Here is a 56,241-nt window from a genome sequence, read left to right on the forward strand (position 1 = left end):
GTATGCCGCGGCAACACCGTCAACGGATGCAACACCATATCCTCCACCGCATACGGCAACTCCACACCCCCACCCGACGCACCAGCAAGGTTCAACACACCGCTCTCAGCAATCCCAGCCAGCCGCTCCTCCACCTCATCAGGCAGAATCAGCTCGGGGTGGTAACCCTCCAAGCCCAGCAAGGTAGCAGTGAAGGTGCCGTGCCCCTTGCCCGTGGCAGCCAAGGAGCCATAAAGATCAACACGGAGCCCGGCCACGGCAGGAAGCACACCGGACTCACGCAGCTCACGGGCAAACACCGCCCCGGCCCGCATCGGCCCCACAGTATGCGAACTCGACGGACCAATACCCACAGAGAACAGATCGAAAACGCCAACAGCCATAGCTGGGATCCCTTTCAGGGAAGAGTGAAACAAAGACAAAGAATGTGGGGGCCGGGCCAATCCCGAGCCAAGGCGGCCCGGCCCCCGGAGGTCCCAGTGCGGACCTCCAACCCGGTCTTTATGTGGGCGCCCGTTCCCAAGCGACCGCCCACCCGGGAGATCAATGTGCCTACGCCGTGGAGCGCCTCGGCCGGAACAGGGGTTCGCTGCGAAACATGCCGTTCGCACGGCGCACTCCGCAGCGAGCCCCCGAATCGGTCAGCGCAACCTAGCGACTAGCCCAGGTTTGCCGTGCCCGGGTACAACGGGTGCGCGGCAGCGAGTGCTTCAACGCGGTGACGCAGCCCGGAAAGGTCCGCTTCGGCGTCGGCAATCAAAGCCTCGGCGATGATGTCCGCAACCTCACGGAAGGCCGCTTCACCGAAGCCTCGCGTAGCCAGCGCGGGCGTGCCGATCCGCAGGCCGGAAGTGACCATGGGCGGGCGCGGGTCGAAGGGTACGGCGTTGCGGTTGACGGTGATGTCGATCGCGGCGAGGCGGTCCTCGGCCTGCTGGCCATCGAGTTCGCAGTTGCGCAGATCCACCAGGACCAGGTGCACGTCCGTTCCACCGGAAACCACCGAGATGCCCTTCGCAGCGACGTCGGGCTGGATCAGGCGTTCGGCCAGGATGCGGGAACCGGCCAGGACGCGTTCCTGGCGCTCACGGAACTCCTCAGAGGCAGCGATCTTGAACGCGACAGCCTTGCCCGCGATCACGTGCTCCAGAGGTCCGCCCTGCTGGCCCGGGAACACGGCCGAGTTGATCTTCTTGGCGATGTCGGCGTCGTTGGAGAGGATGATGCCGCCACGCGGACCGGCCAACGTCTTGTGCGTCGTGGACGTGGTGACGTGCGCGTGCGGGACCGGCGAAGGGTGCAGGCCGGCGGCGACAAGCCCGGCGAAGTGGGCCATGTCCACCATGAGGTAGGCGCCCACGGAGTCAGCGATCCGGCGGAACTCAGCGAAGTCCAGCTGTCGCGCATACGCGGACCAGCCGGCCACGATCAGTGCCGGTTTGTGCTCCTGGGCCAGGCGCTCCACCTCCACCATGTCCACGGTATGGGTGTCCTCGCGAACCCCGTACGGGACCACGTTGTAGAGCTTGCCGGAGAAGTTGATCCGCATCCCGTGCGTCAGGTGGCCGCCGTGGGCGAGGTTCAGGCCCATGATGGTGTCGCCCGGCTTGATCAGCGCGTGCATCACCGAGGCGTTCGCCTGCGCACCGGAGTGCGGCTGGACGTTCGCGTACTCGGCGCCAAATAATGCCTTGATGCGGTCAATGGCCAGCTGCTCAATGACGTCGACGTGCTCGCAGCCGCCGTAGTAGCGCTTGCCCGGGTAGCCCTCGGCGTACTTGTTGGTCAGCACCGAACCCTGCGCCTGCATGACAGCCACGGCAGTGTGGTTCTCCGATGCGATCATTTCCAGGCCGTCGCGCTGGCGGCCCAGTTCGTCGTCGATCTTTGCGGCGATCTCGGGGTCCAGCTCGGAGAGCTGGGCGTCCAACGACGCCGACACAACCTGCTGGTACTCGGTTACCGACACGGGGTTCACAGTTCGCCTCCGTTGGCTGCTGCGTACTCTTCGGCCGACATGAGCGGACCTTCTTCAGTGGCGGCGACCTTGAACAGCCAGCCCTGGCCGTAGGGATCGTTGTTGATCAGGGCGGGATCTCCGACAACGGCGTCGTTGATCTCTGTCACCTCACCCGTCACAGGCGAGTACAGATCGGACACGGACTTGGTGGACTCCACCTCGCCACAGGTCTCGCCCGCAGTGACTGTGGAACCAACCTCGGGCAGGTCCACGTACACGATGTCACCCAAAGCGTCAGCGGCGACGGCGGAGATCCCAATCCCCACCGGCCCGTCCCCGTCAGCGGCAACCCACTCGTGCTCGGCCGAGTACTTCAATTCAGCTACTACCTTGCTCATTCCAATTCCTTCTCTTTCTTCGAGTTTTTGTACAGCTGATGCCCTCAAAAGGGCCTCATAAGGGCGTTATGTGTACGAAAACTCTTATTTTTGGCGCTTGTAGAACGGCAGCGGCACCACTTCGAAAGGCTCTGCCTTGCCGCGGAGGTCGACGTCCACGAAGGACCCGGGTTCGGCATGCTCGACGTCGACATACGCCAACGCCACCGGGTAACCCAGCGTCGGGCTTGGTTGGCCCGAGGTCACCTCACCGATGAGGGAACCGTTCTTGAGGACTGAGTAGTGGGCGCGGGCGGCTCGGCGACCGGTGCCCTTGAGGCCTACGAGCTTCTGGCCGATGGTGGTTCCGACGCCTGCTGCCTTGATGGCAGTGAGTGCGTCCCGGCCAACGAAGTCGCTTTCCTTGGCCAGGGAAACTACCGGCCCCAGACCTGCGGCGTAGGCGTTGACGTGGCGGGAGAGCTCGTTGCCGTAGAGCGGCATGCCGGCTTCGAGGCGGAGGGAATCGCGGGCTGCGAGCCCAGCGGGGATGAGTCCGTGGCCTTCGCCGGCTTCCAGGAGCGCTTCCCAGAGCCCGGCAGCGTCGACGTTCGGGATGTAGATCTCGAACCCGTCTTCTCCGGTGTACCCGGTGCGGGCCAAGAGCAGGTCCTCGCCGTTGATGGATACCTCAACTGCTGCGTAGTACTTCAGCTCCGTCACCAAGGAGTGCTGCTCGCCAGGCACCAGTTTCAGCAGAATCGCCTCGGCGTTCGGTCCCTGCACGGCGATCAGCGAGGTGTCCGCCGAAGCGTCCTGAACCACGACGTCGAAACCGGCTGCCCGCTCCCCCAGCGCCGCGGCGACCACCTTGGCGTTGCCCGCATTGGGGACCACCAGGAAGTTATCGTCAGCGCGACGGTACGTAATGAGGTCGTCGATGATGCCGCCGTCGACGTTGCAGATCAGCGAATATTTGGCCTTGCCCACCGCAATCGCGGACAGTTTGCCCACCAGGGCGTAGTCCAGGAACGCTGCGGCCTCGGGACCGGTGACCCAGACTTCGCCCATGTGGGAGAGGTCGAACAGGCCGGCTGCGTTGCGGACCGCGTGGTGCTCGGCGAGTTCGGACTCGTACTTGAGGGGCATCTGCCAGCCGCCGAAGTCCGTGAAGGAAGCGCCGGCCTTTTTGTGTTGCTCGTACAGAGCGGTGTAGTTCTCAGACATGTCAGGAGTCCTTAGTTTTCGAAGTCCGTGAGGGGCGGGCAGGAGCACACGAGGTTGCGGTCCCCCGCGGCACCGTCAATGCGGCCAACCGGTGGGAAGTACTTGTCCTGCTTGAGGTGGTGGACCGGGAACGCGGCCTGCTCACGCGGGTAGTCGCGGTCCCAGGCGGAATTTACGACGGCGGCAGCCGTGTGCGGCGCGTTGCGCAGCGGCGACTTTTCAACAGTGAAATCGCCGGTGGCCACCTGCTCGATTTCGGCACGGATGGTGATCATGGCTTCAATGAAGCGGTCGATCTCTGCCAGGTCCTCGGATTCGGTGGGTTCCACCATCAAGGTGCCTGCCACCGGGAAAGCCAGGGTGGGCGCGTGGAAGCCGAAGTCGATGAGGCGCTTGGCCACATCCTCGGCCGTGACACCCGTACGGGCTGTCAGCTCGCGGAGGTCCAGGATGCACTCGTGGGCAACGAGTCCGCCTTCGCCCGTGTACAGGATGGGGAAGTGCTCATCCAACCGGGAAGCCACGTAGTTGGCCGCCAGCAGCGCGGACTTGGTGGCTTCGGTCAGGCCCTGGCCGCCCATGAGCTTCACGTACGCCCAGGAGATCGGCAGGACCCCGGCGGAACCGAAGCGCGAGGCCGAGATCGCGACGCCGCCTTCGGAAGAATCACTGTTCGCGTCACCGGGCATGAACGGTGCCAGGTGTGCCTTGGCTGCGACCGGGCCAACGCCCGGACCACCACCGCCGTGCGGGATGCAGAAGGTCTTGTGCAGGTTCAGGTGCGAGACATCGCCACCGAACTTGCCCGGCTGGGCCAAGCCAACCAGCGCGTTGAGGTTGGCGCCGTCAACGTACACCTGGCCACCGGCCTCGTGGACCGCATCGCAGACTTCGCGGACGTCGGCGTCGTACACACCGTGCGTGGACGGGTACGTGATCATGATGCAGGAGAGCGCGTCCTTGTTGGCCTCGATCTTGGCCTTCAGGTCGTCGTGGTCGATCGTGCCATCGGATGCCGTCGCCACGACGACAACCTTCATGCCGGCCAGCACCGCGGAGGCAGCGTTCGTGCCGTGGGCCGAGGCCGGGATGAGGCACACGTTGCGCTGCTCATCGCCGTTGGACAGGTGGTAGCCGCGGATCGCCAGGAGACCGGCAAGCTCACCCTGGGAACCGGCGTTCGGCTGGATGGACACCTGGTCGTAGCCGGTGATCTCAGTGAGGTCGGCTTCCAGGTCTTCGATCAGTTCGCGCCAACCCGCCGTCTGGTGGTCCGGAGCGAACGGGTGGATCGAGGCGAACTCCGGCCAGGAAATGGCTTCCATCTCCGCGGTGGCGTTCAGCTTCATAGTGCAGGAACCCAAGGGGATCATGGTGCGGTCCAGAGCGAGGTCCCGGTCGGACAGCTTGCGGATATAGCGCAACAGCTGCGTCTCGGAACGGTGCGTGTTGAACACCGGGTGCTGCAGGAAATCAGAGGTGCGGACTACGTCTGCGGGCAGCTCGAACCCGGAGGCGTCCCCCACCGGGCCGGCACCAAAGGCGACGGCCACCGAGGACAGGACCTCCGGCGTCGTGGTTTCATCAACCGAAACCCCCACGGTGTCGGCGTCGATGATCCGCAGGTTGATGCCGCGGGCTTCGGCGGCGGCGATGACCTTCTCTGCCTTGCCGGGGACTCGGACGGTGAGGGTGTCGAAGAAGGAATCTGAGACGAGCTCGCGACCAGCCTTCTGCAGCGCAGTGGCAAGGGTGCGGGCGTGGCCGTGGACGGTTTCGGCGATCGCCTTCAGGCCTTCAGGGCCGTGGTACACCGCGTACATCGAAGCCACGATGGCGAGCAAGGCCTGTGCCGTGCAGATGTTGGATGTGGCCTTTTCGCGGCGGATGTGCTGCTCGCGGGTCTGCAGCGCGAGGCGGTAGGCGGGGACGCCGGCGTTGTCCTTGGAGACTCCGACGATGCGGCCCGGGAGCGTCCGCTCCATGCCTTCACGGACGGCCATATAGGCCGCGTGCGGACCACCGAAGAACAGCGGGACACCGAAGCGCTGCGCAGTTCCGACGGCGATGTCTGCACCTTGTTCGCCCGGGGGCGTGATGAGGGTGAGCGCCAGCAAATCGGCGGCCACGGTGACCAGTGCGCCGCGTTCCTTCGCGTCGGAAATGACGCCGGAGTGGTCGAAAACCCGGCCCGAAGCACCGGGCTGCTGGAGGACGACGCCGTTGATGTCGCCGTCGGGCAGACCGGCGGAGAGGTCCGCGACCTCCACCTCGAATCCCAGCGCCTCAGCGCGGCCCTTCACGATGGCGATGGTCTGCGGAAGGAGGTCGGTGTCCAGGACAGTCTTGCCATCCTTGGCCGTCTTGTTCTTGTTGGCCCGGCGCATCAACAGCACGGCCTCGGCCACGGCGGTGGCTTCATCCAGCAGGGAAGCGTTCGCCACGGGAAGGCCGGTGAGATCCTGCACCATGGTCTGGAAGTTGAGGAGCGCTTCGAGGCGGCCCTGCGAAATTTCCGGCTGGTACGGCGTGTAGGCGGTGTACCAGGCCGGAGCTTCGAGGATATTGCGGCGGATGACCGGGGGCGTGACGGTGTCGTAGTAGCCCTGGCCGATCATCTGAACCGCGGTCTTGTTTTTGGAAGCAAGCTTGCGCAACTCGGCGAGGACCTGCACCTCGGTGAGGGCGTCCTGCAGCTTCAGGGCGGTGTCCTGGCGGATGGAATCGGGGACGGCGACGTCTACCAGGCCGTCGACAGAGTCGTAGCCGATGGCCTTGAGCATGGTGTCAACGTCGGCCTGGCGGCGGGCGCCGATGTGCCGGTCCGCGAAGGCGGTGGGGGTTGATTGAACAGTCAAGAGGAACTCCATGATTCAGGCGCCCAATGAGCGCCACGATGATGTGGGGTTCCTCCCCGCTCTGTATTGGACCTGAGAGATTCCGCAGGGATGGTTGCCTGCTTGCACCGTCGGTGAGCCCGGTTGCCCGGGCTGCTTTCCAGAGTTGCCTAACCGCGGCGGTACATGGGCCTGAGAGATTCCTGGGGAGGATTTGCTCCTACGGCGCCTGACTGGATGTACCGGCAGGACTCTCCCGCCGCAGATCAAAAGCGTTGCATCACGTCAGTGACACGCTTCACACCATAGCGTGGGGTTTCGCAAAAGTGCAAGCAAGCGGCCCCTACCCGCGCATGGCCTCGTGGATCTGCAGCGCGAACCAGATTTGCGCCACCGTGGAGGTTTCGCCCATGTCCAGGCCTGTCAGCTCACCGATTTTTCGGATCCGGTAGATGATGGTTTGCCGGTGCGCGAACAGCGCTGAAGCCGTCTTCTGCCACGATCGCTGCGAGTCCAAATATGTCCTCAGCGTGACAATGAGATCGCCATCCTGCCTCTGTTCATAATCGAAAATCGGCCCCAGCAACCGCCGGACCAGAGCCGTTCCTTCCTCGAAACCCGTCAAGCCCAACCATGAGGGCCCCTCCGCATACCGGGCGACGTCCAGCTTGTTCGCGCGGGCCGAACCGAGGGCCCAGAGGGATTCCTGCAGGGCACGCTGGATGTTGGCCACCGCAGCGGGGGCACTGATGCCCAGGGTGGCACTCCCGCCGCAGTGGGCCAGGACGTCGTCGTCAACGTCGGCCGGGACCACCACGTGCAGCCGGGTATTCCGCATCAAGGTGACAGAGGCAACCCCGTGCCGCCACAGCTCGATATGCACCCCGGCCAGCCTGTCGCCGTCGTCCGCTTGAATCGAGGCGACCAGAAACCCAGCTGCCGGGACCCCGAAGGCCGCCAACCTGCTTTCCATCTCAGCCGCTCCCAGACGGCCGTCGAAGGCCTGAAGCAAGAACTCGCCCGCGGCCCGGTGCCGGCCTTCCAGCGACAGGACGATGCGCGAGAGCTGCAGTCCCAGCACGGTTGCGGCGTGCAGAAGTACGACGGCGTCCGGGTGCGGTTCGCTGTTGGGCAGCACCACCAAGAGCGCATTGGCATGGGTGGGAATATCCATGGTCAGCACATGCCTGCCCCGGATTCGGTGCCACTGGAAGTTCTTCCCGGCAGGGGTCACCTGCCCCGACGACGGCGCCCAGGCATCAGCGAGGAACTCCGGGAGTGCCTTCCCATCGGGGTGCCAGGGATGGAGGCAGCGGCGATCCACGACGAACAGGTCCGCGTCCAACTCGGTCGCCAGCCGCTGAACGAGGCTCTGCCAATGGTCCTCGGAGGCACCTGCGGTGCGGAGCAGATCATAGACGCGCGCCGTCTGCCGGAGCCGACGCGACTCTTCGAGCAGCGAGGACTCCGCAACCGACCTGGCGATGGCGATGAACGGCAAGGGATACGGAATATTGACCAGGGGCAAGGGGAGCCGATCGCACGCCGCCAGGAATTCCGCGGTCAGGGTCGGCGCGTGCATCTTCTCTCCGATGGCCAGGGCGCTGGCACCGCTGTCCATCAGGGCCTCCGCGAGCGCCACTTGCCCGTCTGCGTCGGCGGGAATCGAGAGACCATTGGTCATCATGAGTTCGCCGCCCGTGACCCACTCCCAGAGCCGGGGCAGGTCCGAGGTGTGAGCCCAGGTGATGCGGTTATCCATTCCTGCCGAGCCGGCCAGGATTGTCAGGCCCAGCTGCGGTTCGGCGACGAGTTCAGCGACGGTGATTGCCATTGCTACGGCTACCCTTCTCATGCATTTGGCAGTTTTTAGACACTTGTCTAAGCACCCCCGCCATTTGTAGTCAATGTACTTCTATCCTCCGTGACCTGCATCACCAAGACTTCAATTACATACTTCCCCTGCTCAACGATGAGCACTCACGAGAGAGGGTTTGCAATGAGCGCAACCAGCAACCTCATTGATGACGCCCCACTAACCACGTTCCACAAGAAGCTGACATTCTTCGCTTCCGGCGGGCCCTTCATAGACGGCTACGCCTTGTCGATCATTGGTATCGCACTGATCACCATGATTCCCGGCCTGGACATGACGCCTGCAGAGATCGGCTTGGTAGGTGCGGCAAGCCTTGTCGGCATTTTCTTCGGGGGCGGCGTCTTCGGTTGGCTCACCGACAAGATCGGCCGACACAAGATGTACATTGCCGACCTGATCGCCTTGGCACTGTTCTCCGTGCTGAACGGCTTCGCCACCGAGATTTGGCAAGTAGTCCTCTGTCGGTTCTTCCTGGGGATGGCCATTGGCGCCGACTACCCCATCGCCACGTCCCTCTTGGCAGAGTTCCTGCCCAAAAAGCACCGCGGGCGCCTTCTCGGAGCAACGTTTGTTGTCTGGGCGATCGGCGCGGCCGTCGCGTACGCCGTCGGATATCTGCTCCGCGACACGGGACCCGATGCCTGGCGCTGGATGGTCGCCAGCCCCGCGATCTTCGCCGTTATTACGTTGCTCTTCCGGTTGGGCACTCCCGAGTCCCCACGTTGGCTGCTCTCGCGCGGACGGCGCGAGGAGGCCGATGCTGTCATCAAGAAGGTCTACGGACAGCAGTATGGGCTGGCTGATATCGCTTCCGACAGCGAGGGACCGGCGAAGCAGGGCAGGTTCCTGGATATCTTCCGGGGCCAATACTGGAAACGCACGCTGTTCGTCTCCATCTTCTGGACTGCGCAGGTCATCCCCCTGTTCGCCGTGTACACCTTTGCTCCGGACCTCCTGCACTCCATGGGTTTGACCGGCGATGCCAACCTCTACGGAGGATCGTTCCTGATTTCCATGTTGTTCGTGGTGGGTGGCATTCCCGGGCTCTGGCTCGTTGAAAAGATCGGGCGACGCAAGTTGCTTCTTTCGAGCTTCGGGGTCATCGTGGTGGCCCTCGCCATCCCGGCTTTCATTCCAAATGTCCAAGCCGCGCCTCTCTTCATCGCCCTGGCTATCTTCGCTCTGGCCTCTGGCGCCTCCAGTTTCCTCGAAGTTGTCTACCCCAACGAGCTCTTCCCCACAGAGGTTCGCGCAACGGCAGTGGGCTTCGGCACCGCGGTCAGCCGAATTGGATCGGCCGCCAGCACGTACTTGATGCCCGTCGCAATCGTGAGCTTCGGCGCTGCAGGTTCGCTGCTCATCGGCGCCGGAATCTCGTTGGTGGGTTTGGTGGCTACTTTCCTGCTCGCACCCGAAACGGCCAACAAGTCCCTCTCAGAACTCACCAACCAAAAGAAGCCGGCAACCCCGGAGCCCAACAAAGTAACCGAAGGATCCCTGTCATGACCACTCACCAGCCCATTGGCCCCGTCGATGCCACCAAGGTTCCCCGCTACGCCGGATTGGGTACGTTTGCGAGGCTGCCGCAGATTGATCGCGTCCCCGACTACGACATTGCCATTGTCGGCGTACCGTTCGACGGCGGAACCTCCTACCGCCCAGGGGCCCGGTTTGGTCCGGCCGCAGTTCGCGAAGCCTCCCGCCTCCTGCGCCCTGGTTACCACCCGGAGTTGGATGTAGAGCCAGTCAACGAAGTCCAGGTCGTGGATGCCGGCGACATCGCCTGCACTCCCTATGACATCACCCGGGCAATCCGCGAGATCGAAGAACAAGCCCGTCCCCTGATCAGCGCGGACAAGAAGCTGATCTCCATCGGCGGCGACCACACCATCGCGCTCCCCATGTTGCAGGCGCTCAACAAAGTGCACGGTCCAGTAGCACTGCTCCACTTTGATGCCCACCTGGACACCTGGGACACGTACTTCGACCAGCCAGTCACGCACGGAACCATCTTCCGGAGGGCCTTCGAGGAGGGCCTGCTGATCGAAGACAAATCCATGCACGTCGGGATCCGCGGGCCGGTTTACGATCGGAATGACTTCCTCCGGGACCACGAGTTCGGTTTCCAGATCATTCGTTGCTCCGACCTGGACGTCATCGGCGTCCCGGCGGCCATCGACCAAGTCAAGCAGCGGCTGGGTGACACTCCCGTGTACGTTTCCATCGACATCGACGTCCTGGATCCGTCCTACGCACCGGGCACCGGTACCCCGGAAATGGGTGGCCTGCACTCCCGCGAACTTCTTGCACTTCTCCGCGGCCTGAACGGTATCAACATCGTAGGTGCCGACGTGGTTGAAGTGGCCCCCGCCTACGACCATGCCGACATCACCAGTGTGGCCGCGGCGACAGTGGTGTTCGACCTGTTGGCCCTGATGGTAAATCGAGGTAAGGGAGCCACCGTGTCCGGCCACGAACTCGAAGCGGCTAGAGCCTGACCTGGACGTGTTTGTTTGAAGCCCGCCGTGGGGGTCAAGTTTCCTCCCTGGTCACTTGACCCCCACTGGAAACACCGGAATGGTAGTTTGATTCCTGCTGAGGCAGACAACGCACCCAACCGGAGGACCATCCATGTTTAAGGGTTTCAAGGACTTTATACTTCGCGGAAACGTGATCGAACTGGCCATCGCGGTCGTTATCGGCAGTGCCTTCACCGCACTCGTTACAGCCTTCACCAACAACATCATTAACCCTGTGATCGCCGCCGCCGGCGGCATGAACGCTGACGGGCTCGGCTTCAAGATCTGGGAGAACAACCCCGCCACACTCGTCAACATCGGCGCCGTATTGACTGCTTTGGTGACCTTCGTGATCACCGCAGCGGTGGTCTACTTCATCTTCGTGGCGCCCATGAACAAGATCAACTCTTTGGTCAAGGACCGCCTCTCCACCGAGGAACCCGAGGAAGAGCCGCTGCCCGCAGACACCGCACTGCTGGCCGAGATCCGCGACCTCCTGAAGGACGCAGCCGCAGCCCGCAACGCGGAGCGCGGTTCGGATCTGGATTCCGACCTCGACCCGGATCTCGATTCCGACCGCATCCGCTAGGACCAGCGCACACCAGCGCCCCTTCCCAGCCGCGTCGTTTAACCCGGCGTTCTCCCCCGAGAACGCCGGGTTCTTGCGTTCACCGGGCCGTACCCAGAACGTGACGCGCGGGCAACGGGTTCGAAACAGGGGCAGGGCAGCATGAAACCATGAAGCCCAACCCGAGCACTCCCCTCACCGCGGACCTCCTCTGTGATGTCTGCGGCCAGTTGCCCGAACCGCCCAAAGCCCGGCTCACCCTCGCCAACATCGCGGTCATGCTTCCCATCGAACTTCTGGTGCATGCCGCAGTTGTGGAAACGCACCTCCCCTACGTTGCCAAGGTCCTGCTGCTTGCGGTGACCGCTACAGTCCTGGTCATCTGGGTGGCTGAGCCATCAGCCGCGAAGGTCCTCAGGCGCTGGCTGCATGCTTCGGCACTACGCCAGCGACGACAACTGCACCTGGCTCCATCGCTGTGGCGGGCGCGCACGCTGCTCCACGACCAGCCAGGCTCCTTGCAGAAAATCACCCACTCCCTTGCGAAGCTGGACACCAACATTCTTAGCCTGCACGTCCACCTGATGGCCGGAACTGGGATGGACAACGTGGTGATGGACGAGTTCGTCCTCTCCGCACCGGGAAACGTCACCGAGCAGGAACTGCTCAAAGCACTGGACGACGGCGGCGGGCGTGAGTCCCACGTGTGGCCCACCACCGCGCTGGCCATGGCTGACGGCCAAACCAAGGCGCTGAGCCTCGCCACCCGCGTGGCCGGGAATCCGCAGGAACTTCCGATGGCAGTCGCCGAGCTGCTTTCCGCGAAAGTAGTCCCCATCGATCCGGAACATCCAAAGGGCGAGGTGACTGCCGGCGTCGGGCCTTCAACGGACATCCTGAAGATTCCGACAGCCTGGCATGGACCGCTGGTGTTCTCGCGGCAGGGCGAGCCGTTCACTCCGGCGGAATCAGCCCGAGCGCACAGGCTGGCTGAACTTGCGGAAATTTTGGCACACCGTCCGGCTGAGCCACGGCGTTCCTCCCCGGTGGGCGCAGCGAAGCGGACGTAGCACTGTTCAGCCGAGCACGCGGCGCGTCAGGGATGCTGCTCAGTTGATGAGCTGGACCCGGAGGCCCGTTCCGCGTTCCTTCGTCACCATCCGTCGTTCAATTGCTCCCCTTTGCGTGAGCCACAGAATGCTGCCGTCAGGAGTAACGGCCTCCACCATGCCTTGGTCCACGATGTCGTCGCCACGCCAGACTTGAACAGTTTGGCCAACCAGCAACGTCCAATTGTTCACCCTCCTGCCCCGTGCTTGGACGAAGCGGAACCCAAACAACGGCTCTTTCCTACTGTCTTGCACCCGACGACTCCTAGCCTGCTGTACATGGTTCTGTACAAGTCCAGTGCCTTCAACCATCGGTCCATGACGCAGTTACGTGGCCAAGTTCAGGGAATGGGCCGCTACAGCGCCTTCACAGCCCCCAGCACCTTGGTCAAGGAATCCTTGGCATCACCGAAGAGCAGTGTGGTCTGCGGCTCGTAGAGCAGTTCATTTTCAATCCCGGCGAACCCGGGACGCATGGAGCGCTTGAGGAACACCACTTGCCGGGCATCGGCCACTTCCAGGATGGGCATTCCGTAGATGGGCGAACCCGAGGTGGTCTTCGCGGCCGGGTTGACTACATCGTTGGCGCCCACCACCAAAGCAACATCGGCCGTTCTGAAATCGGAGTTGATGTCGCTCATTTCCTTCAGCGACTCGTAGGGAACATTGGCCTCGGCCAGGAGGACGTTCATGTGCCCCGGCATGCGGCCGGCAACGGGGTGGATGGCGAAGTCGACATCGATCCCCCGTGCTTCCAAGGCCAGGGCCAACTCGGCCGCGGTGTGTTGGCCCTGCGCGACGGCAAGACCATATCCGGGAACGATGATCACACGTTGTGCATAGCCGAGCAGCACCGCGACGTCCTCGGCGCTGGAGGAACGGACAGGCCGCTCACTGACGGCGGTGGATCCGGCAGTGGAGCCTCCCTTGAAGGCTCCGAACATGATGCCGGCAACGCTGCGGCCCATCGCCGCGGCCATGGCACGGGTGAGGATGGTGCCGGAGGCCCCCACCAGTGTTCCCGCCACCACAAGGAGCACGTTCCCCAAAACCAGCCCGGACGCTGCCACAGCCAAACCGGTGAAGGCGTTCAGGAGGGATATGACAATCGGCACGTCTGCACCGCCCACCGGCAACACCAGGAGGATGCCTGCTGCAAGCCCCAGCACCAACAGGGTCAGCGCGAGGACCAAAGATCCGTTCAGCATCACCACAACACCGGCCCCCACTGCGGCCAGCAATACCAAGGCCATCAGGGCGGGCAGGCCGGGAAACGTCACCGGCCGGGTGGTCATGAGTCCTTGGAGCTTGGCAAAGGTGACTCCTGAGCCGGCAAACGACACCGCGCCCACCAGCAAGGTGAACACAATTGCCAGGCGGACCCAAGGGTCGTCCGAATGCGAGAGCTCCAGCAAGGCAACCAGCGCGGCGGCACCACCACCCACCCCGTTGAAGAGGGCCACGAGCTGCGGCATCTGCGTCATCTGGACCCTGCGCGCCACCGGAGCAGCCACTCCCGACCCCACCGCGATAGCCCCAAGGATCCAAGGAATGTTGTCCAGCTTCACGGAAACGAACACGGTGACCACGGCAAGCAACGCCCCAAGAGCACCGATGAGATTTCCGCGCCGGGCAGTCCGTGGGGAGTTCAGGCCTTTCAGGGCCAGGATGAAGCAGGCCGCCGCGGCGAGGTACAGCAGTGCCGTCCAGGTGGGGTTGAGCAGCGTCACGGGCGTCGCTCCTCGGCGGGTTCTACTGCATCAACCTTCGACGCCGGCCGTTGCCTTCCGCGGAACATCTCCAGCATGCGGTCGGTCACCACGAATCCGCCCACGAGGTTGGCCGTGGCCAGGACTACGGCCAGGAGGGCGACCGCCAGGACCCACGGATCTGCAGCCTGCCCGGCCACAATGATGGCCCCCACCAGGATGATGCCGTGGATCGCGTTGGCCCCGGACATGAGGGGTGTGTGCAGGGTGCTGGAGACCTTGGAAACGACCTCAAAGCCCACAAATACGGCCAGCACAGTGATCGTCAGCAGGCTCATGCCATCCATCAGCGCACTCCTTCGGTTCCGGGGTGAGTACTTCCAAAAGGCGCGGTCTCGCCGGCCAGCGCCGTGAGTGCCTCCGCCGTGGGGGCGTGCCGGACCTCACCGTCGTGGGTGAGGCAGGTGCCGGCCACCACGTCGTCGTCGAAGTCCGGCGCAACCACGCCCTCCCGGGTCATGAGGGCCAGCAGGTTGGCCACGTTCTTGGCGTAGAGGCGCGAGGCGTCCGCGGGCATGGCCGACGCCGCGTCCTTGATTCCCACGAGCGTTACGATGCCCTGGCCATCACCGGTGGGAATGGGAAGGTCCTGCCCTGGGATGCTCCCTTCGACGTTTCCACCGGATTCTGCCGCCAGATCAACCACTACCGACCCCGGACGCATGCCTTGGACCATGTCCCGTGTGACCAGAAGTGGGGCCCGCCTGCCGGGAACGGCGGCCGTGGTAATCAGCACATCCGCCTGGGCCACGTGTGGCGTCAAAAGTGCACGCTGCAGCGCACCCCTGTCCGCACTCAGTTCCCGGGCGTAGCCGCCCGAGGCTTCCGCAGTTTCGAGGTCCAGTTTGATGAACGTTCCGCCCATGGAAGCCACTTCGTCGGCCGAGGCAGGGCGGATGTCGTTGGCGGAAACCCGCGCACCGAGCCTCTTCGCGGTGCCGATCGCCTGCAAGCCCGCCACACCTGCCCCAAGAACCAGCACGCGGGCCGGTGGAATAGTCCCGGCGGCCGTCATGTAGAGCGGGAAGAACCGCGGTAGTCGCATGGCTGCCTCGAGCACGCAGCGATAGCCAGCCACCAAAGCCTGCGAGGTCAGGGCATCCATGGATTGGGCGCGGGAGATGCGGGGAACCAGTTCCATCGCAAACGAGGTAATTCCCCCGGCGGCGAGCGCCGGGACCGTAGGCAACTCGGACGACGGCGACCCCAAGCCGACGGTGATGGCTCCCCTGCGGAGGGCCCCCGCCGTCGACGGTTCCATGGGCCGGACGTGGCAGTAGACGTCCAGGGCCCCGAGATCCAGCGACTGCACCACGGAGGCACCTGCCTGCCGGTAGTCATCGTCGCTATGGCCGGAAGCCAGCCCCGCGCCGGATTCGATCTCTACCGCAAGGCCCAAACCCGCCAATTGCTTGACCGTTTCCGGCGTGGCGGCCACACGTCGCTCCCCATCGAGCGCCTCGCGCGCTATGCCTGCTTTCACCCGCCACCCCTCTTCCGGAACGCTCCAGAAACCAGTTGGCATGAGTCTATGACTGCAAGGGGCCGGGCGGGAGTAGGGGGCTGCGCTATGTGCACAAGTCCACTAGGGTCGGTGGAAGCTGGGGGCAACCAGCCACCACACCGTCGACGAGCCGGTTCCGGCCGTGCCGTCGGGAAGGAACGCCGCTATGGATTCATTCAAGATCGGCTATTTCGTCGGAAGCCTCTCAAGTACCTCCATCAACCGGGTCCTGTCCAAAGCGCTTATCAGCGTGGCGCCCCCGGAGCTGGAATTCCATGAGATCACCATCAAGGACCTCCCCCTCTACAGCTCGGATTACGACGCCGATTTCCCTCCGGCGGGCCGCGAACTGAAGGATGCCATTGCGGCGTCGGACGGCATCCTGTTCGTCTCCCCCGAGTACAACCGCTCCATCCCGGGCGCGCTGAAGAACGCGATCGACTGGGGTTCACGCCCGTGGGGCACCAACTCGTTCGCACGGAAACCCACCGGAATCATCGGCGCTTCGCCCGGTGGCATCGGCACCGCGGTGATGCAGTCCTCCATGCGCAGCGTGCTGAGTTTCCTGGATGCGCCGCAATTGAACGCGCCTGAGGCCTACATCCGTTTCGTTGCGGACGCTTACGACGACGACGGTTCAGTTAAGGACGAAGGCACCGCAAAACTGTTGCGGCACTACATGGAGGAGTACAGCGCCTTTGTCCAGCGCGTCCTCGCGGCCAACGCACCAGGCCACATCGGTGACCAGGAACCGGATTCCTCTAAGCTCACGCGGTAGGAGTTCCGGGGGTGTTGCCCGTCGCACTACGGGTGCCACCCCCACACCCCTCCAATAGTCAGTATGCTTACTACCACAACGTTCTCGACCCCGTTCCCAGGAGAAAACGATGCTTCGTAGATTAGCTCTGACCACCTTGGCGCTGACCCTGCTCGCGAGCTCAGCACTGTCCACCGCAGTATCTGCCACCGCGTCCGTCGGCATGCAGGGCAGCGTTGCGGCCACCACAGCCACCCCAACACCGGAACCCAGCAATCCGTCCGGGCCCTCCACGGCAACACCCACCGCGGAGCCGACATCCGACGCCCCCAACCCCGCGGGCACCGGACCGGCCAACCCGGGGACGGGCGAGACGGGCCAGCAGGAGCAGACGCGAACCGACGTGGTCCCCTGGGTACTGGCAGCAGTTGCCGCAGCCATCATCATCGCGTTGATCATTTGGACCATGCGGAACCGCCGCGGCCGGGACAAGGGAATCGGCGACCAGCAGCGCTAGCCGCTTCCGGCGGGTTGGCCGCTCAGCGCCCTGCCGCGAGCTTGCCGATGAGGCTGGTCTCCAGGTGTTCCAGCAGGTGCCGCGGATTGTCATAGACCTCCGCGGCACCCGCTTCGCGCAGCTCCGCTTCGCTGATTCCACCGCAGGTCAGGGCAATGACCGGGATCCCAATGGCCGCTCCGGCCTTGACGTCCCAGACCGCATCGCCCACAAATACGGCATTTTCCGGACTCACACCAAGCTTCTCGAGACAGGCCACAAGGATGTCCGGGGCGGGCTTGCTTTCCTTGGCATCGTTGGAGCTGGTCCACGCATCAATGGAGGAAGCGGCGTCGAGGATCCGCCTGCTCACCTCAAGGTCCCGCTCCTGGGCCGACGACGCCAAACCCACGGCCAACCCCGCGCTGGAGCATCCGGCCAGGAGCTCGCGCACTGAACCAAAGGGGCGCAGCGTCGGCCAGAACGTTGAGAACACCGCGCCGTGCGCCGACTTCAGCTCTTCCTGCATATCCTCGGAGCAGTCCGGGACCAAGGTCTGAATGAGGCGATCGCCCCCCATCCCCACGAGGCGGTGGATTGCGGACATTTCGATGTCCAACCCTTCGCGCCGGAAGGCCTGCCACCAGGCCAGTGCGTGGAAGTAGCTGGAGTCAATGAGGGTTCCGTCCACATCAAAGAGGACTCCGCGCTTCTCTTTGGACGACGTATCAGCTGCCACAATTAGCCACCTTCGATTGAATCTGCGCGCCCTGCGCTGCGAGCGCAGAATCGATGATTGGTTCTTCCAGCATCAGGACGGCATAGCGCTCCGCCGTTGCCGTGCGAAGCAGGCCAGTACCAGCTACTTCCCGGAGGGAAGCCACCCCTTCCACAGCATCATCCACCGACGAAAAGCGCTTGGAGAGGCCCATCAAGGCGTCCTCGCCGTCCACCACCAGAATTCGATATCCCCCATCGGGGGTTTCAACCAGCTCCAAATGCCCGGCCACCCCAACCTCCTCGCCTTCGATGACAAACCGCATAGTAAGACTACTTAGTATAAACCCTCCGAAATATTGCGTAACGCGGGAAATAGGCGCCTGCAACATCTTGTTGGCACCGACATGACAACAATCGGAATCATCGGTGCAGGACACATTGGCAGCCAGGTTGCACGCAAGGCAGTGGAACTTGGCTACGACGTCGTGATCAGTAACTCACGGGGTCCCGAGACGCTCGGCGAGCTGGTTGCGGAACTTGGGCAGCGCGCCCGGGCCGCAACGGCAGCCGAGGCAGCAGCGGCAGGCGATTTCGCCGTCGTGACTGTTCCCCTGAAGAACTACCAGGACATCCCCACTGAGCCGCTGGAGGGCAAGGTGGTCATCGACACCAACAACTATTACTGGGAGCGCGACGGCCGCATTCCGGAACTGGATAACGGCGAAGCCACCACCTCCGGACTGCTCCAAAAGCACCTGCCGACCTCCAAGGTAGCCAAGGGCTTCAACCACATCTTCGCCAAGGACATCACCACCGACGGCGCACCCGCGGGCACGCCCAACCGTCGCGCACTGGCCACCGCGAGCGACTTCCCGGAAGCCGCCGAACTCGTGACCCGGCTGTACGACGAGTTCGGCTTCGACACCGTCAACATCGGCCCACTCGAAGACAGCTGGCGTGTCGAGCGCGACCGCCCCGCCTACGTCATCCGGCAGAACGCCGAAGAACTGCGGGAAAACCTCACCAAAGCGACCCGCACGGTCTGACGCACGACGGCGGACATGCGCCTTTCGCGTGTCCGCCGCCTCCGCGCCCCGGACGTGATGCTCGTCATAGGCAAATAGCCCGCGAGGAACAGATTCTCTTACCCTTCAGGACTTCACTGGTAAGTTCCCCAAACTTCAGCGTTAGTCTCGCGGCATGGAAAAAACCGAATTCGACGTAGTCATTGTTGGCGGCGGACACAACGGCCTGACGGCGGCCGCCTATCTGGCCCGGGCAGGCAAGAGCGTGGCCGTATTGGAACGCGAGGCCCACTTTGGCGGGGCCGCTGTTTCCGCTGCAGCGTTCAAGGGCGTGGAGGCCCGCCTGTCGCGGTACTCGTACCTGGTCAGCCTCTTTCCGGAACGGATCATCCGCGAGCTGGGCCTGAACATCGATCTCGTCCACCGCCGCTACTCTTCCTACACACCCAACCCGCACGATACCGCGACCGGCCTGCTCATTGATGGCGGCGATCCGGAGGCCAGCAGGAAATCCTTCGCGAGTGTGGGACACGGAGCGGAGGCGGACTTTGACCAGCTGGACGGGTTTTACGCCGATACCGGAAAGCTCGCGCAGGCCCTTTTCCCCACCGTCTGCGAACCCCTGCCCACACGATCCCAGGCGCGGGAACTCGTAGGCGATGACAAGCTGTGGACCGAATTCATCGAGGAGCCCCTCGGGGAGGTCATCACCAGGCGGCTTTCCCACGATCTGGTCCGGGGCATGGTTGCCACCGATGCCCTGATCGGCACGTTCACATCCCTTGATGATCCGTCCCTGGATGCCAACCGTTGCTTCTTGTATCACGTGATCGGCAACGGAACCGGCGACTGGGACATCCCCGTTGGCGGGATGGGATCAGTATCGAAGGAGCTGGAGCGGGCTGCCCGGGATGCCGGCGCTGTCCTGCTGCCGGATGCGGAAGTTACGGCCATTTCCGACGACGGAAGGGTCCAGTTCCAGCGCGGCGGCACCACGTATGCCTTCACAGGCCAGCGGGTGCTGTCCAACGTGTCACCATGGGTGCTTGAGGGCCTGTTGGGGAATTCCCCCGTTTCCGGGACCCGACCGGAAGGCGCGCAGATCAAGGTCAACCTCTTACTCAGCAGGCTGCCGAAACTACGCGACCAGTCCGTTTCGCCCGAAGCGGCCTTCGGCGGCACCTTCCACATCAATGAGGACTACGGGCAGTTGGAGGGCGCATATCAAGCAGCCCTGGCTGGCGCGCTCCCGCAACCGCTCCCGTGCGAGATCTACTGCCATTCGCTCACGGACCCCAGCATCCTCTCCGACGGACTCGTGGCAGCAGGGGCTCAAACATTGACCGTGTTCGGCCTGCACGTTCCGGACCGGCTGGTCACTGAAGAGAACAACGAGAAACTGCGGGGAGAGCTCCAGGCGGCTGTCCTGGCATCGCTGAACTCGGTGCTGGCAGAGCCCATTGAGGATCTCCTTCTCCGGGACGCCGATGGGAACCCCTGCGTCGAAGCGAAAACCACCCTTGACCTGGAACACGCCTTGAACATGTCCGGAGGAAACATCTTCCACGGACCCCTCCAATGGCCGTTCCTGGAAGACGATGCTCCGCGGATTTCGCCGGCCGAACGTTGGGGAGTTGCCACCAGCCACGCGAACATCTACATGTGCGGGGCAGGCGCCCGTCGCGGTGGCGGCGTCAGCGGCCTTGGTGGTCACAACGCGGCCATGGCCGTTCTGGAGGATTTGCAGGGCTAATTCGCAGGGCTAATTTGCAGGGCTAAAACGTGTCACGAATCGGGTCCCACCCGCACTTTATGGGTGGCGGCCTCTCCGGACGCTCGGCGCATAGGGCATCCGGGGAGGCAGCTGCGCCCCTGAGCCCTACACCCGAGGAGTCCCGTGTCCACCAAAATCTCGAGCTGGCCCGCAGCAACGCCCATGTGGGTCGATTTGGGTGTCGATGATCTGCCCGCGGCAAAGTCCTTCTACGCGGACCTCTTCGGCTGGGAATTCGTTTCCGGCGGCGAAGGCTCCGGCGAGTACCTCCTGGCGCATGTTGGCGGACGCGCCGTCGCGGGCGTGGGCCCCAAGCAGGATCCAAGGACGCCAACGGTATGGACCACGTTCCTGGCGTCGGACGATGTTGATGCCACGTCCAAGAAAGTAGTCGCGGCTGGAGGGCAGCTGATTGCTCCCCCGTTTGATGTGATGGATTCCGGCCGCATGGCATTGGCCATGGACAACGTGGGCGCGGTCTTCGGCCTTTGGCAGGCCGGCACCCACATTGGGGCGGAACGCGTCAACGAGCATGGTGCCCTGTGCTGGAACGAACTCCACACCCGTGATTACGCGGCCGCCCGCTCCTTCTACTCCGAAGTCTTCGACGTCAGCTACCAGGACGCCAGCAGTGATGGCTTCATCTACTCCATCTTCAAGCGCCCGTTGGACGGACGCGACGTGGGTGGTGTCCACCACGACTCGGATATGCCGGACGGTGTGCCGAACCATTGGCTGGCCTGGTTTGCCAGCAACGACGTTGACGCAACTGCCGCAAGGGCCCAGGACTTGGAAGCGACGCTGCTGGCGCCCATCATGGACAGCTCGTTTGGTCGCATGGCGATCGTGCAGGGGCCGCAGGGGGAAACATTCGGCATCGTCGCAACACCAAGCACTGGCGACCAAGCGGTCAGCGACTAGTCAGGCTGCCGCCGGGTCCAGGGCCTCAGCGATGACTTCGTGAGCGTGTGCTGCCGCAAGGGGCGCCGCCAAGCGATGTACGGCCTGGAAGGTCCTGCGAACCGCCGGGCCGTGCCACTCGGGAGGAAGGTAGTCGGTAGGCAGGTTGGGGTCCCGGTACGGGAACCTGCGCCACATGGTGAGCATCGGAATGTAATAACGGAAAGCGTCGCGCCGCAGCTCTTCGGTGGACTCAGCCACGGCAGCTTGGGGGTCGTCCCCTACCCGCTCGGTCCATTGCTGCTCCGCACCGTCGTAGAGCTCCAGGAACTCGGTGAACTGCTCATCGAGTTCCTTGAGGTCCCACCATTCAGAGATCTTGGGTCGCATGGGACCGTCAAAGACGTAGTCGCTCCGGAACAGGTCCACGAACTCAATCAGCCCGCTGGCCGTAAGGCGCTCCCGGGCTTGCTCCAACTTGTGCGCAGGAGCGATCCAAACCCCATTGGCCACGGACCCGAACCCCAGCCCCAGCAGCGCGGACCTCAGTTGGTGCCTGCGGTTCCGCATGGATTCGGGCACCGAGAAAACGGCCAGCACCCAGGTATCCACCGGCGCAGGCTGCTCGGGAGCGAAGATCCGCCGATCTCCTTCGCGGAAGACGTCGCTGACTGACTCTGAAATCTTGTACTTGGCGATCCCGTCCTCACGGACACTTTTCAGCACGCCCTTGGCCTTGAGCCTGGACACCGAGGACCTCACTCCCGGAGCGTCATATCCGAGTGAACCCAGCATGGAGATCAGCGCAGAGACCGGCAAAGCATCGCCCGCGTTCCGGCCATAGAGCCCGAAGATCGTGACGAGCAGCTGCTGGTGGCGCACCGGGGGTGCCGGGACGGCGAACATCGAAAGGGTCCTCATTTCCGCGCCGCAGTTCAGGCGCCAGTTCAGTTCATCATAGGCGTGGGAGCAGCGCCGCCAGCTCAACCTCAGGCCTCGAACTGGCAAGGCTATAGTAAGGATGCTTACTATGGGGGAACACTTGAACTCCGCAACAGGACCAAGCAGCCACATCAGGTACTTTCCACATCAACGATAGGAAGCACATCATGGCAGGAAATCTTGTAGCCCGTTCCATCCACGACCTCACCGCTGCAGCGTGGTTTGGCGGCTCATTGATGGGGGCTATCGGGCTCAACGGAGCAGCCGCGGAAGCCAAGGACCCCACCGAACGCACCCGCTTGTCCAGCAAGGGCTGGGGCAAATGGGGTCCGATCCAGACCGCAGCCTTCGCAGGCCACCTCGCCTCCGACCTCGCCATCGCCTGGGAGAACAAGGGGCGTATCGCCAAGCAGGACAACGTAGCCGCCAACACCGTCTACAAGACTGTGGTGACCCTGGCAGGAGCTGCGGTGACCCTGTACGCAGGCATCGTGGGCAAGAAGGTTGACGAACTCTCCGGCGAAGGCGCCGAAGGAGCCACGGAACCGCGCGCAGGCGCCTCCGATGAGCTGAAGTCCGCACAGACCCAACTGAAGGCCCTTCAGTGGGCTATTCCCGCCTTCGCCGCCTGGGTCATCATTCTCGGTGCCAAGCACGGAGAGATGCAGCGCCCCAAGAACATCCTGAAGGGGCTGCGCTAACCACGTCGGGATGACAGTTAATGACAATCCCGGAGTTCTCCATTGTCATTAACTGCCACCTCGCGGGACTACTCGCGGACCGGCACTCCCTGGATCGCCCGGACGAAATGCTCCGGCCAGGGCTGCGCGGCAGTGGTTCCGTTGGGAACGTGCACCGTGGTGACCGTACCGAAAGCGGCGACCTCGCCGCCGTCGGACATTACCTCGAAGGCCATGGTCAGCGAGGTCCGGCCGAGCGCATGAATCTTCACCGTTGCGGTGATGCGCTGGCCGAACCACAGCTTGGCCTTGTAATTGATGACTTGCTGGACGCGGGGAGCGCTGGGGAAATAGTCCGGCAACTCCAGCTTCCGGAACAACTCGGCTTCCGCAGCTTCAACCCAGCGCAGGATGGCTGAGTTGTGCTGGTGTCCGGAGGCGTCGGTGTCCACCCATTCCACCGTGCGCTGGATGCTCGCCTCCGGAAACCTGTCCACGGTTCTCCTAGCGGGCGCCCACGGCGGCGTCGTCCGGGTCAACGTCGACGGCGGCGACTGGCACCTCGGGCTGGGGCTTGGGAATCATCGCCACCGCACCGGCTGCCAGTACCGCGATGCCTGCGAAGATGGCGAAATTCGCTTCGAAGGGCAACTTGGAGCCGGCAATCCAGCCACCGATCAAGGGCCCAGAGATGGCACCCAAGCGGGCGAAGCTCAAAGCCCAACCTGTCGCCGTACCGCGGACCTTGGCCGGGTAGTAGTCGGCGATGTAACCGGTCAGTACCAGCGAGGTGGAGATGGAGCCGACACCCGCGAAGGCCACGAACAGCAGGTTGACCACCATGGTGTTGGGGAACACCAACAGCATGATGCCCAGGCCGCCAAGGATGTAGAACACCACCAGGATGAGCTTCTTGCCGTACTTGTCAGCCGCGCGGCCCAGTAGCAGGCCACCGATGGCCGATGCCAGGCTGAAGACCAACAGGAACGTGAGGGACGAGCCGAGGTCGTAGCCGGCCTTCTTCATGATGCTCGGCAGCCAGGTGTTCAAGCCGTAGACCAGCACCAGGCCGCAGAACAGTGAGATCCAGAAGAACACTGTGGAACGCAGGTACTTCCGCGAGAACATGGTGGTGATGGTCTTCCACCAGGGATCCACGGGACCGCCCTGGGCCACGAGTGCCACGGGTACCACCGGACGGTAGTCGGCAATCTGCAGCTTCGCGGCCAGCGCCTTGGCCTCGGACCTCCGCCCCTTGGACTCCAGATACTCGAGGGATTCCGGGAGGAACTTCCAGATGATCGGAATCAGCACCACCGGCGCAGCACCGATCGCGATCACGGCCCGCCATCCACCGAGGGGCAGCACAAACAATGCAGCCAAGGCCGCGGCAACAATGCCCAGCGAATAGCCGGAGTACATGAGTCCGTAGTTGTAGGACCGCTTGTTCGGAGCCGAGTACTCGATGGTCAAGGCCGCTGCCACGGGGATGACACCGCCCATGCCCAGGCCTCCGATCAGCCGGAAGATGCCGAACAGCTCCGGGGTGGGTGCCCACGCTGCGCCTGCCTGGGTGAGCGTAAAGATCACCATGGAGGCCAGGAGCATCTTCTTGCGACCCACGAGGTCGCTGAGGGTGCCTATGAACAGGGCTCCGATAAGCATGCCGATCAAGGCATATGAGCCCAGGCCACCCAAAGCCAATGGGCTGAGGTTCCATTCCTTGTACTCGGCAAGAGCAGGGAGGATGGCCCCGAGTACGCCGACGTCATACCCTTCGGCGAGGATAGCGAGCCAGCAGCAGAACAACACCAATCCGGTGGTCTTCTTGGGCACGTTCCAGTCGTTGACCGGTGCGGTGGCCATGGCTACTTCACCAGAACCGATGCAGCGGCGGACGCGGGGGTCCAGCGAAGGTGGGTGTTGGCCTCTTCGATGTCCGCTTCCTTCAGCAAGGACAGGCGGGGCCGGACGGCGTCTGTGCGCGAGCTCGGCGGTTTGCGGCGTCCCGCGCGGAATTGTGGGATCCATTCAGCGCCCGGTCCCTGGTACTCCTGTTCAGCAGCAGCGTGAAGGGTCCATTGGGGATCGTAGAGGTGCGTACGGCCCAGCGCGATAAGGTCTGCACGGCCAGCGAGCAGGATCGAATTTACGTCGTCGTAGCTGGAGATGGCGCCGACGGCGATCACCGCTACGCCTGCCGGAGCGGCAACTTCCTGACGGATACGGTCGGCAAACGGAGTCTGGTAGCTGCGTCCGAACGCTGGCTTTTCTTCCTTGGCCACCTGGCCGGTGGAGATATCCAGGCCGGCTGCACCGTGCTCAACAAATGCCTTGGCAATCGTCACCGAATCGTCGGAGGTGTTTCCACCCTCGATCCAGTCGGTCGCGGAGATGCGCACCGTCACTGGCTTGCTGGCAGGCCATGCCGCGCGAACGGCGTCGAACACTTCCAACGGGAACCGCAGCCGGTTCTCCAAGCTGCCGCCGTATTCGTCGGTCCGCTTGTTGGACACCGGCGAGAGGAAGGAGGACAGCAGGTAGCCGTGGGCCGCATGGATCTCCAGGAGGTCGAACCCTGCCTGCTCGGCGCGGACGGTCGAGACAACGAACTCCGCCGTGATGGCGTCCATGCCGGCGCGATCCAGCTCCACGGGCGTCTGGTTCTCCGGGCTGTACGGCAAGGCGGAGGGCCCAACTGCGGTCCAATTTCCGGACTCGAGTGGCTGGTCGATGCCTTCCCACATGAGCTTGGTGGAACCCTTGCGGCCGGAGTGGCCCAACTGAGCACCGATCTTGGCGGTGGAACTGCTGTGGACGAAGTCCACGATTTCCTTCCAGCTGTCGCGCTGCTCGTCGTTGTAGAGGCCGCTGCAGCCGGGCGTGATACGGCCCGCTTCGGAAACGCAGACCATTTCAGTCATCACCAGGCCGGCACCGCCCAGGGCCTTGGAGCCCAGGTGGACCTTGTGGAAGTCGCCCGGCACGCCATCGACGGCGGAGTACATGTCCATCGGGGAGACCACGATCCGGTTCTTCAGCTCCAGCCCACCGACGCGGAATGGCTGGAACATGGCAGGCGCCGTTGCCGCGAGGCCTTGGGACGCCGCAAAGTTCCGGTCCACGGCGTCGGCGAATTCGGGATCGCGGAGGCGGAGGTTCTCCTGCGTGATGCGGCGGCTACGGGTGAGCAGGTTGAACGCGAACTGCGTAGGGTCCTGATCCTTGTACTGGCCAATGCGCTCGAACCATTCCAGCGAGGCCTGGGCGGCGCGCTGCGTGGAAGCCACCACCGGCCGGCGCTCGGCCTCGTATGCCGCCAGCGCGGATTCGATATCCGGGTGCTCGTGCAGGCAGGCGGCAAGGGCCAGGGAGTCCTCCATAGCCAGCTTGGTACCGGAACCGATGGAGAAGTGGGCCGTGTGGGCGGCGTCGCCCAGCAGCACCACGTTGTTATGGCGCCAGCTCTCGTTGCGAACCGTGGTGAAGTTGATCCACTTGGAGTTATTGGTCAGGACCTCGTACCCGTCCAGCTCCTCGGCGAAAATCTCGCGGATCTTGGCGATGGACTTTTCGTCGGAAACGCCCGGAGGGAAGACCTCGTTGGCGGTCTCGTCGAAGCCGGCCGCGTGCCACACATCCTGGTGCATTTCCACGATGAACGTGGATCCCTCATCCGAGTACGGGTAACCGTGGATCTGCATGACGCCCCACTCGGTTTCCTTCACGAAGAACTTGAAGGCCTCGAACACCTGGTCCGTGCCGAGCCACATGAATTTGTTGGAGCGCGGGTCAAGGCTTGGCTTGAAAGACTCGGCGTACGTGGCGCGAATCTGGGAGTTGATTCCGTCCGCGGCGAGCACCAGATCGTAGTTGGCTTCGAGTTCTTCGATGGCCGGGGCAAGGGTGCTGAACCGCACGTCAACGTTCAGCTCGATGCAGCGGCGTTGCAGCAGTTCCAGCAGTTCCTTGCGGCTCATGGCAGCGAAGCCCTGGCCGCCGACAGTGATCATCTGGTCCTGGAAGTGGATGTCGATATCGGACCAGCGGGCAAAACGGCGGCTCATGTACTCGGCCACCACGGGGTCTGCGTTCCCGATGCCGCCCAGCGTCTCATCGGAAAACACGACGCCGAAGCCAAAGGTGTCGCTGGCAGCGTTGCGTTCCCAGAGGGTGATGTCATGTGACGGGTCCAGCTGCTTCATCAGTGCTGCGAAGTACAGGCCACCCGGGCCGCCTCCAACGATTGCGATCTTCATGGTGATGCTCCTTTTCAGGCCTGGCTCTGGCCGGCAGGGGTAAGTTGTGGGGTCTGGCTCGCGCTGCCGGCGTCCTGTGCAAGGACTCCGTCGCGGAGCTTGAAGTGCTGGAGCTTGCCGCTGGGATTGCGGGGCAGCCCTGTGACGAAGCGGACATCGCGGGGGTATTTGTAGGGGGCGATGGTGTGCTTCACGAAGTCCTGGATTTCCTTGCGCTTGGCGGCGTCGCCGGTGACGCCCTCGCGCAGGACGATGAACGCGCACACGATGCTGCCGCGCTGCTCATCCGGGATTCCGATGACCGCGTTCTCCACCACGTCCGGGTGCTGGTCGATGGCCGCTTCAACCTCCGGCCCACCGATGTTGTAGCCGGAGGAGACGATCATGTTGTCCGAGCGGGCCTGGTAGGTGAAGTACCCGTCCGCGTCCATGGCGAACGTGTCACCGGTGACGTTCCACCCGTTGACCACGTAGTTCGCCTGCCGGGGATCGTCGAGGTAGCGGCACCCGGTGGGGCCGATGACTGCCAGGCGGCCGATGTTTCCCGGGCCGAGTTCGTTGCCGTCGGCATCCAGGATGGTGGCCCTGAAGCCGGGCACGGCTCGTCCGGTGGTTCCGGGGCGGATGTGCTCCCCGGCGGCGGAAATGAAGACGTGCAGCATCTCGGTGGCACCGATTCCGTTGACCAGCCGCAGGCCCGTGGCCTCCCGGACCGCTTCCCAGGTTTCCTTGGAGAGGTGCTCGCCCGCCGAAACGGCGATGCGCAGGCCGCGCAGGAGGTCCCCGCGGTTCTCCTTGAGGATGGCCCGGTACGCCGTGGGCGCGGTGAAGAGGATGCTGGCTCCCGCGGTCGAGGCGTTTTCCGCGAGTTCCACGGGCCCGGCCTTTTCGGTCAAGAGCGACGACGCACCGAACCGCAGCGGGAAGACCACCAGTCCCCCAAGCCCAAAAGTGAACGCAAGCGGCGGTGAACCGGCAAACACGTCATCGGCCGTGGGCTCCAGGACGTAACGGGCAAAGGTATCGGCGTTGGCCAGGATGTCGCGATGGAAATGCATGGTCACCTTGGGCACGCCGGTGGTGCCCGACGTCGGACCCAGCAGGGCAACGTCGTCCGCGGAGGTGTCCACGGCAGTGAACACCCCGCTCTTGCGCCCGCAGCGGAAGGTGAGGTCGCCGTCGTCGTCCGCTCCATACGAGAGGACCGTGACGGCATCCCCGGCGGCGACCGCGAGCTCGTCCACGAAGCGGTGGTCGGAAATCGCCACCACCGGTTTGGTGAGCTGGATCAGGGTGGAGACCTCGCTGGAACGCAGCATGGGCATGGTGGTCACCACCACCGCACCGGCTTTCAGCACACCAAGCCAGGCAGCGACGATCCACGGGTTGTTGGGACCGCGAAGCAGCACACGGTTGCCGGGTACAACACCGAGGTCTTCGGTGAGGACCTGGGCTACCTGGTTGGAGCGGGTTTGCAGCTCGCCGTAGGTCCAGACAACGCCGTCTGGAGTACGGAGGGCGGGGCGGTCAGCGCCGTACTGTTCGACAGCGTCGTCGATCAGCACCGCGGCAGCGTTGAGCCGCTCCGGGTAGTGGAGTTCGGGAAGGGTGAATTCAAGCGCCGGCCAGGTATCGGCGGGCGGCAGGTGGTCGCGGGTGAACGTGTCCACGTGGGCCGATGGCAACATGCTCATGGCCGTTCCTTTCAGTGGTGCGTCGTTGAAGCTGAAGAATGGTGTTTTAGGCGCCGGCCCGGATCATTCCCTCTTGGGCGACTGTGGCGAGGAGCCTTCCTTGCCGGTCGAAGAAGCGACCCATGGCCAAGCCCCTGTTGCTTTGGCTGGAGATGGCGTCCTGGGCGTAGAGCACCCAGTCATCCACGCGCCCGTCGCGGTGGAACCACATGGAGTGGTCCAGGCTGGCGGTGGCAAGTCCGGGGCTGGACCAGTTCAGTCCATTGACCCGGAGCAGCGGCTCCAGGATGGTGTAGTCGCAGACGTAGGCAAGGGCGGTTCGGTGAAGGTCTGCGTCGTCGGGCAGGGAGTCAAAGGCCTTGACCCATATGGCTTGCTGCGGCACCGCACCACCCTCCAGCTCGATGTATACCGGACCGGGAATATGCCGCATATCGAAGCTTCGACCCGTTGACCAGTAGTCTGCGGCCGCACCGTCGGTTCCGTCCAGCGCTTCCGCTGCAGTGCGCAGCGATTCGGGCTCGACGGCGGCAGGGGCCTCAGGCTGAAAGTCCGGGCCGTCTTCGGGAACCTGGAAGGACCCCATGGCGGCATACACGGGCTTGCCGTTCTGGAAGCCGCGGACGGTACGGGTGGAGTACCCGCGGCCGTCCCGCAAGCGCTCCACTTCGTAACGGACACTGGAACCGATATCCACCGGACGCATGAAGTAGCTGTGCATCGAGTGCAGCGTCCGGTCGGCGTCCACCGAGCGCATCATGGCAGCTGCGGCTTGGGCCACCATGTCGCCACCGTAGGCTTTTGGCCACGGCACGTATTGGGTGGTTGCTTCATAAGCTTCGTCGAACACCTCGGCCGTTGCGGGCGTGAGCTCGACGGCTTTGAGGAAGGTCTCCGATGTCAGGGTTCCAGTGATCATGGCTTAGGCCCGGCGGTAGTCGACGAGGGTTTCGTCGGCCACGTCCTCGAGGTTGACCACAAGGTTCTCCGGCGTGCGCGCGGTGAGCCACACGAGCTCTTCCGTGACGGACATGTTGGCTTCCACGTGGGGCATGAACGGCGGTACGAACACCCAGTCGCCGGCCTTCATATCGAGGAACTCCGAGTAGTTTTCGCCAAAGTAGATCCGGCCGTGGCCACGGAGCACGTAGCCGCCGGTCTCAGCCTCGCCGTGGTGGTGCGGGAGTGAGCGGTAGCCGGGGGTGTTGGACACCTGGCCGAACCAGATCTTGGTTGCCGGGGTGTGCTGGATGCTGACGCCGGAGACGCGGATGCAATCGCCGGATTGCGCGGTGTTGGTGTCCTCCGCGCCGGCGCGGGTGACCACGGGGACAACCTTGCCGTCGGCCTGGGCGTAGATGGAGTTGTCGCCTTCGAGGCGGTATTCGGTGGTGGTCTGGCTCATGGGTCTCTCCTAACAGTTGGGGTGGGACTAGGCGTTTGCGGGAATGGCTGCGGGGGCGTGGATCCGGAATTGGTTTTCCAGTTGGCCGATCCCGTCGATTTCGGTGGTGAGGACATCGCCGTCTTTGAGGAAGCGTGGCGGGGTCATTCCCATGCCCACTCCCCCGGGCGTTCCCGTGAGCACCAGGTCTCCGGGGCGAAGGACGGTGAACTGGGAGATGTAGGACAGGAGCTGCGCCGGGCCGAACACCAGGGTGCTGGTGTTTCCCTGCTGCACGAGTTGGCCGTTGACATAGCCGCGAACGTCGAAGTGTTGCCCGGCCTCGTCAGCTGTCAGCATCACCGGCCCCACCGGAGTGGTGGCGTCGAAGGCCTTGCCTTGGAACCACTGCAACGTCCGGCTTTGCCAGTCGCGCATGGAGACATCGTTGGCCACGGTGTACCCGGCGATTGCCGCACGGGCTTGGTCTTCGTCCGCACGGTACAGTTCGGAACCCACGACGACGGCCAGCTCGGCTTCCCAGTCGACCCGGCCGCTGCCGTGGACTTCTACAGCGTCTGCGGCTCCTACCAAGGTGTCCGCGTACTTGGCGAACAGGGTGGGATATTCCGGCAGTTCACGGCCCATCTCCTGGATGTGGTCGCCGTAGTTCAGGCCGCAGCAGATGACTTTGCCGGCGCGAGGCAGCAGCGGTGCGACGTCGGCATCCACGGCGGCAATGACTTGCTGGTGGGCTTCCTGGGCTGCTGCTGTCTTCTCGACGACCTGCCGCCACTCGGGCAGGGCCAGAAGGGCCCCGACGTCAGCTGCGGGCAAGGCGAGGTAAGAGTCGGCGCCCGTGGCGAGTGCCGCCGTCGTACCTCCGTTTGCCGTGCGCAAGGTGGCTAGTTTCATTGCGGTTCCCTTCGAGGTTTTATGATGTGTCGACTTTTTTACGATCGTCACATATGCTCAACGTAGCACGGCGGAAATGATCTGCACAGAGGCTTTTCAAAAGTTTTTGCAGTTGCCACAACGAGGAGGAACAGCATGAGCCACCAGACAATCAACCCGGAATCGCTGCCCAAACCTTCAGGATTCGCGCACGGCATCCTTGCCGGCAACACGGTCTTCCTGGGCGGGCAGACGGCCCTGGACAAGAACATGAACATCGTTCCCGGCGGCATCGTGGAGCAGTTCACGCAGGCGTTCACCAACGTCCTGACCACGCTGCGTGAAGCCGGCGGACAGCCGGAAGACCTCGTAAACGTCACCATCTACCTCACGGACGTGGATGACTACATGGCCAACGGCCGCGAGATCGGGCGCATCTGGCGCGAAATGGCGGGCTCGCAGTACCCGGCCATGGCGGGCATCGGTGTCACTCGCCTGTGGCAGAAAGAGGCCCTGATCGAAATCCAGGGCATCGCAGTCATTCCGGAGCGCTAAGCCCGGAACAAGCAGACGGGTTAGATGCCGCTCTCAGCGTCGAGGCGGCCGGCCCGAACTGCGCGTTCCAACTCCGCATGGTCCTTCTCGGTTTGGTCGGCGTAATGCCTCGCCCATCCCGTCATTGACTTCTCGAACACCTCCGAACGGCCAAGGTAGCCTGCGATGAACGCGCTGCCAGGGGTTTGGGAATGGGCGCGGGCGAGCACTCCGCCGCACAAACGGGCATAATCGGTCAGCGGTCCAGGGCCGAGTTCGTCCACCGCGAAGGAACCCTTCATGTCGCGGAATTGGCGGACGAAGTAGTCACGCAGCTGGCCATCAGTCTCCACGCTGTTGCCCACCCACCCCAGGAACGGGTCAGACTGCGCCTGCATGATCCGTTGCCCCGCCACGGCGCGATAGCCCTGGCCGAAGTTCGTCAGCAAACGAACCACATCTGAGGATGGCTTGGCGCCGCCATGGCTCTCCAGCACTGACCGTTGGACTTCCTTGGCCTGCAGGAACAAGGGTTCCCCGGACGGTCCCAGCATCAGGATCACCCAGCACCGCGTGCCCACGCTGCCCACGCCGACTACACGGATCGCTACATCCACCAGCCTGTACTGGCTCACCAGCACCGCAGTGTCGGCCCTCAGCGAGCTTCGATACAGGTCAAAGAGTGCGCTCACGCGATCCAGAGTGGCCGTTTCCGGGTGGTACACCAGCGGCCACTGGTCAACGATCCTCGGCTCTCCGTGGACAGTCTCAGCCGTCATTTTCGCCAGGACCTGCTCCGAGGTGCGCCGCTTGGCCTTCTTCATGTCCTTGTCCAGAAGGCGTTTCTCGGAAAACGGACCCGACGCCATCGTCGCCGTCAGAATCTCCGTGTCGACCTGGAAGTAGTACCTTTCCGCGGCTGTTCCCTCGAACAACCTCCGCATGGCCAGCCGGTACGACCGAGCCGCAGCTTCCACTGCGGTGCGGCACTGTTCCTCCGAGTGCCCGCTGTTGCGCCCGCTCAGCCAGATACTTGCCGTGAGCCTCTTAACGTCCCATTCCCACGGCGCCGGGAAGACCTCGTCAAAATCGTTGAGGTCGAAGACCAAGCGCCGCTCCGGAGAGGCATACAAGCCGAAGTTCGCCAGATGCGCGTCGCCGCATGCCACCACCTGATGCCCGGACGTCTGCCCGCGGGACACGTCCCCAGCCATGACGGCCGCGGCTCCCCGGTAGAAGGCAAACGGTGTCTGCAGCATCCGACCGACACGTACCGGAACAAGGTGCGCCACCCGGGAAGCGTGCTGTTCCTCAAGTATGGCCACCGGGTTCCGCTCCGGCGTCAGGAATATCCCCTGGGCGCTGCGGGGGAGCGATTGCCGGGCGGCTTTCCCCTTGGCCCGGTCCTGCTCCACGGGGCTCCAGCGAGCACTGACAAGTGGGCTCATGCCCCAAGTGTGGCATTCAGCCCGTCTTGGGTGAACCATGTCCTTATGGGAACCGTCACCGAATATTTGGAGAACGTCAGCGAGGCCAACCGCGGGATCCTTGAGCGGATTGTGGGAATCGCCCGCGAACTCGCCCCTCATGCCGAAGAAGGCGTCAGCTATGGCATGCCGGCATTGCTGGTTGACGGCAAGGGCTTCCTCAGCGTGCTGGAAACCAAGAAGCACCTGGCCTTGTACCCCTTCAGCGGACAGATCCTGCCAGAAATGTCGGAGGAATTAGGCGGCTATTCCTGGTCGCCGGGGACGTTGCGGTTCTCTGCCGACAATCCCGTGCCGGACTCGTTGGTACGCCGGATCCTGGAGACGCGGTTGGCAGCGATCCGGAAGTAGTTTTTGTACAGGTAAAGCCCTTATGAGGCCAGCTTGAGGGCATTAGCTGTACAAAAACTCAGTGCTTCGCGGAGACGTCCTGCGAAATGGCGTTGGCTGTGGCCACCACTTCCTGTCGCACTGACTCGAGGTACGCGTCCGGGTCCGGCTGCGCTGCGACCGCTTGGGCCTGCAGTGAGACGTTGATGGCCGCCACGTTGTCGCCGTTGTTGTGGTTCCACACCGGGGCTGCGATGGACATCAGCCCGATCTCCAGCTCCTGGTCCAGCAGGCACCAGCCTTGCGTACGGACGCGTTCGACGGCGGCCCTCAAGTCGGGGACGCTGGCGACGGTTCGCGGCGTGAGCGGCGTAAGTTCCGCCGTCGTGAGGTAGGCCTCAAGCTTGGCCTGCGGCAATCCGGCGAGCAGCACGCGACCCATGGACGTGGCGTACGCGGGGAAGCGCGTGCCGACGGTGATACCAACGTTCATGATGCGCTTGGTGGCGACGCGCGCTACGTAGAAGATGTCCTGTCCGTCGAGGACCGCGGCGGAAGTGGACTCCCCCAACTTGAGGCTGAGCTGTTCCAGGTGCGGCTGGGCCAACTGCGGCAGGGACAGCGCCGACAGGTACGAATAGCCGAGCTGCAGCACCTTGGCCGTGAGTGCGAACGTCTTGCCATCGGTGCGGACATAGCCGAGTTCAACGAGCGTGTGCAGGAATCGCCGGGCCGTGGCACGGGTCAGGTCCGTGCGGGCAGCCACTTCACTGAGGGTCATCAGCGGATTGTTCGCGTCGAACGCCCGGATCACGGCGAGACCCCGGGCCAGGGACTGGACATACTGGTCGCTGGCCTGCGGGGTAACTGCGGAATCGCTCATGGTTACCAATCCTAGGGTGCGTTGCGGGGCCCGCTTTGCGCCCTAATCGGGGCAAATGACACGTAAAGCGGGCCCCGCAACGGGGAGCCCAGATTTGCGGGGCCTGCTATGCCTTTTTCAAAGACAGCGGCACGAGCTCCTGGATCTCGTCGAAGGTACAGCCGAAGGTCTCGCGGACCGTGACGCCGTCCGGGCCGGTGAGGAACACTGCTTTGTCCGTGTAGACGCGGGTCACGCAGCCGACGCCGGTGAGCGGGTAGGTGCACTGCTCCACCAGCTTGGACACGCCCTCACGCGTCAGCAGGGTCATCATCACGAACACGTCCTTGGCGCCCGTGGCGAGGTCCATCGCCCCACCGACGGCGGGGATAGCGTCCGGGGCACCCGTGTGCCAGTTGGCGAGGTCGCCGGTGGCGGAGACTTGGAAGGCGCCGAGGACGCAGATGTCCAGGTGCCCGCCGCGCATGATCGCGAACGAGTCTGCGTGGTGGAAGTATGAGGCTCCAGGGAGTTCGGTGACGGGGATTTTGCCGGCATTGATCAAATCACCGTCGATCTCCTCGCCAACAGCTGCCGGGCCCATTCCGAGCATCCCGTTCTCCGTGTGGAGCGTGATGTTCTGTTCCTCGGTGAGGTAGTTGGACACGAGCGTCGGCTGGCCAATCCCCAGGTTCACGAAGGAACCGGGAGCGATGTCGCGGGCCACCCGCTGGGCGAGTTCGTCGCGGCCCAGCGGCTTCTCGGACGTCTGGATGCTTGTCTGGGTGCTCATGGTCAGGCCACCTGTTCCCTGCTGGTGCCGCCGACGCGGACCACGCTGTTGACGTAAATACCGGGTGTCACCACGTTCTCCGGATCCAGCGAACCGGTGGGCACAATCTCCGAGACCTGCACAATGGTGTGCTTGGCTGCGGCGGCCATGATGGGGCCGAAGTTCCGGGCGGTCTTGCGGTAGACGAGGTTGCCCTTGCCGTCGGCCTTCAGTGCCTTGATCAGGGCGACGTCGGCGTGGATCGGCGTCTCGAACACCTGCCACTTCCCATCCAGCAACCGGGTTTCCTTGCCTTCAGCCAAGGTGGTGCCGTAGCCGGTGGGGGTAAAGAACCCGCCGATCCCGGCGCCGGCTGCCCGGATGCGCTCAGCCAGGTTGCCCTGCGGCACCAGCTCCAGCTCGATCTCACCGGCATGGAACTTGGCGTCGAAGTGCCAGGAATCGGACTGCCGAGGGAAGGAACAGATCATCTTGCGGACCCGGCCTTCCTTGATCAGCAACGCGAGGCCCTGGTCGCCCTGGCCTGCGTTGTTGTTGACCACGGTCAGGTCCTTGGCGCCACAATCCATCAGGGCGTCGATGAGTTCGAACGGCTGCCCGGCGTTACCGAACCCGCCGATCATCACGGTGGATCCGTCCTTGATGCCGGCGACGGCCTCTCCCACAGTGTCTATGAAATTCAGCATGGCTAACCCTTCACTGGTTGTGCGGACGGAGCGGCAGAAACGTTTTCCAACACCACAGCAAGGCCTTGGCCCACGCCGATGCAGATCGCCGCGACACCCCAACGCTGGCCCGAGGCCTGCAGGGAACGGGCAAGCGTACCCAGAATGCGGGTCCCGGACGCCCCGAGCGGGTGACCCATCGCGATCGCCCCGCCATGCTGGTTCACGATTGAGGGGTCGATCCCCCACGCGTCAACACACGCCAGCGATTGAGCGGCGAACGCTTCATTAAGTTCGACGGCGCCCACCTGGTCCCAGCCGATGCCCGCCTTCGCGAGGGCCTTGTTCGCGGCCTCCACGGGGGCGAACCCGAAGAACTGTGGGTCATTGCCGTGCGCGCCACGGCCGGCGATGCGGGCCAACGGTTCCAGGCCGAGGATCGAGGAAGCTGCCTCTGAACCGATCCACGCTGCCGAAGCACCATCAGACAAAGGCGAGGCGTTCCCGGCGGTGACCGTACCGCCGTCGAGCCCGTCAGACTCAGGGCGGAACACGGTCTTCAAACCGGCAAGCTTCTCCGCCGAAGAACCGGCGCGGATTCCCTCGTCACGGACGAGGTCAGTGCCCGGAACCGCCGTGACCAAAGAATCGTAGAAGCCTTCGTTCCACGCGGCGTCGGCCAGGTTGTGCGAGTCCGCCGCAAAAGCATCCTGCCGTTCCCGGGTGATCCCGTACTTCTCGCGCAGCCGTTCGGTGGCTTCGCCCAGGGAGATGGTCCAGTCCTTGTTCATGGCCGGGTTCACCAAACGCCAACCAAGCGTGGTGGACGCGAGGGTCATGTCACCGGCCGGGTAGGGCTTGGACGTCTTGGGCAGCACCCACGGGGCGCGGGACATGGACTCGGCGCCGCCTACCAGCATGAGGTCGGCGTCGCCGGCATTGATCTGCCGCGAAGCAATAATGGCCGCATCCAGGGACGAGCCACACAAACGGTTGACCGTGGTGCCCGGAATGGAGACAGGCAGGCCGGCCAGCAAAGTAGCCATGCGGGCCACGTTGCGGTTTTCCTCGCCGGCGCCGTTGGCGTTGCCGAACACCACCTCGTCGATCCGCTCAACATCCAGCCCCGGGGACCTGCGAACGGACTCGCGGACCACGTGGGCGGCAAGGTCATCGGGACGGACTGCGGCAAGGCCGGAGCCGAACTTGCCAAAGGGCGTGCGCACGGCGTCGTACACAAAAGCCTGGTTCATGGTTTTCTCTTTCGTTCTACCCAACTGACTGGCAGTAGTGGTTGCTTTGAGCCCTCAGAACAACCACTACTGCCAGTTAGTTGGGCTCGTTGGCGTCGATCTCAGCGAATACTTTCTGGGCAGTCTTGAAGGCCGAGTTGGCCGACGGCACACTGCAATAGATGGCGGTCTGCAACAGGATTTCCTTGATTTCGTCCCTGCTCAGGCCGTTGTTGAGGGCTGCCCGGACGTGCATGGCCAGCTCCTCCCAGTGACCGTGCGCCACCAGCGCCGTGAGGGTGACGGCGGAGCGCATTTGCCGGCTCAGCCCGGGCCGCGTCCAGATGCCACCCCAGGCGATCCTGGTGATCATGTCCTGGTAGTCCTCGGTAAAGGAATCCTTGTTGGCGTTCGCCCGGTCCACGTGCGCGTCGCCGAGCACTTCGCGGCGGACCACCATGCCGGCGTCGTAAATGTCCTGCGCGGTGGCATCCGCCTGCACGGCACCATTCCGCCCGGCGTCATTCAGCTCAGTTGAAGAGGTCATCGTCCGTTCTCCTTCATGAAAGTGCGCATGAGTTCGGCCACCACGGCCGGCGCTTCTGCGGGCGCCAGGTGCGCGACGCCGTCGAGCGTTTCCACCACAGCGATACCGCCACCCGAGCGAATCCCGGCGGCTGTCTCTTCAGCGAGCGACGGCGGCGCTACTGAATCCTCGACGCCCGCGATTACCTGGGTGGGGACAGTAATGCCGCCGAGCTGCTCGCGGACGTCGAATGCGGCGAGGGCTTCGCAGCAGAACGAGTAGCCGAAGCGGTCGGCGTCGCGGAGGGCGTGCAGCAGGCGGCTGCTGATCTCCGGCCGGCGGTCCATGAAGCCCGGGCCGAACCAACGTTCCGCGGAACCCTGGATCATCACGGGTGTACCGAGTTTGCGCACGGTTTCGGCGCGCTCAAGCCAGCCTTCGGGGGTGCCCAGCTTGGCGCCGCTGCACTGGACGGACAGGCTGCGGAGGCGATCACCGTGCTTGATGCCGAGCTGCAGGCCAGTGGCCCCTCCCAGCGAGACGCCCGCATAGTGGAAGGTCGCACCCGGACTCACCGAATCAACCAAATCGACGACGGCGTCAGCCAGTTCCGCGATGTCGAAACCTTCGGTGGTGGTCGGCGAGATGCCGTGGCCGGGGAGGTCCCAGCCGACGATGTCGTAGTCGTCGCCCAAGAGGGCCGCGGTTTCCGTCCAGAGAATTGTGGACGTGCCCAGCGATGGCCCTACCACCAGGAGCGGTTTGGCTCCAAGTTCGCGCTGCGGGGACAGCAGCACGGCCTTGACAGTTGGCTTAGCCACGAGGGGCTCCCTTCAATGAGGTTCCTGTGTTGTCGGCTGCTTTGGCGAAGTCGGGGTAGGCAGCGAGGATCCGGCGGTTGATCTCCTGGGCTTCGCCTAGGTAGCTCGCGGGGTCCAGGAGCGCTTCGAGTTCCGCGTCGGACAGATTGTCCGCAGGCACCGTTTCACGCAGCAGCTTGGTGTAGATGCGGGACTGCTCCGCGGCGGGTGCCTTCAGGGTTTCGTCGACGACGGCCTGCAGCTTCTGCTTTCCGTCCTCGCCGAGCAGAGGTGCGACGGCGGCCGCTACGCCTTCGCTGAGCAGCAGCGGTCCCGAGAGTTCCAGGTTCCGCCGCATCGCCTCGGGGAAGACACGGAGGCCTTCTGTCAGCTCCCGGAGGTGGCCGGCTGCGCCCAAGGCCAGCGCTAGCAATTGCCGCAGGGCCGGCCATTCACTATGCCAGGCGCCGTCCGGGCGTTCGTCATTGAAGGTGGCCGCTGCCAGGTGAAGTTGCGATGCGAGGCCGGGCGCCTGCAACGCTGCACTGCGAATAAGCACGGACAGTACGGGGTTCTGCTTCTGCGGCATGGCCGAGGAAACTCCCCGCCCGGCGGCCAACGGTTCGCCGAGTTCGGCAACCTCCGGACGGCTCAGGAACAGCAGGTCGGCGGCGATCTTCCCGAAGGAATCGATGAGCGCGGCAAGTCCGTCGCCGAGCGCCGTGACGGACAGGCGGTTGGTGTGCCACGGCGCCGCTGCCGGGGCCAGGCCCAGCGTGGACGCCAGAGAATCGGCCAACGTGAACGGAGTTGAACCCGAGCCCGCCGTCAGCTTGGTCCCCGAGGCCAACGTCCCGCCGGCCCCGCCGAACTGGACCGGCAACGCAAGCGATGCCAAACGTGAAGCCGCGGCCGCGACGCCTTGGAACCACTGCGCTGCTTTGAGCCCGAACGCGTACGGAAGCGCATGCTGCGTCAGGCTCCTGCCCACGCACAGGGTGTCCGCATGCTGTTCCGCCAAGGTGGCGAGCGCCGTCGTCGTGCCTTTGACGTCAACCAGCAGCGCGGAAACGGCGCGACTGGCGAGCAGCATCAGGGCGGAGTCGAGGACGTCCTGGCTGGTGAGCGAGGTGTGGACCGCCTTGCCCGCGCCGATCCCGTCAGCGTCCAGGGACTTGACGCGGGTGCGCAGGTCGCTGAGCAACGGAATCACCGGATTGCCGCCGCCTTGGGCACGTTCAGCGATAGCGGCAGCGTCGTAGGAAGAGGGATCGGCGGCTTCGGCCACCACAGCGGCGGATCCGGCGGGGACGAGCCCAGCCTCCTCGAGGACGGCAGCCCAGGAGGCTTCGACGTCGAGGATTGCCGCGATCACGGCACGGTCGCCCGTCAGCGACGCCACAGCAGTCGACGCCGTAACGGGGCTAAGGAGGCCGAAGTCGCCGTTGGTCATGCGGGGGCGTCCTGGTTGTTGCCGACGCTGTTGTCCAGCGACCCGTCCTGCTGGAAGTCCAGGAACACGGTCTCGTCGCCGCCCTGCAGGCGGATGTCCCAGGTAAGCCCGCCATCGGGGTCGCGACGGGCGATGAGCGTCTTGCGGCGTTCCGGATCCAGGGAGCTCAGCAAAGGATCATTGGCCAGTGCTTCCTCGTTTTCCGGCAGGTACACGCGGGTGAAGAGGCGGTTCATGAGGCCGCGGGCGAAAACGGCCACCGAGATGAACGCTGCCGCTCCGGGCTTGGTGGGACCCGGGTTGACCGTGGTGAAGGTGTATACACCGGAGTTCCCCACGGAGCCGCGGCCCCAGCCGGTAAAGGTGTAGCCGTCTCGAACCAAGGAGCCGGTGCGCTGGACGATGTTGCCCTCGGAGTCCGGCTGCCAGATCTCCAGGATGGCGTCCGGAATGGTGTTCCCGGCGCCGTCGTACACCGTGCCTTGGAGGCGGATGCTGCCGGGGCTGCCGGGAGCCAGGAGTTCGTTGTCCTTGGTGAAGGGGAGGGCGTAACCGTAGAAGGGGCCAACGGTCTGACCCGGTGTGGGTGCCAGCTTGCTCATGCGCTTACTCCTCGTCCCCGGCGTCGCCGTATGCTTCGTTTTCCGTCCAGGTCCGCTTGGAGCCGGTCAGGATGATGTCCCACTTGTAGCCGAGGGCCCACTCGGGGCTGGTCAGCTCGTGATCGTACTGTGCCACCAGGCGGTCGCGGGCGTCCTGGTCCACGATCGATTGGTAGATGGGGTCCAGCGGGAAGAGCTGGTCGCCCGGGAAGTACATCTGGGTGACGATGCGCTGCGTGAACTCCGAGCCGAACATGGAGAAGTGGATGTGGGCCGGGCGCCAGGCGTTGAGGTGGTTCTTCCACGGGTACGCGCCGGGCTTGATGGTGGTGAAGCTGTAGGAACCGTCCGTACCGGTGATGCAGCGACCCACGCCCGTGAAGTTGGGATCCAGCGGTGCGGGGTGCTGGTCGCGCTTGTGGATGTAGCGGCCTGATGCGTTGGCCTGCCAGATTTCCACGAGCTGACCGGCAACCGGGCGGCCGTCGCCATCAAGGACGCGGCCGGCGACGATGATGCGCTCACCCTGTGGCTCGCCGTTGTGCTGGATGGTCAGGTCCGATTCCAGTGCGTGCACGTCCTGGTGCCCGAACGCCGGCGAGTAGAGCTCGATGGTTTCCGGGTCCGCGTGGTGCAGGCTCTTGGTGGGGTGGCGCAGGATGCTGCTCCGGTAAGGGGAGTAGTCCAGGCGCGGCATGGTTTCGGGACCCTTGCCGTTCTTCAGCGCCTGGGCATAACGGTCCCCGATGGCCTGGATCTCAGCGCTGAGATCCGCTTGGGTTTCCACTTTCTTGGAATCGTGCGCGGCGTGTGGCTCAGCGGGCGGCACGAGCTCCTCGGATTCGAGCTGCTGGACGGTCTGGTCTTGCGGCACAGCCGGCTCCTTTCGGTTGATGGTTCTCTGTGGTTTATGGGCAGCGGGCCTAGGCCCGGTGGAGCGAGTCGTATTGGACGGCGTGGCGCACCGGAGCGTTGGGCGCCCCGTAACCGTCGTAGTTGCCTCGACGCTCCACCATTTCGAAGAACACACTGCCCACGGTGGCGGTGTAGAAGTGGAGGAATTCGCCGTTGGCGTCCCGGTCATACAGGAGGTTGAGTTCCTTGAGGGTGGCCAGGAAGCCGGGTTCGAGATCGAACCGGGCGTCCAGGTCCTCGTAGTAATTGGCGGGAATCTGGAGGAACTCGAGGCCGCGATCCCGTGCGGACCGGGCCGTGGCCACGAGGTCGCCCACGGCGAAGGCGATGTGTTCCTGGTACGTTTTGCGGGCGCTTTGCGCTTGCTGTGCCGGCGCCAGGTTGAGCACCAGCCTGACAGCCCCATCCGTGGTCTCCATGACCTGCGAGCGCACCAAGCCGCTGGGGCTGGGAACTTCGGCAAACGGCTGCGGTTCCAAGGCCAAAGCGCTGGTGTAGAAGAGGACGGCTTCGTCAAAGTGCTGCCACGGCTGGGCGAGGTTCACGTGGTCAATCACAGCGTTCTGCGCGCTGGAAACGTGTTCCAAGCCCTCGCCGAACTCGTGGGTCCACGCGGCGGTGCCGTCCGGGCTTCCCTGGCAGAGGAAGATTTCGGTGGAGTCCGGTGCGGAGATGCCTTGGAAGACTTCTTCGTCGGCTTGGACCTTGCGGGCCACCACGGGCGCCTTGAGTTGCTGGGCCCGAGCGGAGGCAATCACTGGCGAATCGACGTCGAACCCCAAAGCGGCGATAGCCGGTTCCGAGTGCGAGGCCGCTTGCTCGTTGATGATCACGCGAGCTTGGCCCATGGTCCAGAGCTGGACATCCTTGGTGCGGTGGCGGCCCTCGAATTCGAAGCCGAGTTGGCCCAGGAGCTTCTCCAGCTGCGCGGTGTCGTCGGCCTTGACCTCGGCGAAGTTGAAGCCGGCGGGTTCGTTCACCTTGGGCAGCGTGGCCAGTTCCATGGGATAACGACGGCGGGACGCGCTGCCGTTGCCTGCTGCGGTTTCGCTGGAGGTGCTTGCGAGCCACTTGGCGCTCTGCTCCTCCAGCCAGATCAGGGAACGCATGGCATCCACGGCCGTGCGCTCAACGTCCGACTGGCGGAACACGTCGTTGAACACTTCCAGGGACACCGGGCCCGTGTAGCCGGCGCGGACCACGTGGCCCATGAACTTGGCGAGATCGAACTGCCCTTCGCCGGGGAACACTCGGTAATGGCGGCTCCAGGACAGCACGTCCATGGAGAGCTTGGGGGCGTCGGCCACCTGGACGAAGAAGATCTTCTCCGCGTTGATCTGCTCGATCGGCGCAGTGTCCCAGTCGCGGGAGAGGATGTGGAACGAGTCCAGGCAGGTGCCAAGGTTGGGATGGTCCACCATCTCCACCAGGCGGTACGCATGCTCATAGTCGTTGACGTATTTGCCCCAGGCCAAGGCTTCATAGGCAACCTTGACGCCGTGATCCCCGGCCAGCTCGGCGAGTTCGGCCAGCTGGGAGGCGCGGAGTTCGTCGTCGTCGATGGTTGCCGTGGCCACGTTGGAGCAGACCAGGATGGTGTCCATGCCCAAGCGGGACATGAGCTTGAACTTGGCCTCCGCCCGGCGAAGGTTGGCTTTGAGCAGGTCCGGGGTGACGCCGTCGAAATCCCGGAACGGCTGGTACAGATCGAGGCCCAAGCCGAGGTCGGCGGCCATCGTCCGGACTTCCTCCGGGATGTGCGGGGACGTGACGAGGTCCTGCTCGAAGATCTCGATGCCGTCGAAGCCCGCAATGGCGCAGGCCTGCATCTTCTCCTTCAGGGTGCCGGACAGGCAGACCGTGGCGATTCCGGTGCGCATCAGTGGCCTGCCTTCGTCAGCTCAGGGGCCCGGGCGGCGGCGGCGTCTTCTACCGCGATCAGCTCCAGGAAATGTGCCCGCATGCGGTCGCGGTCGGCTTCGCGACCAGTGATGAGCTGGAAGGCGTCGGCCGCCTGGCCCACAGCCATCCTGCCGCCGTCGAGGACTTTGCAGCCCTTGGCCCGCGCCTCGCGGACCAGCTGTGTATCGATGGGGCGGTAGACGATGTCCGCTACCCAGTGGCGTGGTTCCAGGAGTTCGATGTCCAGGGGCAGGCCCGGGTGTGCGGCCATGCCGATCGGCGTGCAGTGCACCAGGCCGTCCGCGAGGTGCATGATGTCGCTCAGCTCTGCGGTTGTGCGGGGCGTGACGACGGCTGTGGGGAAGAGTTCGCCCAGCTCAGCGGCACGTTCCGCCGCGCGGGCAGGATCCACGTCCACCAGGTCCAGGGTGGTGACACCGGCCTTAAGGAGCGCGTAAGCGACGGCCGAACCGGCCCCGCCGGCGCCAAGCTGGACGACGCGGCCCAAGGTGGCGTCCGGAAGTCCATCCCTCAAGGCCGAACCGAAGCCGGAGAAGTCCGTGTTGTGTCCGATGAACCGGCCGTCCTGGATCAGGACGGTATTGACGGCACCCAGGCGCGCGGCGTCGTCGGAAATTTCATCAAGGTGCCCAAGCACCAGCTGCTTGCACGGGTGCGTGATGTTCAGTCCGTTGAAGCCCAGGCGCTGGGCTGCGGTGAGGAGGTCCCCGACGGCGGCGGCCGGCAATGCGAGTTCCAGCAGGTCGATGGGGCGGTACAGCAAGCGAAGGCCCTGCACATCGGCTTCGCGTTCGTGCATGGGCGGCGTGAGCGACGGCATGACGCCTTCGCCTATGAGGCCCACCAGAACGGACTCGGCTCGGTTGCTCATCCTAAAGCTCCTTTGACTTCAGCACCGCCGGGCGTTTGGCGCTTTCTGGGGCGCCGCTTCCCGGGGTGTTATTTAGGTTACTACAAGTGTTCATATTCCGCACGCTTGTTCTTATCGCGAACATCTTGGGGGCGCGCACTCAACTAGCTGACATTTGTGGTTGTTCTGAGCGCTGATAACAACCACAAATGCCAGTCAGTTGGGATCAGCGCTGGGGCAGGCGGGCCGCGAGTTCAGCCGCGGCTTCCTGCAGGGTGGGCACATGGGCGATGAGTTCCTCCATGGTGAGGCGGAAGACCGGCACCGCAGTGGCCAGTGACGCGAAAGCATGGCCCTGGGAGTTGAGGACCGGCACGGCCACGGCGCGCATGCCGATCTCGTTTTCTTCATCCATCACGGCGTAGCCCTGGCGACGAACCTGCTCGATCTCCTCGCGGAACTTGTCGCGGTCAGTAATGGAGTGCTCGGTCAGGGGATCCAGGGGGAGCTCCTCCAGGAGACGCTTCCGCTCGATCTCGTCCTCGAAAGCGACGATCGCCTTGCCCACGGAGGTTGTGTGCAGCGCACCCAGATGGCCGGGGTCGCTGGTGACGCGGAAGGTCTTGGGGCCGTCCACCTTGTTGACCGTGAGGTGATGGTTGCCGTCGCGGACAGACAGGATGGTGGCCTCGTTAGTGCGCTCGGTGACCCGCTGGAGGACAGGCAGTGCTGTTGCTGCAAAGCCGTGGTGATTCGAAACCCGTTGGCCGAGTTGGAACACCCGCAAACCCAAGTGGTAACGGCGCCCATCCGGCTCGTAGTCGACGAAGCCATCACGCGTGAGCGAACCCAGCAGGCGATAGGTGGTGCTGAACGGCAGGCTGGCACTCCTGGCCAGATCCGCCGCGCTTGCACCACGCGGTTCATTGCCCAGAAGTACCAGCAGGCTCAGGGCTTTGCCGACCATGTCGGTCTTTGTGTCCTCTTTCACACTCATAACTCGATGCTCTCACATAGTGAGAGCTATTTCTAGATGGTGGTGACATCTCTTGACAAGTGACCCCACTCACAGCCACTATTGCTGTATTGCACAAGTAGCTCTCACCATGTGGTTACTTTCGGGATGATCCGGCCGCACCTCGCTCTGGTCTTCCCTAAGAAGCTAGATCCGCGACATCGTCGTCACAGAAGGAACCTCCCATGAGCCAAACAATGCCGTCAGCGACGCCAGGCACTGAAACAACCACCGGAACCCCCAAGAAAGCCGCGCTTGCCAGCTTCCTGGGCAGCGCCGTCGAGTACTACGACTTCTTCATCTTCGGCTCGGCTGCCGCCCTGATTTTCCCCCACGTGTTCTTCCCGGACGCAGACGCCAACGCGGCCATCATGTCCTTCGCGACCTTCGGCTTCGCCTACGTGGCCCGCCCCGTCGGCGCTGTCATCCTGGGCCACTTCGGTGACCGGATCGGACGGCAAAAGGTCCTCATGTTCACCCTCGTCCTGATGGGTGCCGCCACCTTCGTGATCGGATGCCTCCCCGACTTCAAGACCATCGGCTGGTGGGCGCCCGTCCTGCTGGTACTCGCCCGTCTCTGCCAGGGCCTCTCGGCCGCCGGCGAGCAGGCCGGCGCTTCCTCCATGACGCTGGAACATGCCCCGGACAACCGCCGCTCGTTCTTCACCTCGTGGACCCTGACCGGTACCCAAGGCGGCCAGATCCTGGCAGCCCTCGTCTTCATCCCCGTCGTGGCATTGCCGGACGAGATCAAGTACGGCATCGGCTGGCGCATCCCGTTCTGGCTGAGCGCCGTAGTAGTACTGGTGGCATTCTTCATCCGCCGCACCCTGCACGAGCCGCCGGCATTCGCCGAAGCCAAGAAGAACAATGAAATCTCCAAGCTCCCCGTTGCCGATCTTCTGCGCCTGCACTGGCGCGACGTTCTCCGCGTTGTCTGCTGCGCCTTCATCGCCGCAGTGAGCACGGTGTTTGGAACCTTGGCCATCAAGTACGCCCAGGACGTTGCCCACGTCAACAGCACCATCACCCTGTGGCTGGTGGTTGCGGCCAACGTGGTTGCCCTCGGAACCCAGCCACTGTTCGGCATGCTGGCGGACAAGATCGGCCGGAAGCCCGTCTTCATCTACGGAGCCGTAGCCAGCGCGATCATGACCCCGGTCTTCCTGCTGACTCTCGAGTCCGGCAATGTCCCGCTGATGTTCTTGGTCTCCATCGTGTTCTTCTCCTGCGGGTACGCTGCCGCCAACGCTGTTTGGCCGTCCTTCTACGGTGAAATGTTCAGCACCAAGGTTCGCTTCTCCGGACTGGCCATCGGTACGCAGCTCGGCTTCCTCATGGCAGGCTTCGCCCCGGCCATCGTGACCGCACTGGGTGGCACCAAGCCCGGCGGATGGGTCCAGATCTCCATCTTCACCGCCGTCATCTGCGCAATCGCAGCCGTTTCGGCCCTGACAGCCCGCGAATCAGCCAAGGTTCCCACCGCCGAGCTCGGCTTGCATAAGTAGGAACCCTGCGACGCAGAAATGCCCGGTATGTCTCCTGACGTACCGGGCATTTCTGCGTCCTGCCGAGCCCAACAACCTACCGCGGGTTCAGCACCACAGGCTTGAACTTTCCGGCCCCTGTGCCGGAGTACATCAGCAACGTCCCGTCTCCGGCCACCCCCACCACCGATGGATCGCCCGTTCCCGTGAAGCCTTTGCCGAGAGCCGCGTAGGACGTGAACATGTTCCAGCCGGAACCCAGGGAGGAACGCGCCAGGAAACCACCGTTTCCGTTGCCGGGGTAGAGCCAGAGAACACCGTCCGTCCCGCGTGCCATGATGTCTTCCCGACCGTCGCCGTTGAAGTCGCCACCCTGCATGACCGCGTTGAAGATGTTCCAGCCTGTGCCGATCTGCCGCCACGGCTGGAATCCACCGGCACCATTGCCCGGGTAGAGCCACAGGGCCCCATCAGCGGCCCGTGCCACGATGTCAGCCCGGCCATCTCCCGAGAAGTCGCCCGGAGCCAGCACCTGGGTGAACCCTTGCCAGCCCGTTCCGATCTGCTTGCGGGCCAGGAACTGCCCCTTGCCGTCGGTCGGGTACAGCCATAGCAGCCCATCGGAAGCCCTGGCAATGAGGTCGGGGCGACCATCGCCGTCGAAATCGCCGGCGCTCAGGACCGCCGTGAAGACGTTCCATCCCGATCCGACCTGGACGCGCGGCAGGAAGCCGCCCGAACCGTTGCCCGGGTAAAGCCACAACGCACCATCGGTGCCGCGGGCCAAAATATCGGCGACAGCATCGCCGTCGAAATCTCCCGCTTCCCAGACCTGGCTGAACTGGTTCCAGCCTGTGCCGATCGTCAAGCGGTCGGCGAAGCCCGCACCGTCGCCCGGGTAGAGGCTCAGCTGGGAACCATTGGCAAGGACATCAGCGATTCTGTCGCCGGTAAAGTCCTGGCCGCCCATGATGTCACCGGCCAGGTTCCAGCCTGTCCCGACGGCGGCACGCGGCAGGAAGCCGCCCTTGCCGTTGCCCGGGTAGACGTAGAGGGTGCCGTCTGTGGAGCGGGCCAGGAGTCCGGCAGACCCTCCGCCGAAGGAACCTGCCGGGGCGAGGTTGTTGAAGGAGTCCCAGCCTTGGCCCACTTGGAGTGGGGCTTGGAACCCGCCCGCGCCGTTCCCGGGATACAGCCAGAGGCGGCCGTCGGGGTCGGCGGCCATTACGTCGCTTCGGGAATCACCGTTGAAGTCGCCCGGAGCCAGCAGTTGGGTGAAGCCCTGCCAACCCACACCTACTTGGGCCCTGGGCAGGAAACCGCCCTTGCCGTTGCCCGGATACAGCCACAAGGCGCCGTCGCTGGATCGGGCAAGGATGTCCGGGAAACCGTCGCCGTTGAAATCGGACGTGCCCAGCACCGCGTTGAAAATGTCCCATCCCGACCCGATCTGCACGGAGTCCTTGAGCCTGTTGCCCGGAAGCCCTCGGAACAGGAGCAACGAGCCATCCGCTTCGCGGGAAATCATGTCGGCCAGTTTGTCGCCATCGAAATCGCCGGCTGAGAAGCTGATCCGCGTCTTCAGTTTGGGATCGGCGTTGATGGTGATTGTCGCAGAGGTTTCACTGACCGCATTGATGGTGACTTTGGTGCCCGTGTAGGTGGTGAACGTACTTCCGGCCTGCCAGGCGTGATTCTTGCTGTACCAACCCGCGAAGGGTGTGGTGCTGGGCATGAGGATGAGCGATGAGGCAATGGTGGCGCCGCCGCGCTGGACGATTTTGACGCCCTTGTTGCCGCCTGAAAGGTAGCTGTCGTAAGCCCCCACAGGCTGCCGAAGTTCCAGGTAATAGACTTCGCGGCTGACGGGGTCGGTGAACTTGATGGCGCGTTGGGCTTCGGTCCCGCCCCATGGCTTCAGCGTGTAGCTCTTCACTCCCGTGGCGACCCCGACATCGCGGATTTCGTCTCCCCGGCCCAGGCCTGCGTAATCCCAGAACGTGGAACTGACCACCGGCTGGGCATACTGGGCCGCGCCCATGATGTCAGTCGTGTCGCCGTACTCGCGGATGTAGCAGGACGGGTCGGTGAACTGCCCGCTGCTGTTGACCCCGACGTCGGACGCACCGCTGGCGCACTGCAGCGCATCAGCGTGCATCAAGCCAATGACATGCCCGAATTCGTGGCTCATGACGTTGTTGGAGAACGCGCTGATCTGCGGCATGAGTACGCGGCCGCTGTAACTGCCGCTGCTGTAGCCTGCGCCAAGAGCGTTTCCGGACAACGTGGCCGTGGGGATAAAGATGACCAGCGCGGTGTACGGAGTGGCTGCCCACTTCAGCTCACTGGTGATGGTGGACATGATGGTGCTGTAGCTGTCCGTGGACCTGGCTTTGGACTGGTGTCCGGCTACCTTGCTGTTCACCGTCATGGACAGCTTGTTGGCCGTCATCGCCTTCCAGTAGTTACTGGTTGCCACCACTGCCTTTTCGGCCTCCGCCATGGACACCGGGTTGGCGTTGTCAGCAAGCTTTGCCGTCACGAGCCGGACACGGATGTCCCCTCCCGGACCGGCCGCCGCCGCGCCGTCGCGGAGGAGGGATTCGACGTCGGCCTGTCCCTTCGGCGCCGCGTCAGTCGGAGGCGCGTCGAACGTATGCTCCGAGTGCGGCGTTCCCTCCACGAACTGGACATTCGGATTATCCGGTCCCGGTGCTGGTACGGCCGTGGCAGGGGCCTGTACGAAAAACAGGCCGGTGGCAAGCACCACCAAGCCTGTGGACAGCGCGATTGATCGCCGCAAAACACCCATGAAATCTCCCGGGGACGGAGCCTGTGGTTCCTGTGAGTCTCAAGAACCGAGATCAGGCTACAGCCGCCGCGGCAGTGTACCCGGAAGGCAGGGCTGGGCAGGCGGAAACGCAACCATCCCGGAATGCTAACCGGACCCTAACCACGCCGAAATACCGTGGCAACAATGCACCGCCACACTGGAATAGCCGGCAAGTGCAGGCACCAGCTCCAGCCAGGAGGACACCATGCTGAAGGAAGCCAAAACTCACACAACACGAATACGAGCGATCAGCCAGCTCCACCGCGGAGACGAGATCGAAGCCCGCCTGTCCGTGGGTCCCGCCTACGATGACGTGGTCATCCGCCGCGGACGGGTCCAGGAAACGGCACCGGGAATCGGCGTCGTCTGGATCATGGACCACGTCTCGGGCATGAGGAAAGCCATCAATACCGACGAATGCAGCGTTTGGCGCGTCGCCTGAACCCCGGCTCGACCCCAAACACCCGCTCAGCCACCGGCCACGGACTGGATAATCAAGACCTCCTGGCCGGCCGCAACCTCCGTTTCAAGACCTTTCCCACGCCGGATCTCGTCGCCGTTCACGTAAATATTCACGTAGCGGCGCAGCGCCCCGGTTTCATCACGCAAACGCCTGGCCAGCACCGGATAATCCTCGGTTACCGAGTCCAGCAACTGTCCAACGGTCACAGCCCCGTCGGCGGACGCAGTCAGATAGGACTGTCCGCCGACGAGCGGCTGCAGGACGCCAGGCAACAGGACCGTAAAGTCAGCCACAACGGGCCTAACCGGGTACCGGAGCGCTGGCATGTGCCGCACGCGCGGCGCTGCTTTGCTGACCAACCACGACGGCGGCCCTGACGCACAGCACGTCCGGCAGGTGCGATACCACTTCAGTAAAGGTGCCGCCCTCGTCGGCGCTGGCGTACACGGACCCGCCCCGGGTGCCGAAATACACGCCCACGGGCTCGGCGGTATCCACGGCCGCGGCATCGCGAAGCACGGCGTTGTACTCGTGGTCCGGCAGGCCCGCATGGAGTTCAGTCCACGAGTTGCCGGCATCATCGGTGCGGTGCACGCTGAGCTTGCTGTCTGGGGGGATGCGTTCGCCATCGGCCTTCAACGGAATGACCCAGGCCGTGCCCTCTCGACGGGGATGGGTCAGCATGACGAACCCAAAGTCGGCGGGCAGCCCCTCCGCGATGGAGTCCCAGTTCTCGCCGTCATCGTCCGTGCGGTACACACCGTGATGGTTCTGCGCGTACAAACGGCCCTCGACGGCGGCATCCGCCGCGATCTTGTGAACGCACTGGCCGAATTCGGGGTTGGGATCGGGCATGAAGTAGGCAGAGATTCCCTTATTGCGAGGCTCCCAGGACGTACCGCCGTCGAGCGATCTGTAAACGCCGCCCGTGCTCATGGCGATGTGCACCTTCTCACCGGACGGGTCCACCACAATCGAGTGCGCCGCCGCGCCACCGTAGCCAGCACCCCACTCACTGCGGTGGGGGTGGTCCCAGAGTCCGCGGTTCAGCTCGAAGTGCTCGCCGCCGTCGGTTGATTTCCACACTGAAATCGGCTCGCAACCAGCCCATACAACGCCAGGGCGGGAGTCGGCGTCGGGGTGGATCTGCCAGACGCGCTCCAGGGCAGCGTCAGTGCCATCCGGGAACTTGATGGCGCCTTGCTCGGGCTCGGTCCAGGTGGTGCCGAGGTCATCGGAGTGGGCCACGGTGGGACCCCAGTGCTCGGAACGGACGCCCACCATAATCCTGGTTTTGCCGTCCCGCGTGTCTATCCCGATGCTGGGTATCTCGCTCATCAGGAAGTGCGGGCCGGAGAGGGACCATTCTTTTCGGTCTGGGCTGGTTGCGAGCCACAAGCCCTTCTTGGTCCCGATCGCTAGGACATAACTCTCTGCGGTAGCCATGAACCCCATCGAACCATCAGGGCGGAAGGGTGGCAACGGTTTATTGGTGGGTTGTGGAAAGGGGTGCCAGCTAATACCGTCGCGACAAAAGCGGTTGCTCACCACAAGCGGAGGTACCTCATGCTTACTGAAGTCGCTGATGGCGTTCTGGTTCACCAGAGCGAGTTCATCCAGAGCAATTCAATTGTTGTGCAGGGCAGGGACGGCGTCTTGCTCATCGACCCCGGCATCACGAGCAGTGAAATGACATCCCTGGCAAATGACCTTCGCGGGTTGGGCCAGTCCGTGGTCGCCGGGTTCTCGACTCATCCTGATTGGGACCACGTTCTCTGGCACGCAAGCTTCGGCGACGTACCGCGTTACGGCACGGCCCGCTGCGCGGCAGCCATGCGTGAGCTGCTGGGCAGCGCGGACTGGGAAGCCCAAGTGGCTGAGGGACTCCCGCCGGAGTATGCCGGGGAGATCCCCATGGACCTGCTGGGCCTCATCACCGGCCTGCCCGTCGATGCAGCGGAGATTCCCTGGGCAGGGCCCACTGTCCGGATCATCGAGCATCAAGCCCACGCCCCTGGCCATGCGGCGCTATTGATCGAGGAGAGCCGCGTCCTGGTGGCCGGTGACATGCTTTCCGACATCCTGATGCCGTTCCTCGACCTGGCGGCCGCCGACCCGATCGGGGACTACCTCGCAGCACTGCAGCTGTTTGAAGGCGTGGTCAACAACGTGGATGCTGTCATCCCTGGCCATGGTTCCGTGGGCGGCGCAGGTCAGCTGCCCGCACGCATCGAACAGGATCGCGCGTATGTGGAGGACGTGCGGGACGGCGGTGTGACCAGCGACCCGAGGGTGGGCCCATCCGCTCCGCTGTATTGGCTCGCGGACATTCATGAATGGCAACGCCGGCAACTGACCCAAAAGGGGCAAAACGGGGCACCGGAATAGCAGTTTGTACACTGGGCGCTGGTCCTCGGAATGTAATTGTTCGTCCCCTGTTCACTAAAGGGAGAAAACATGCTTGACTGTTGGCTTTGCGGCCAAATTCGGCCACGGCAACAAAGCTGGGGGGTTAAGTGAATAACGGGGATGACAAGAATTGAGAACCATGGATGAGGGTTCCACGGTCGTCGGCCGGTAGCGGGACGACGACATGAGTGGAGTCTCAATGCAAGAAGGAGCCATAGTCCTTGACCCCTTCGCCGTGAGGATGGTCCTCGGTCTGGTGACTTTGATCCTGATAGTCCTCACCAGCGTCTCCTCCCGACGGCAACGGTCTCCTTACGCTGATTGGTGGCGGGTTGCCCTGTGCCTTTTCTTCCTAGGCAACGCCGCCTTCCTGCTGAACGGCACGCCAGCCCAACTATGGGCCAGCCCCATTGCAAAGGCACTGGTGGTGGCCGGAGCCTTCAGCGTGTGGGCCGGAGCCCGCACGCTCCGGAGCCACAAAGTAGGCCTGTGGCAGTTGTTGCCGGCGCCACTGATGGCTGGCTTGGCGTCGGTGGTGGATGACCCAGGGTCCAACGTCTGGTCAGGTGGTTTGGTTTACCTGATTCTGACGATGGCCGGAATCTTGATGGCCGCGGTAGAGCTCTGGTTCGCGAATCCCACGCGGTCCAGAATCACGAAATTCCTGTCCATCATGGCCGGAATAACCGCCGTCTATTACTTGGGCAGGGCCATTGCGTATGCCTTGGAAGGTCCGGCGGGCGAATTCTTCCGAACGTATTTCGGTTATGCACCAGCCGCCCTGATGCACCTGATCCTGCTGGTGGCGGTGTCCTCCACCATGAACACGCTCAGCAACAAACAGCTGATCAACCGCCTCCGGGAACGCGCCGAGCGCGACCATCTGACGGGCCTGCTCAACAGGGGCGCTTTCCTGGACCTGGCCGCCCGGCACCTTGTACGTGCCTCACCCGAACAGGGCGGGGCCCTGATCCTGGCCGACCTGGACAATTTCAAGGCAGTCAATGATGAGCACGGACACTCCGCCGGTGACGTCGCCCTCCGCGCCTTCGCCGACGCCTGCACCGCCTCGGTCCGGTCTACAGACCTTGTGGGTCGGTACGGCGGTGAAGAGTTCATTCTCTTCCTTCCGGGAGCCACGCAGGAGCGGGCCGAATCCATTGCCTGGGAGATCAGCAGCCGCCTTTCGGCAAAGCGCGGTCCGGATGGCCTCCCGTTCCCCACTGTCAGTTACGGCGTTACCTCTACCGGACCGGATGCCCCGGACCTGGCTTTCATGATTAACGTGGCAGACGCCGCCCTGTACAGTGCCAAGGCGCAAGGCAGGAACAGGGTGGTGGGAGCGGACCCGGTAGAGGCAGACTCGACAGCGGACCACACAACTCCGTAGCCGGTCAGCTGGCGCTGGTCCCCGCCACTGAGTGAACCATCGCGGTCTTCGGGTAGTTCCTTGGTTCCCGCTGTTCCGTGGCTGGAAATTCAAAGAGGTCGATCATGAGCTGCTGTTCGTAGGCTAGCTGTTGTGGGCTGCTCATGATGACCTGTCCGTCCACCGTGAAGTCCACTCCGTCCCCGGACCACCGGACACCGTAAGCGTGCGGCTTCGTGGCATCGATGGGTAGCTCGATGTCGCGGACGTCGTCGGTCAGTCGAGGATCATGGTGCGCTTTGATTCCCACCCGAACGGTGCTGCTGAGGGGACCGATCCTGTCGCCGAAAAGTTCGGTGACGCACAGCTCCCCGGAATCTTCCGGACCGGACTCCTCGAATCCCACCAGCCAGATTGCCAGCATGCAGGTCGGGTCGGCAGAAGCGCTCACTACCACCTCCAGTTCACCGGACGAGGGCGTCCACAGCCGGCGAGTGACCTGCGGAGTTTCCACCAGAAGCCCGTCGAGCCGGTGACGATGCGTGCCACGGGTGGTGCCGACAGCCCCGGAGAAGGTCCCGGTCTGGAGGTTGCTGACGCGAAACGATCCGTCGGCGTCGCGCCATGGCATCTGGTCGGCGTCGATGCGCAAGCGCAAACCATCGGTGGTGAAGTCGTAGCGGGCCCGGGACCTGGCGGGCTCGGACCACTGGGGAAGATAGTGGTCCACCCAGAGGTCCTGGTTGAGGGTAGGACCGGTAAAGCGTTCATCAAAGGATTCCGTGGGCACACGCAAAGCCTAAGCCAGCCCCAGGGAAATCCCCGGCGGCGTCAGTCGACGAACTCCGACTGCGTCTCGATGAAGTCCCAATCCGCCAAGGTCAGCACGCCGCTGACCTTGTCCGGGTGAGGTCCGCCGGCCTCGGCAATATGTTGGAGAACCTGCAAGGGAAGTTCTTCTGCGCGCAGGTTTTCGCGGAGCCATTCCTTGCTGTCCAAGTGCAGATCAAGCCACCACATGTAGATTTCCACCGCGGGACCACCTCTCGTCGAATTAACCGTAGGCCGGGGCCGTGGTGTCTTCAAGAGCCAGCACCCGTTGGGCCCTTGTAAGGCGCGAAGCGAAGGGCCAATCTATTCGTAAGGGCATCCGGCCCTCTGTTCTGGAGCCGGCCCACCCTTCGCAAAAGGGATCCGCGATGGACTGTGACATCGAGTTGGAAATAGATACCGGCTCCGCACGCGGTGAATACACGGTGCACGTGGTCCGTGCTCCGGCGGGAGGCCACGCGTCCGGAATGTTCACCTTGGATGTGGATGGCATCCTGGACCGGCTTCCGCAGCTCGAAGCCACTGTCCTGGCGTCAGCCGTCGCGGCCCGGCGGACCATGCCCGTGGCCGAGATGGCCGTCCGCGAAGTGGGCCAGGAACTGTTCCAGGCCCTGTTTACCCGCGAGGTTTACGGAACGTATCGGGCTAGTTTGGGCGCCGCCCAGCACGCCGGCCAACAACTCAGGGTGGTCCTGAGATTGGCGGCCCCCGAACTTGCCACCATGCCATGGGAAACCCTCTTTGATCCGGAGACTGAAACGTACCTCTGCCAGACCGAGCCCTTGCTTCGGCACGTCCCGGCGCCGGATTACCACCAGAACCCCCTGGATGTGGCTCCCCCGCTGCGCATCCTGGGAATTGTTGCATCTCCCCGGGACCTCCCTACCTTGGACGTTGCCGCAGAAAAGGAACACCTGGGCAGGGCACTCGCTGGGCCGGTGGCGGAAGGCCGCGTGGAGCTGGTCTGGGCCAAGAGCGGGACGTGGGATGACGTGCAGTCCATGCTGCTGGCGGGTCCTTGGCACGTAGTTCATTTTGTAGGCCACGGCGACTACGACTCCCGGACCGACGAAGGCAGGATCGCGCTGGTCGGCTCCGATGGCAGGGCCTCGATGGTCCGCGCCGTCCGCTTGATGGCGCTGCTCAGCGTCGCCGCGCCACGGCCACGGCTGGTGGTGCTGAATTCGTGTTCCTCGGGTGAAATGGGCCCATCGGATCTCTTCTCCGGCACCGCCTCGTCCCTTGTTCGCAGCGGAATTGGTGCCGTGGCCGCCATGCAGTTCGCCATCAGCGACTACGCGGCCATCGCGTTCGCCCACGGTTTCTACGCCGCCATAGCCAACGGCAGGACAGTGGACGAGGCCGCCCGCGTCGGCAGGATCTCGGTGATGGCCAGCCCGGACGGCACGCTCGAATGGGTCACACCGGCCCTCTATGTCCGTGGCGGTTCCACGCAGCTGTTCACCCTGAAAGGCACGCCGCGCGCGCCGGCTTTTGTTGAAGGCACGACGGCGGCGGCGTTCCAGGGCGGTCCGGCTCCGGTTCCAGCTGCCACGGGTCAGGCGGCCCCCACCCAAGCCACGCAAGCCCA

55 protein-coding genes and 1 riboswitch (1 of these 56 only partly in view) are annotated in these 56,241 nt (G+C 63.9%); of the genes, 17 read left to right on the forward strand and 38 right to left on the reverse strand.

Annotated features, from left to right (window positions below):
• The 6 genes from FQP90_RS05720 to FQP90_RS05745 form a co-directional block, all read right to left on the reverse strand.
• On the reverse strand, positions 1-383 hold a 383-nt coding region (locus tag FQP90_RS05720; RefSeq protein ID WP_280115944.1), incomplete at its 3' end, for a serine dehydratase beta chain.
• A 275-nt stretch (positions 384-658) separates the two neighbouring features.
• Entirely contained in the window at positions 659-1,978 is a 1,320-nt protein-coding gene (gene glyA / locus FQP90_RS05725; protein WP_144648736.1) for a serine hydroxymethyltransferase, read from the reverse strand.
• Entirely contained in the window at positions 1,975-2,358 is a 384-nt protein-coding gene (gcvH, locus tag FQP90_RS05730; RefSeq protein WP_018780328.1) for a glycine cleavage system protein GcvH, read from the reverse strand. Before gcvH ends, glyA begins: the two co-directional genes overlap by 4 nt.
• An 84-nt stretch (positions 2,359-2,442) precedes the next feature.
• The gene (gene gcvT, locus FQP90_RS05735; protein WP_144648737.1) at positions 2,443-3,564 is read right to left on the reverse strand and encodes a glycine cleavage system aminomethyltransferase GcvT; all 1,122 of its coding nucleotides are present in this window, start codon (positions 3,562-3,564) and stop codon (positions 2,443-2,445) included.
• 11 nt (positions 3,565-3,575) lie between these two features.
• Positions 3,576-6,422, reverse strand: coding sequence for an aminomethyl-transferring glycine dehydrogenase (gcvP, locus tag FQP90_RS05740; protein WP_144648738.1), 2,847 nt, complete (start codon positions 6,420-6,422; stop codon positions 3,576-3,578).
• 149 nt (positions 6,423-6,571) lie between these two features.
• Positions 6,572-6,670: riboswitch (glycine riboswitch) on the reverse strand.
• Positions 6,671-6,744: 74 nt separating this feature from the next.
• Entirely contained in the window at positions 6,745-8,235 is a 1,491-nt protein-coding gene (locus tag FQP90_RS05745) for a PucR family transcriptional regulator (RefSeq protein ID WP_144648739.1), read from the reverse strand.
• A 165-nt stretch (positions 8,236-8,400) separates the two neighbouring features.
• Between FQP90_RS05745 and FQP90_RS05750 the strand changes: the two genes are divergently transcribed.
• The 4 genes from FQP90_RS05750 (at position 8,401) to FQP90_RS05765 (ending at position 12,434) form a co-directional block, all read left to right on the forward strand.
• A complete protein-coding gene (locus FQP90_RS05750) occupies positions 8,401-9,783 on the forward strand; it encodes an MFS transporter (protein ID WP_144648740.1) in 1,383 nt (460 codons plus the stop codon).
• Complete coding sequence (gene speB, locus FQP90_RS05755) at positions 9,780-10,775, forward strand: agmatinase (RefSeq protein ID WP_144648741.1); 996 nt, start codon at positions 9,780-9,782, stop codon at positions 10,773-10,775. The genes FQP90_RS05750 and speB overlap by 4 nt, the downstream gene beginning before the upstream one ends.
• A 133-nt stretch (positions 10,776-10,908) precedes the next feature.
• On the forward strand, positions 10,909-11,385 hold the full coding sequence (gene mscL / locus FQP90_RS05760; protein ID WP_144648742.1) for a large conductance mechanosensitive channel protein MscL: 477 nt from the start codon (positions 10,909-10,911) through the stop codon (positions 11,383-11,385).
• A gap of 149 nt (positions 11,386-11,534) precedes the next feature.
• On the forward strand, positions 11,535-12,434 hold the full coding sequence (locus FQP90_RS05765) for an amino acid-binding protein (protein WP_144648743.1): 900 nt from the start codon (positions 11,535-11,537) through the stop codon (positions 12,432-12,434).
• Positions 12,435-12,473: 39 nt separating this feature from the next.
• On the opposite strand, the gene FQP90_RS05770 is transcribed toward FQP90_RS05765, so the two are convergent.
• The 4 genes from FQP90_RS05770 to FQP90_RS05785 all read right to left on the reverse strand — a co-directional run bounded on the left by FQP90_RS05770 (position 12,474) and on the right by FQP90_RS05785 (position 15,725).
• Entirely contained in the window at positions 12,474-12,665 is a 192-nt protein-coding gene (locus tag FQP90_RS05770) for a hypothetical protein (RefSeq protein WP_244296526.1), read from the reverse strand.
• Positions 12,666-12,829: 164 nt separating this feature from the next.
• Complete coding sequence (locus FQP90_RS05775; RefSeq protein WP_144648744.1) at positions 12,830-14,203, reverse strand: NAD(P)(+) transhydrogenase (Re/Si-specific) subunit beta; 1,374 nt, start codon at positions 14,201-14,203, stop codon at positions 12,830-12,832.
• Positions 14,200-14,529 (reverse strand): NAD(P) transhydrogenase subunit alpha, encoded by a 330-nt coding sequence (locus FQP90_RS05780; RefSeq protein ID WP_144648745.1) that lies wholly within the window; start codon positions 14,527-14,529, stop codon positions 14,200-14,202. Before FQP90_RS05780 ends, FQP90_RS05775 begins: the two co-directional genes overlap by 4 nt.
• Positions 14,529-15,725, reverse strand: coding sequence for a Re/Si-specific NAD(P)(+) transhydrogenase subunit alpha (locus FQP90_RS05785; protein ID WP_144649099.1), 1,197 nt, complete (start codon positions 15,723-15,725; stop codon positions 14,529-14,531). The genes FQP90_RS05780 and FQP90_RS05785 overlap by 1 nt, the downstream gene beginning before the upstream one ends.
• Positions 15,726-15,912: 187 nt before the next feature.
• Here FQP90_RS05785 and FQP90_RS05790 point away from each other — a divergent pair, with 187 nt between their 5' ends.
• Entirely contained in the window at positions 15,913-16,524 is a 612-nt protein-coding gene (locus FQP90_RS05790; protein ID WP_144648746.1) for an NADPH-dependent FMN reductase, read from the forward strand.
• 109 nt (positions 16,525-16,633) lie between these two features.
• On the forward strand, positions 16,634-17,020 hold the full coding sequence (locus tag FQP90_RS05795; protein WP_144648747.1) for a hypothetical protein: 387 nt from the start codon (positions 16,634-16,636) through the stop codon (positions 17,018-17,020).
• 22 nt (positions 17,021-17,042) lie between these two features.
• On the opposite strand, the gene FQP90_RS05800 is transcribed toward FQP90_RS05795, so the two are convergent.
• A complete protein-coding gene (locus tag FQP90_RS05800) occupies positions 17,043-17,738 on the reverse strand; it encodes an HAD family hydrolase (RefSeq protein WP_144648748.1) in 696 nt (231 codons plus the stop codon).
• Complete coding sequence (locus FQP90_RS23570) at positions 17,728-18,042, reverse strand: hypothetical protein (protein WP_244296528.1); 315 nt, start codon at positions 18,040-18,042, stop codon at positions 17,728-17,730. The genes FQP90_RS05800 and FQP90_RS23570 overlap by 11 nt, the downstream gene beginning before the upstream one ends.
• A gap of 81 nt (positions 18,043-18,123) precedes the next feature.
• On the opposite strand from FQP90_RS23570, the gene FQP90_RS05810 reads away from it, so the two are divergent.
• The 3 genes from FQP90_RS05810 (at position 18,124) to FQP90_RS05820 (ending at position 21,439) form a co-directional block, all read left to right on the forward strand.
• Positions 18,124-18,765, forward strand: a complete 642-nt coding sequence (locus FQP90_RS05810) for an NADPH-dependent F420 reductase (protein WP_144648749.1) — start codon at positions 18,124-18,126, stop codon at positions 18,763-18,765.
• A 154-nt stretch (positions 18,766-18,919) separates the two neighbouring features.
• On the forward strand, positions 18,920-20,497 hold the full coding sequence (locus tag FQP90_RS05815) for a phytoene desaturase family protein (protein ID WP_144648750.1): 1,578 nt from the start codon (positions 18,920-18,922) through the stop codon (positions 20,495-20,497).
• Positions 20,498-20,641: 144 nt separating this feature from the next.
• Complete coding sequence (locus FQP90_RS05820) at positions 20,642-21,439, forward strand: VOC family protein (RefSeq protein WP_167510417.1); 798 nt, start codon at positions 20,642-20,644, stop codon at positions 21,437-21,439.
• Here FQP90_RS05820 and FQP90_RS05825 read toward each other — a convergent pair whose 3' ends face one another.
• On the reverse strand, positions 21,440-22,339 hold the full coding sequence (locus tag FQP90_RS05825; protein ID WP_244296533.1) for a PaaX family transcriptional regulator: 900 nt from the start codon (positions 22,337-22,339) through the stop codon (positions 21,440-21,442). It lies immediately after the preceding gene.
• A 188-nt stretch (positions 22,340-22,527) separates the two neighbouring features.
• Here FQP90_RS05825 and FQP90_RS05830 point away from each other — a divergent pair, with 188 nt between their 5' ends.
• Positions 22,528-23,061 carry a hypothetical protein gene (locus FQP90_RS05830; RefSeq protein ID WP_144648751.1) on the forward strand — a complete coding sequence of 178 codons (534 nt, stop codon included), beginning with the start codon at positions 22,528-22,530 and terminating at the stop codon, positions 23,059-23,061.
• Positions 23,062-23,129: 68 nt separating this feature from the next.
• Here FQP90_RS05830 and FQP90_RS05835 read toward each other — a convergent pair whose 3' ends face one another.
• The 7 genes from FQP90_RS05835 to FQP90_RS05865 are packed head-to-tail and all read right to left on the reverse strand — an operon-like array spanning position 23,130 to position 31,292.
• Positions 23,130-23,537: an acyl-CoA thioesterase gene (locus tag FQP90_RS05835; RefSeq protein ID WP_144648752.1), complete on the reverse strand. Its 408-nt coding sequence runs from the start codon at positions 23,535-23,537 to the stop codon at positions 23,130-23,132.
• Positions 23,538-23,544: 7 nt separating this feature from the next.
• Complete coding sequence (locus tag FQP90_RS05840) at positions 23,545-24,906, reverse strand: MFS transporter (protein WP_144648753.1); 1,362 nt, start codon at positions 24,904-24,906, stop codon at positions 23,545-23,547.
• A gap of 2 nt (positions 24,907-24,908) precedes the next feature.
• Positions 24,909-27,299: a bifunctional salicylyl-CoA 5-hydroxylase/oxidoreductase gene (locus FQP90_RS05845; protein WP_144648754.1), complete on the reverse strand. Its 2,391-nt coding sequence runs from the start codon at positions 27,297-27,299 to the stop codon at positions 24,909-24,911.
• 14 nt (positions 27,300-27,313) lie between these two features.
• Entirely contained in the window at positions 27,314-28,993 is a 1,680-nt protein-coding gene (locus FQP90_RS05850) for an AMP-binding protein (protein WP_144648755.1), read from the reverse strand.
• Positions 28,994-29,039: 46 nt separating this feature from the next.
• The gene (locus FQP90_RS05855) at positions 29,040-29,912 is read right to left on the reverse strand and encodes an acyl-CoA thioesterase (protein ID WP_144648756.1); all 873 of its coding nucleotides are present in this window, start codon (positions 29,910-29,912) and stop codon (positions 29,040-29,042) included.
• Between the two features lie 3 nt (positions 29,913-29,915).
• Entirely contained in the window at positions 29,916-30,398 is a 483-nt protein-coding gene (locus tag FQP90_RS05860; protein ID WP_144648757.1) for a cupin domain-containing protein, read from the reverse strand.
• A gap of 27 nt (positions 30,399-30,425) precedes the next feature.
• Positions 30,426-31,292, reverse strand: coding sequence for a fumarylacetoacetate hydrolase family protein (locus tag FQP90_RS05865; protein WP_144648758.1), 867 nt, complete (start codon positions 31,290-31,292; stop codon positions 30,426-30,428).
• Positions 31,293-31,427: 135 nt separating this feature from the next.
• On the opposite strand from FQP90_RS05865, the gene FQP90_RS05870 reads away from it, so the two are divergent.
• Positions 31,428-31,826 carry a RidA family protein gene (locus FQP90_RS05870; RefSeq protein ID WP_144648759.1) on the forward strand — a complete coding sequence of 133 codons (399 nt, stop codon included), beginning with the start codon at positions 31,428-31,430 and terminating at the stop codon, positions 31,824-31,826.
• A 20-nt stretch (positions 31,827-31,846) separates the two neighbouring features.
• Here the strand turns inward: FQP90_RS05870 and FQP90_RS05875 are convergent, their stop codons facing one another.
• Entirely contained in the window at positions 31,847-33,253 is a 1,407-nt protein-coding gene (locus FQP90_RS05875; protein ID WP_144648760.1) for a DUF2252 domain-containing protein, read from the reverse strand.
• 45 nt (positions 33,254-33,298) lie between these two features.
• Between FQP90_RS05875 and FQP90_RS05880 the strand changes: the two genes are divergently transcribed.
• Complete coding sequence (locus FQP90_RS05880) at positions 33,299-33,643, forward strand: iron chaperone (protein WP_144648761.1); 345 nt, start codon at positions 33,299-33,301, stop codon at positions 33,641-33,643.
• Positions 33,644-33,701: 58 nt separating this feature from the next.
• Here FQP90_RS05880 and FQP90_RS05885 read toward each other — a convergent pair whose 3' ends face one another.
• From FQP90_RS05885 to FQP90_RS05940, 12 genes are all read right to left on the reverse strand, one after another.
• Positions 33,702-34,505, reverse strand: a complete 804-nt coding sequence (locus FQP90_RS05885; RefSeq protein ID WP_144648762.1) for an IclR family transcriptional regulator domain-containing protein — start codon at positions 34,503-34,505, stop codon at positions 33,702-33,704.
• A 106-nt stretch (positions 34,506-34,611) separates the two neighbouring features.
• Positions 34,612-35,277: a 3-oxoacid CoA-transferase subunit B gene (locus FQP90_RS05890; RefSeq protein WP_144648763.1), complete on the reverse strand. Its 666-nt coding sequence runs from the start codon at positions 35,275-35,277 to the stop codon at positions 34,612-34,614.
• 2 nt (positions 35,278-35,279) lie between these two features.
• Positions 35,280-35,963, reverse strand: a complete 684-nt coding sequence (locus FQP90_RS05895) for a 3-oxoacid CoA-transferase subunit A (protein WP_144648764.1) — start codon at positions 35,961-35,963, stop codon at positions 35,280-35,282.
• Between the two features lie 2 nt (positions 35,964-35,965).
• The gene (locus FQP90_RS05900) at positions 35,966-37,195 is read right to left on the reverse strand and encodes a thiolase family protein (RefSeq protein WP_144648765.1); all 1,230 of its coding nucleotides are present in this window, start codon (positions 37,193-37,195) and stop codon (positions 35,966-35,968) included.
• A gap of 76 nt (positions 37,196-37,271) precedes the next feature.
• Positions 37,272-37,721, reverse strand: a complete 450-nt coding sequence (gene pcaC / locus FQP90_RS05905) for a 4-carboxymuconolactone decarboxylase (RefSeq protein WP_144648766.1) — start codon at positions 37,719-37,721, stop codon at positions 37,272-37,274.
• Positions 37,718-38,521 carry an alpha/beta fold hydrolase gene (locus FQP90_RS05910; protein WP_144648767.1) on the reverse strand — a complete coding sequence of 268 codons (804 nt, stop codon included), beginning with the start codon at positions 38,519-38,521 and terminating at the stop codon, positions 37,718-37,720. The genes pcaC and FQP90_RS05910 overlap by 4 nt, the downstream gene beginning before the upstream one ends.
• Positions 38,514-39,953 carry a lyase family protein gene (locus FQP90_RS05915; protein WP_144648768.1) on the reverse strand — a complete coding sequence of 480 codons (1,440 nt, stop codon included), beginning with the start codon at positions 39,951-39,953 and terminating at the stop codon, positions 38,514-38,516. Before FQP90_RS05915 ends, FQP90_RS05910 begins: the two co-directional genes overlap by 8 nt.
• Complete coding sequence (gene pcaG / locus FQP90_RS05920; RefSeq protein WP_144648769.1) at positions 39,950-40,555, reverse strand: protocatechuate 3,4-dioxygenase subunit alpha; 606 nt, start codon at positions 40,553-40,555, stop codon at positions 39,950-39,952. Before pcaG ends, FQP90_RS05915 begins: the two co-directional genes overlap by 4 nt.
• 4 nt (positions 40,556-40,559) lie before the next feature.
• Positions 40,560-41,429 (reverse strand): protocatechuate 3,4-dioxygenase subunit beta, encoded by an 870-nt coding sequence (gene pcaH, locus FQP90_RS05925; protein WP_144648770.1) that lies wholly within the window; start codon positions 41,427-41,429, stop codon positions 40,560-40,562.
• A gap of 49 nt (positions 41,430-41,478) precedes the next feature.
• Positions 41,479-43,350 carry a bifunctional sugar phosphate isomerase/epimerase/4-hydroxyphenylpyruvate dioxygenase family protein gene (locus FQP90_RS05930; RefSeq protein ID WP_144648771.1) on the reverse strand — a complete coding sequence of 624 codons (1,872 nt, stop codon included), beginning with the start codon at positions 43,348-43,350 and terminating at the stop codon, positions 41,479-41,481.
• Positions 43,350-44,264, reverse strand: coding sequence for a shikimate dehydrogenase (locus FQP90_RS05935; protein WP_144648772.1), 915 nt, complete (start codon positions 44,262-44,264; stop codon positions 43,350-43,352). Before FQP90_RS05935 ends, FQP90_RS05930 begins: the two co-directional genes overlap by 1 nt.
• A 205-nt stretch (positions 44,265-44,469) precedes the next feature.
• Positions 44,470-45,240: an IclR family transcriptional regulator gene (locus FQP90_RS05940; protein WP_144648773.1), complete on the reverse strand. Its 771-nt coding sequence runs from the start codon at positions 45,238-45,240 to the stop codon at positions 44,470-44,472.
• Positions 45,241-45,443: 203 nt separating this feature from the next.
• Here FQP90_RS05940 and FQP90_RS05945 point away from each other — a divergent pair, with 203 nt between their 5' ends.
• Positions 45,444-46,766: an MFS transporter gene (locus FQP90_RS05945; RefSeq protein WP_144648774.1), complete on the forward strand. Its 1,323-nt coding sequence runs from the start codon at positions 45,444-45,446 to the stop codon at positions 46,764-46,766.
• A 76-nt stretch (positions 46,767-46,842) separates the two neighbouring features.
• Here the strand turns inward: FQP90_RS05945 and FQP90_RS05950 are convergent, their stop codons facing one another.
• A complete protein-coding gene (locus FQP90_RS05950; RefSeq protein ID WP_144648775.1) occupies positions 46,843-49,557 on the reverse strand; it encodes an FG-GAP-like repeat-containing protein in 2,715 nt (904 codons plus the stop codon).
• A gap of 226 nt (positions 49,558-49,783) precedes the next feature.
• Here FQP90_RS05950 and FQP90_RS05955 point away from each other — a divergent pair, with 226 nt between their 5' ends.
• Complete coding sequence (locus FQP90_RS05955; RefSeq protein WP_144648776.1) at positions 49,784-50,020, forward strand: hypothetical protein; 237 nt, start codon at positions 49,784-49,786, stop codon at positions 50,018-50,020.
• 26 nt (positions 50,021-50,046) lie between these two features.
• On the opposite strand, the gene FQP90_RS05960 is transcribed toward FQP90_RS05955, so the two are convergent.
• Positions 50,047-50,334: a MoaD/ThiS family protein gene (locus FQP90_RS05960; RefSeq protein ID WP_144648777.1), complete on the reverse strand. Its 288-nt coding sequence runs from the start codon at positions 50,332-50,334 to the stop codon at positions 50,047-50,049.
• Positions 50,335-50,341: 7 nt separating this feature from the next.
• A complete protein-coding gene (locus FQP90_RS05965) occupies positions 50,342-51,496 on the reverse strand; it encodes a WD40/YVTN/BNR-like repeat-containing protein (protein WP_144648778.1) in 1,155 nt (384 codons plus the stop codon).
• A 111-nt stretch (positions 51,497-51,607) separates the two neighbouring features.
• Between FQP90_RS05965 and FQP90_RS05970 the strand changes: the two genes are divergently transcribed.
• Complete coding sequence (locus tag FQP90_RS05970; RefSeq protein ID WP_144648779.1) at positions 51,608-52,429, forward strand: MBL fold metallo-hydrolase; 822 nt, start codon at positions 51,608-51,610, stop codon at positions 52,427-52,429.
• A gap of 205 nt (positions 52,430-52,634) precedes the next feature.
• The gene (locus FQP90_RS05975) at positions 52,635-53,840 is read left to right on the forward strand and encodes a GGDEF domain-containing protein (RefSeq protein ID WP_144648780.1); all 1,206 of its coding nucleotides are present in this window, start codon (positions 52,635-52,637) and stop codon (positions 53,838-53,840) included.
• A gap of 4 nt (positions 53,841-53,844) precedes the next feature.
• On the opposite strand, the gene FQP90_RS05980 is transcribed toward FQP90_RS05975, so the two are convergent.
• Together FQP90_RS05980 and FQP90_RS05985 are read right to left on the reverse strand one after the other, a co-directional pair.
• Positions 53,845-54,609 (reverse strand): family 16 glycosylhydrolase, encoded by a 765-nt coding sequence (locus FQP90_RS05980; RefSeq protein WP_144648781.1) that lies wholly within the window; start codon positions 54,607-54,609, stop codon positions 53,845-53,847.
• 41 nt (positions 54,610-54,650) lie between these two features.
• Positions 54,651-54,851, reverse strand: a complete 201-nt coding sequence (locus FQP90_RS05985; protein WP_144648782.1) for a hypothetical protein — start codon at positions 54,849-54,851, stop codon at positions 54,651-54,653.
• Between the two features lie 167 nt (positions 54,852-55,018).
• Here FQP90_RS05985 and FQP90_RS05990 point away from each other — a divergent pair, with 167 nt between their 5' ends.
• On the forward strand, positions 55,019-56,241 hold the 5' portion of the coding sequence (locus FQP90_RS05990) for a CHAT domain-containing protein (protein ID WP_144648783.1). 1,357 nt of this gene lie beyond the right edge of the window; only the first 1,223 of its 2,580 coding nucleotides appear in the window; the start codon lies at positions 55,019-55,021; its stop codon lies beyond the right edge, outside the window.

The sequence above is a fragment of the Paenarthrobacter nitroguajacolicus genome (assembly GCF_007786235.1).
Classification (GTDB): Bacteria; Actinomycetota; Actinomycetes; order Actinomycetales; family Micrococcaceae; genus Arthrobacter; species Arthrobacter nitroguajacolicus_A.

What these genes read in the sequence shown, in the direction of transcription:
- gcvH (WP_018780328.1), bottom strand. Translation starts at nt 2,358, where the DNA reads ATGAGCAAGGTAGTAGCTGAATTGAAGTACTCGGCCGAGCACGAGTGG.
- gcvT (WP_144648737.1), bottom strand. Translation starts at nt 3,564, where the DNA reads ATGTCTGAGAACTACACCGCTCTGTACGAGCAACACAAAAAGGCCGGC.
- FQP90_RS05745 (WP_144648739.1), bottom strand. Translation starts at nt 8,235, where the DNA reads ATGGCAATCACCGTCGCTGAACTCGTCGCCGAACCGCAGCTGGGCCTG.
- FQP90_RS05750 (WP_144648740.1), top strand. Translation starts at nt 8,401, where the DNA reads ATGAGCGCAACCAGCAACCTCATTGATGACGCCCCACTAACCACGTTC.
- speB (WP_144648741.1), top strand. Translation starts at nt 9,780, where the DNA reads ATGACCACTCACCAGCCCATTGGCCCCGTCGATGCCACCAAGGTTCCC.
- mscL (WP_144648742.1), top strand. Translation starts at nt 10,909, where the DNA reads ATGTTTAAGGGTTTCAAGGACTTTATACTTCGCGGAAACGTGATCGAA.
- FQP90_RS05765 (WP_144648743.1), top strand. Translation starts at nt 11,535, where the DNA reads ATGAAGCCCAACCCGAGCACTCCCCTCACCGCGGACCTCCTCTGTGAT.
- FQP90_RS05780 (WP_144648745.1), bottom strand. Translation starts at nt 14,529, where the DNA reads ATGGATGGCATGAGCCTGCTGACGATCACTGTGCTGGCCGTATTTGTG.
- FQP90_RS05790 (WP_144648746.1), top strand. Translation starts at nt 15,913, where the DNA reads ATGGATTCATTCAAGATCGGCTATTTCGTCGGAAGCCTCTCAAGTACC.
- FQP90_RS05795 (WP_144648747.1), top strand. Translation starts at nt 16,634, where the DNA reads ATGCTTCGTAGATTAGCTCTGACCACCTTGGCGCTGACCCTGCTCGCG.
- FQP90_RS23570 (WP_244296528.1), bottom strand. Translation starts at nt 18,042, where the DNA reads ATGCGGTTTGTCATCGAAGGCGAGGAGGTTGGGGTGGCCGGGCATTTG.
- FQP90_RS05810 (WP_144648749.1), top strand. Translation starts at nt 18,124, where the DNA reads ATGACAACAATCGGAATCATCGGTGCAGGACACATTGGCAGCCAGGTT.
- FQP90_RS05815 (WP_144648750.1), top strand. Translation starts at nt 18,920, where the DNA reads ATGGAAAAAACCGAATTCGACGTAGTCATTGTTGGCGGCGGACACAAC.
- FQP90_RS05825 (WP_244296533.1), bottom strand. Translation starts at nt 22,339, where the DNA reads ATGAGGACCCTTTCGATGTTCGCCGTCCCGGCACCCCCGGTGCGCCAC.
- FQP90_RS05830 (WP_144648751.1), top strand. Translation starts at nt 22,528, where the DNA reads ATGGCAGGAAATCTTGTAGCCCGTTCCATCCACGACCTCACCGCTGCA.
- FQP90_RS05840 (WP_144648753.1), bottom strand. Translation starts at nt 24,906, where the DNA reads ATGGCCACCGCACCGGTCAACGACTGGAACGTGCCCAAGAAGACCACC.
- FQP90_RS05845 (WP_144648754.1), bottom strand. Translation starts at nt 27,299, where the DNA reads ATGAAGATCGCAATCGTTGGAGGCGGCCCGGGTGGCCTGTACTTCGCA.
- FQP90_RS05850 (WP_144648755.1), bottom strand. Translation starts at nt 28,993, where the DNA reads ATGAGCATGTTGCCATCGGCCCACGTGGACACGTTCACCCGCGACCAC.
- FQP90_RS05855 (WP_144648756.1), bottom strand. Translation starts at nt 29,912, where the DNA reads ATGATCACTGGAACCCTGACATCGGAGACCTTCCTCAAAGCCGTCGAG.
- FQP90_RS05860 (WP_144648757.1), bottom strand. Translation starts at nt 30,398, where the DNA reads ATGAGCCAGACCACCACCGAATACCGCCTCGAAGGCGACAACTCCATC.
- FQP90_RS05865 (WP_144648758.1), bottom strand. Translation starts at nt 31,292, where the DNA reads ATGAAACTAGCCACCTTGCGCACGGCAAACGGAGGTACGACGGCGGCA.
- FQP90_RS05870 (WP_144648759.1), top strand. Translation starts at nt 31,428, where the DNA reads ATGAGCCACCAGACAATCAACCCGGAATCGCTGCCCAAACCTTCAGGA.
- FQP90_RS05875 (WP_144648760.1), bottom strand. Translation starts at nt 33,253, where the DNA reads ATGAGCCCACTTGTCAGTGCTCGCTGGAGCCCCGTGGAGCAGGACCGG.
- FQP90_RS05880 (WP_144648761.1), top strand. Translation starts at nt 33,299, where the DNA reads ATGGGAACCGTCACCGAATATTTGGAGAACGTCAGCGAGGCCAACCGC.
- FQP90_RS05885 (WP_144648762.1), bottom strand. Translation starts at nt 34,505, where the DNA reads ATGAGCGATTCCGCAGTTACCCCGCAGGCCAGCGACCAGTATGTCCAG.
- FQP90_RS05890 (WP_144648763.1), bottom strand. Translation starts at nt 35,277, where the DNA reads ATGAGCACCCAGACAAGCATCCAGACGTCCGAGAAGCCGCTGGGCCGC.
- FQP90_RS05895 (WP_144648764.1), bottom strand. Translation starts at nt 35,963, where the DNA reads ATGCTGAATTTCATAGACACTGTGGGAGAGGCCGTCGCCGGCATCAAG.
- FQP90_RS05900 (WP_144648765.1), bottom strand. Translation starts at nt 37,195, where the DNA reads ATGAACCAGGCTTTTGTGTACGACGCCGTGCGCACGCCCTTTGGCAAG.
- pcaC (WP_144648766.1), bottom strand. Translation starts at nt 37,721, where the DNA reads ATGACCTCTTCAACTGAGCTGAATGACGCCGGGCGGAATGGTGCCGTG.
- FQP90_RS05915 (WP_144648768.1), bottom strand. Translation starts at nt 39,953, where the DNA reads ATGACCAACGGCGACTTCGGCCTCCTTAGCCCCGTTACGGCGTCGACT.
- pcaG (WP_144648769.1), bottom strand. Translation starts at nt 40,555, where the DNA reads ATGAGCAAGCTGGCACCCACACCGGGTCAGACCGTTGGCCCCTTCTAC.
- FQP90_RS05930 (WP_144648771.1), bottom strand. Translation starts at nt 43,350, where the DNA reads ATGCGCACCGGAATCGCCACGGTCTGCCTGTCCGGCACCCTGAAGGAG.
- FQP90_RS05935 (WP_144648772.1), bottom strand. Translation starts at nt 44,264, where the DNA reads ATGAGCAACCGAGCCGAGTCCGTTCTGGTGGGCCTCATAGGCGAAGGC.
- FQP90_RS05940 (WP_144648773.1), bottom strand. Translation starts at nt 45,240, where the DNA reads ATGAGTGTGAAAGAGGACACAAAGACCGACATGGTCGGCAAAGCCCTG.
- FQP90_RS05945 (WP_144648774.1), top strand. Translation starts at nt 45,444, where the DNA reads ATGAGCCAAACAATGCCGTCAGCGACGCCAGGCACTGAAACAACCACC.
- FQP90_RS05950 (WP_144648775.1), bottom strand. Translation starts at nt 49,557, where the DNA reads ATGGGTGTTTTGCGGCGATCAATCGCGCTGTCCACAGGCTTGGTGGTG.
- FQP90_RS05955 (WP_144648776.1), top strand. Translation starts at nt 49,784, where the DNA reads ATGCTGAAGGAAGCCAAAACTCACACAACACGAATACGAGCGATCAGC.
- FQP90_RS05965 (WP_144648778.1), bottom strand. Translation starts at nt 51,496, where the DNA reads ATGGGGTTCATGGCTACCGCAGAGAGTTATGTCCTAGCGATCGGGACC.
- FQP90_RS05970 (WP_144648779.1), top strand. Translation starts at nt 51,608, where the DNA reads ATGCTTACTGAAGTCGCTGATGGCGTTCTGGTTCACCAGAGCGAGTTC.
- FQP90_RS05975 (WP_144648780.1), top strand. Translation starts at nt 52,635, where the DNA reads ATGAGTGGAGTCTCAATGCAAGAAGGAGCCATAGTCCTTGACCCCTTC.